The 56,823-nt window shown below is 70.3% G+C and carries 53 protein-coding genes; 43 read left to right on the plus strand and 10 right to left on the minus strand.

The window, feature by feature from the left end:
* The first annotated feature begins 1,149 nt into the window (after positions 1–1,149).
* The 11 genes from ACZ5CZ_RS33250 to ACZ5CZ_RS33300 all read left to right on the plus strand — a co-directional run bounded on the left by ACZ5CZ_RS33250 (position 1,150) and on the right by ACZ5CZ_RS33300 (position 11,444).
* Positions 1,150–1,713: a hypothetical protein gene (locus ACZ5CZ_RS33250; RefSeq protein ID WP_468948158.1), complete on the plus strand. Its 564-nt coding sequence runs from the start codon at positions 1,150–1,152 to the stop codon at positions 1,711–1,713.
* A 202-nt stretch (positions 1,714–1,915) separates the two neighbouring features.
* Positions 1,916–2,068, plus strand: coding sequence for a hypothetical protein (locus ACZ5CZ_RS33255; protein WP_468948160.1), 153 nt, complete (start codon positions 1,916–1,918; stop codon positions 2,066–2,068).
* A 117-nt stretch (positions 2,069–2,185) separates the two neighbouring features.
* Positions 2,186–2,833 carry a hypothetical protein gene (locus ACZ5CZ_RS33260; protein WP_468948161.1) on the plus strand — a complete coding sequence of 216 codons (648 nt, stop codon included), beginning with the start codon at positions 2,186–2,188 and terminating at the stop codon, positions 2,831–2,833.
* Between the two features lie 702 nt (positions 2,834–3,535).
* Complete coding sequence (locus ACZ5CZ_RS33265; protein ID WP_468948163.1) at positions 3,536–3,787, plus strand: hypothetical protein; 252 nt, start codon at positions 3,536–3,538, stop codon at positions 3,785–3,787.
* Positions 3,788–3,888: 101 nt separating this feature from the next.
* Positions 3,889–5,013 carry a DUF6573 family protein gene (locus ACZ5CZ_RS33270; RefSeq protein ID WP_468948164.1) on the plus strand — a complete coding sequence of 375 codons (1,125 nt, stop codon included), beginning with the start codon at positions 3,889–3,891 and terminating at the stop codon, positions 5,011–5,013.
* Positions 5,014–5,355: 342 nt separating this feature from the next.
* Positions 5,356–5,643: a hypothetical protein gene (locus ACZ5CZ_RS33275; protein ID WP_468948166.1), complete on the plus strand. Its 288-nt coding sequence runs from the start codon at positions 5,356–5,358 to the stop codon at positions 5,641–5,643.
* 95 nt (positions 5,644–5,738) lie between these two features.
* Positions 5,739–7,295, plus strand: coding sequence for a ParB/RepB/Spo0J family partition protein (locus ACZ5CZ_RS33280; RefSeq protein ID WP_468948168.1), 1,557 nt, complete (start codon positions 5,739–5,741; stop codon positions 7,293–7,295).
* Positions 7,296–7,384: 89 nt separating this feature from the next.
* On the plus strand, positions 7,385–8,008 hold the full coding sequence (locus tag ACZ5CZ_RS33285) for a hypothetical protein (RefSeq protein WP_468948170.1): 624 nt from the start codon (positions 7,385–7,387) through the stop codon (positions 8,006–8,008).
* A 47-nt stretch (positions 8,009–8,055) separates the two neighbouring features.
* Positions 8,056–9,546: a hypothetical protein gene (locus ACZ5CZ_RS33290; RefSeq protein ID WP_468948172.1), complete on the plus strand. Its 1,491-nt coding sequence runs from the start codon at positions 8,056–8,058 to the stop codon at positions 9,544–9,546.
* 111 nt (positions 9,547–9,657) lie between these two features.
* Positions 9,658–10,392, plus strand: coding sequence for a hypothetical protein (locus tag ACZ5CZ_RS33295; RefSeq protein ID WP_468948174.1), 735 nt, complete (start codon positions 9,658–9,660; stop codon positions 10,390–10,392).
* A 281-nt stretch (positions 10,393–10,673) separates the two neighbouring features.
* Positions 10,674–11,444, plus strand: coding sequence for a deazapurine DNA modification protein DpdA family protein (locus ACZ5CZ_RS33300; RefSeq protein ID WP_468948175.1), 771 nt, complete (start codon positions 10,674–10,676; stop codon positions 11,442–11,444).
* Positions 11,445–11,708: 264 nt separating this feature from the next.
* Here ACZ5CZ_RS33300 and ACZ5CZ_RS33305 read toward each other — a convergent pair whose 3' ends face one another.
* Complete coding sequence (locus tag ACZ5CZ_RS33305; protein ID WP_468948176.1) at positions 11,709–12,077, minus strand: hypothetical protein; 369 nt, start codon at positions 12,075–12,077, stop codon at positions 11,709–11,711.
* Positions 12,078–12,400: 323 nt separating this feature from the next.
* Here ACZ5CZ_RS33305 and ACZ5CZ_RS33310 point away from each other — a divergent pair, with 323 nt between their 5' ends.
* Positions 12,401–13,066: a restriction endonuclease gene (locus ACZ5CZ_RS33310; RefSeq protein ID WP_468948177.1), complete on the plus strand. Its 666-nt coding sequence runs from the start codon at positions 12,401–12,403 to the stop codon at positions 13,064–13,066.
* Positions 13,067–13,161: 95 nt separating this feature from the next.
* On the plus strand, positions 13,162–13,632 hold the full coding sequence (locus ACZ5CZ_RS33315) for a hypothetical protein (RefSeq protein WP_468948179.1): 471 nt from the start codon (positions 13,162–13,164) through the stop codon (positions 13,630–13,632).
* A 1,669-nt stretch (positions 13,633–15,301) separates the two neighbouring features.
* On the opposite strand, the gene ACZ5CZ_RS33320 is transcribed toward ACZ5CZ_RS33315, so the two are convergent.
* On the minus strand, positions 15,302–15,700 hold the full coding sequence (locus tag ACZ5CZ_RS33320; protein WP_468948181.1) for a hypothetical protein: 399 nt from the start codon (positions 15,698–15,700) through the stop codon (positions 15,302–15,304).
* 350 nt (positions 15,701–16,050) lie between these two features.
* The gene (locus tag ACZ5CZ_RS33325; protein ID WP_468948183.1) at positions 16,051–16,425 is read right to left on the minus strand and encodes a hypothetical protein; all 375 of its coding nucleotides are present in this window, start codon (positions 16,423–16,425) and stop codon (positions 16,051–16,053) included.
* 320 nt (positions 16,426–16,745) lie between these two features.
* Here ACZ5CZ_RS33325 and ACZ5CZ_RS33330 point away from each other — a divergent pair, with 320 nt between their 5' ends.
* Positions 16,746–17,114, plus strand: coding sequence for an ImmA/IrrE family metallo-endopeptidase (locus tag ACZ5CZ_RS33330; RefSeq protein WP_468948184.1), 369 nt, complete (start codon positions 16,746–16,748; stop codon positions 17,112–17,114).
* Between the two features lie 555 nt (positions 17,115–17,669).
* Positions 17,670–17,792 (plus strand): hypothetical protein, encoded by a 123-nt coding sequence (locus ACZ5CZ_RS33335; RefSeq protein ID WP_468948185.1) that lies wholly within the window; start codon positions 17,670–17,672, stop codon positions 17,790–17,792.
* A gap of 284 nt (positions 17,793–18,076) precedes the next feature.
* Here the strand turns inward: ACZ5CZ_RS33335 and ACZ5CZ_RS33340 are convergent, their stop codons facing one another.
* On the minus strand, positions 18,077–18,640 hold the full coding sequence (locus ACZ5CZ_RS33340) for a site-specific integrase (protein ID WP_468948187.1): 564 nt from the start codon (positions 18,638–18,640) through the stop codon (positions 18,077–18,079).
* Complete coding sequence (locus ACZ5CZ_RS33345; protein ID WP_468948188.1) at positions 18,637–18,897, minus strand: hypothetical protein; 261 nt, start codon at positions 18,895–18,897, stop codon at positions 18,637–18,639. The genes ACZ5CZ_RS33340 and ACZ5CZ_RS33345 overlap by 4 nt, the downstream gene beginning before the upstream one ends.
* A gap of 77 nt (positions 18,898–18,974) precedes the next feature.
* On the opposite strand from ACZ5CZ_RS33345, the gene ACZ5CZ_RS33350 reads away from it, so the two are divergent.
* A complete protein-coding gene (locus ACZ5CZ_RS33350) occupies positions 18,975–19,178 on the plus strand; it encodes a hypothetical protein (RefSeq protein WP_468948190.1) in 204 nt (67 codons plus the stop codon).
* Positions 19,179–19,358: 180 nt separating this feature from the next.
* On the opposite strand, the gene ACZ5CZ_RS33355 is transcribed toward ACZ5CZ_RS33350, so the two are convergent.
* From ACZ5CZ_RS33355 to ACZ5CZ_RS33365, 3 genes are all read right to left on the minus strand, one after another.
* On the minus strand, positions 19,359–20,297 hold the full coding sequence (locus tag ACZ5CZ_RS33355) for a helix-turn-helix domain-containing protein (RefSeq protein WP_468948192.1): 939 nt from the start codon (positions 20,295–20,297) through the stop codon (positions 19,359–19,361).
* A gap of 11 nt (positions 20,298–20,308) precedes the next feature.
* The gene (locus ACZ5CZ_RS33360; RefSeq protein ID WP_468948194.1) at positions 20,309–20,575 is read right to left on the minus strand and encodes a hypothetical protein; all 267 of its coding nucleotides are present in this window, start codon (positions 20,573–20,575) and stop codon (positions 20,309–20,311) included.
* 1,890 nt (positions 20,576–22,465) lie between these two features.
* Complete coding sequence (locus ACZ5CZ_RS33365; protein WP_468948195.1) at positions 22,466–22,750, minus strand: hypothetical protein; 285 nt, start codon at positions 22,748–22,750, stop codon at positions 22,466–22,468.
* A 216-nt stretch (positions 22,751–22,966) separates the two neighbouring features.
* Between ACZ5CZ_RS33365 and ACZ5CZ_RS33370 the strand changes: the two genes are divergently transcribed.
* The 5 genes from ACZ5CZ_RS33370 (at position 22,967) to ACZ5CZ_RS33390 (ending at position 27,427) form a co-directional block, all read left to right on the plus strand.
* Positions 22,967–23,896, plus strand: coding sequence for a hypothetical protein (locus ACZ5CZ_RS33370; protein WP_468948196.1), 930 nt, complete (start codon positions 22,967–22,969; stop codon positions 23,894–23,896).
* Between the two features lie 29 nt (positions 23,897–23,925).
* Positions 23,926–24,183, plus strand: a complete 258-nt coding sequence (locus ACZ5CZ_RS33375; protein ID WP_468948198.1) for a hypothetical protein — start codon at positions 23,926–23,928, stop codon at positions 24,181–24,183.
* Positions 24,184–24,417: 234 nt separating this feature from the next.
* Positions 24,418–25,296, plus strand: a complete 879-nt coding sequence (locus ACZ5CZ_RS33380) for a hypothetical protein (RefSeq protein WP_468948200.1) — start codon at positions 24,418–24,420, stop codon at positions 25,294–25,296.
* A gap of 61 nt (positions 25,297–25,357) precedes the next feature.
* Entirely contained in the window at positions 25,358–26,701 is a 1,344-nt protein-coding gene (locus tag ACZ5CZ_RS33385) for a DNA cytosine methyltransferase (RefSeq protein ID WP_468948202.1), read from the plus strand.
* 120 nt (positions 26,702–26,821) lie between these two features.
* Positions 26,822–27,427: an adenine nucleotide alpha hydrolase family protein gene (locus tag ACZ5CZ_RS33390; RefSeq protein WP_468948203.1), complete on the plus strand. Its 606-nt coding sequence runs from the start codon at positions 26,822–26,824 to the stop codon at positions 27,425–27,427.
* Positions 27,428–27,746: 319 nt separating this feature from the next.
* On the opposite strand, the gene ACZ5CZ_RS33395 is transcribed toward ACZ5CZ_RS33390, so the two are convergent.
* Positions 27,747–28,553, minus strand: a complete 807-nt coding sequence (locus tag ACZ5CZ_RS33395) for a hypothetical protein (RefSeq protein WP_468948205.1) — start codon at positions 28,551–28,553, stop codon at positions 27,747–27,749.
* 623 nt (positions 28,554–29,176) lie between these two features.
* Positions 29,177–30,616 (minus strand): hypothetical protein, encoded by a 1,440-nt coding sequence (locus ACZ5CZ_RS33400; protein ID WP_468948207.1) that lies wholly within the window; start codon positions 30,614–30,616, stop codon positions 29,177–29,179.
* Positions 30,617–31,408: 792 nt separating this feature from the next.
* Here ACZ5CZ_RS33400 and ACZ5CZ_RS33405 point away from each other — a divergent pair.
* The 22 genes from ACZ5CZ_RS33405 to ACZ5CZ_RS33510 all read left to right on the plus strand — a co-directional run bounded on the left by ACZ5CZ_RS33405 (position 31,409) and on the right by ACZ5CZ_RS33510 (position 56,225).
* On the plus strand, positions 31,409–32,341 hold the full coding sequence (locus ACZ5CZ_RS33405) for a conjugal transfer protein (protein WP_468948208.1): 933 nt from the start codon (positions 31,409–31,411) through the stop codon (positions 32,339–32,341).
* Positions 32,338–32,679, plus strand: coding sequence for a hypothetical protein (locus ACZ5CZ_RS33410; protein WP_468948209.1), 342 nt, complete (start codon positions 32,338–32,340; stop codon positions 32,677–32,679). The genes ACZ5CZ_RS33405 and ACZ5CZ_RS33410 overlap by 4 nt, the downstream gene beginning before the upstream one ends.
* Complete coding sequence (locus tag ACZ5CZ_RS33415) at positions 32,676–33,257, plus strand: hypothetical protein (protein ID WP_468948210.1); 582 nt, start codon at positions 32,676–32,678, stop codon at positions 33,255–33,257. Before ACZ5CZ_RS33410 ends, ACZ5CZ_RS33415 begins: the two co-directional genes overlap by 4 nt.
* Positions 33,254–35,947 (plus strand): ATP-binding protein, encoded by a 2,694-nt coding sequence (locus tag ACZ5CZ_RS33420; RefSeq protein ID WP_468948211.1) that lies wholly within the window; start codon positions 33,254–33,256, stop codon positions 35,945–35,947. The genes ACZ5CZ_RS33415 and ACZ5CZ_RS33420 overlap by 4 nt, the downstream gene beginning before the upstream one ends.
* Positions 35,944–36,294, plus strand: coding sequence for a hypothetical protein (locus ACZ5CZ_RS33425; RefSeq protein WP_468948213.1), 351 nt, complete (start codon positions 35,944–35,946; stop codon positions 36,292–36,294). The genes ACZ5CZ_RS33420 and ACZ5CZ_RS33425 overlap by 4 nt, the downstream gene beginning before the upstream one ends.
* Positions 36,295–36,296: 2 nt before the next feature.
* On the plus strand, positions 36,297–39,077 hold the full coding sequence (locus ACZ5CZ_RS33430; protein ID WP_468948215.1) for a hypothetical protein: 2,781 nt from the start codon (positions 36,297–36,299) through the stop codon (positions 39,075–39,077).
* Positions 39,078–39,112: 35 nt separating this feature from the next.
* Positions 39,113–40,231, plus strand: coding sequence for a C40 family peptidase (locus tag ACZ5CZ_RS33435; RefSeq protein ID WP_468948217.1), 1,119 nt, complete (start codon positions 39,113–39,115; stop codon positions 40,229–40,231).
* Positions 40,228–40,878: a hypothetical protein gene (locus ACZ5CZ_RS33440; protein ID WP_468948218.1), complete on the plus strand. Its 651-nt coding sequence runs from the start codon at positions 40,228–40,230 to the stop codon at positions 40,876–40,878. The genes ACZ5CZ_RS33435 and ACZ5CZ_RS33440 overlap by 4 nt, the downstream gene beginning before the upstream one ends.
* The gene (locus tag ACZ5CZ_RS33445) at positions 40,854–43,484 is read left to right on the plus strand and encodes an ATP/GTP-binding protein (RefSeq protein WP_468948219.1); all 2,631 of its coding nucleotides are present in this window, start codon (positions 40,854–40,856) and stop codon (positions 43,482–43,484) included. The genes ACZ5CZ_RS33440 and ACZ5CZ_RS33445 overlap by 25 nt, the downstream gene beginning before the upstream one ends.
* Entirely contained in the window at positions 43,475–44,389 is a 915-nt protein-coding gene (locus ACZ5CZ_RS33450; RefSeq protein WP_468948220.1) for a replication-relaxation family protein, read from the plus strand. Before ACZ5CZ_RS33445 ends, ACZ5CZ_RS33450 begins: the two co-directional genes overlap by 10 nt.
* A 391-nt stretch (positions 44,390–44,780) precedes the next feature.
* Positions 44,781–45,380: a hypothetical protein gene (locus tag ACZ5CZ_RS33455; protein WP_468948222.1), complete on the plus strand. Its 600-nt coding sequence runs from the start codon at positions 44,781–44,783 to the stop codon at positions 45,378–45,380.
* Complete coding sequence (locus ACZ5CZ_RS33460) at positions 45,326–46,225, plus strand: ATP/GTP-binding protein (RefSeq protein ID WP_468948224.1); 900 nt, start codon at positions 45,326–45,328, stop codon at positions 46,223–46,225. Before ACZ5CZ_RS33455 ends, ACZ5CZ_RS33460 begins: the two co-directional genes overlap by 55 nt.
* Before the next feature lie 82 nt (positions 46,226–46,307).
* The gene (locus ACZ5CZ_RS33465) at positions 46,308–46,952 is read left to right on the plus strand and encodes an SAF domain-containing protein (RefSeq protein WP_468948226.1); all 645 of its coding nucleotides are present in this window, start codon (positions 46,308–46,310) and stop codon (positions 46,950–46,952) included.
* Positions 46,952–47,776 carry a hypothetical protein gene (locus ACZ5CZ_RS33470; protein WP_468948228.1) on the plus strand — a complete coding sequence of 275 codons (825 nt, stop codon included), beginning with the start codon at positions 46,952–46,954 and terminating at the stop codon, positions 47,774–47,776. Before ACZ5CZ_RS33465 ends, ACZ5CZ_RS33470 begins: the two co-directional genes overlap by 1 nt.
* Positions 47,766–49,253 (plus strand): CpaF family protein, encoded by a 1,488-nt coding sequence (locus ACZ5CZ_RS33475; protein ID WP_468948230.1) that lies wholly within the window; start codon positions 47,766–47,768, stop codon positions 49,251–49,253. The genes ACZ5CZ_RS33470 and ACZ5CZ_RS33475 overlap by 11 nt, the downstream gene beginning before the upstream one ends.
* A complete protein-coding gene (locus tag ACZ5CZ_RS33480) occupies positions 49,250–50,203 on the plus strand; it encodes a type II secretion system F family protein (protein WP_468948232.1) in 954 nt (317 codons plus the stop codon). Before ACZ5CZ_RS33475 ends, ACZ5CZ_RS33480 begins: the two co-directional genes overlap by 4 nt.
* On the plus strand, positions 50,200–51,084 hold the full coding sequence (locus ACZ5CZ_RS33485; protein ID WP_468948234.1) for a type II secretion system F family protein: 885 nt from the start codon (positions 50,200–50,202) through the stop codon (positions 51,082–51,084). The genes ACZ5CZ_RS33480 and ACZ5CZ_RS33485 overlap by 4 nt, the downstream gene beginning before the upstream one ends.
* 39 nt (positions 51,085–51,123) lie before the next feature.
* Positions 51,124–51,432 (plus strand): hypothetical protein, encoded by a 309-nt coding sequence (locus tag ACZ5CZ_RS33490; RefSeq protein ID WP_468948236.1) that lies wholly within the window; start codon positions 51,124–51,126, stop codon positions 51,430–51,432.
* Positions 51,432–51,857 (plus strand): TadE/TadG family type IV pilus assembly protein, encoded by a 426-nt coding sequence (locus ACZ5CZ_RS33495; protein ID WP_468948238.1) that lies wholly within the window; start codon positions 51,432–51,434, stop codon positions 51,855–51,857. The genes ACZ5CZ_RS33490 and ACZ5CZ_RS33495 overlap by 1 nt, the downstream gene beginning before the upstream one ends.
* 5 nt (positions 51,858–51,862) lie before the next feature.
* Complete coding sequence (locus ACZ5CZ_RS33500; RefSeq protein ID WP_468948240.1) at positions 51,863–52,318, plus strand: TadE family protein; 456 nt, start codon at positions 51,863–51,865, stop codon at positions 52,316–52,318.
* Positions 52,315–52,767 carry a TadE/TadG family type IV pilus assembly protein gene (locus ACZ5CZ_RS33505; RefSeq protein ID WP_468948242.1) on the plus strand — a complete coding sequence of 151 codons (453 nt, stop codon included), beginning with the start codon at positions 52,315–52,317 and terminating at the stop codon, positions 52,765–52,767. The genes ACZ5CZ_RS33500 and ACZ5CZ_RS33505 overlap by 4 nt, the downstream gene beginning before the upstream one ends.
* Positions 52,767–56,225, plus strand: coding sequence for a LysM peptidoglycan-binding domain-containing protein (locus ACZ5CZ_RS33510; protein WP_468948244.1), 3,459 nt, complete (start codon positions 52,767–52,769; stop codon positions 56,223–56,225). Before ACZ5CZ_RS33505 ends, ACZ5CZ_RS33510 begins: the two co-directional genes overlap by 1 nt.
* The last annotated feature ends 598 nt before the right edge of the window (positions 56,226–56,823 follow it).

Raw genomic sequence — 56,823 nt, forward strand, 5'->3', positions numbered from 1 at the left:
GGGTGGCTGCGCCACCCGCTCACCGAGCCTGCTGCGCAGGCTCGGTGACGGGCCGTCCGCTGCGCTCCCGGCCCGGAGGGACTTCGTCCCTCTGCCAGGCTTCCGCTTCGCTCCAGCCTGGCTGGCAGGTCCGCTGCGCTCCCCTGCCTGACGGTCCTTCCGGCTGCGCCTCCAGAACCTTGGGGCCCGCTGGCGCGGGCCGGGCTGGCTACGAGGGGTGAGGGCACTCGTTCGTGTCGGGTTCCGGTGTACATGCTGCATCAGACTGATGCAGCATGTACCGTTGGCGGGAACACGAGACACCCTCCAACCACCCATGGCCGGGCCGATGCTCGCTGAGCCATTCAAGTCCCTGACGCGCCGCCACTCCACACGCTAACCAGACCCGACCCCTGCGGGTGGGACGTGCCTTCGGCACGCTGGGGCTGGTTTTGTGGGCGGGTGGGTTGGGGGGCTTTCAGGTAGCTTGTGAGGGTGGTTTTTTGGGGAAGCTCCGATTCCCTTATGGGTAGGGATATGTCGTTGCTATTCCAGGAATGAGAATACACCACGGAATACCGGGGTGAGTGGTTTCGGGGCCCCAAAACCACGTTAAGCGGGTGGGGGGTTGGCCTGCCTCCGGCAGGCCGGGGACGGCAGAGGGATGAAGGGGTGTGGAGGGTCCCGGGGTGCGGGGGCAGGGGTGGCCGGGGGTGGAGAGGGTGGGAGAGCTGGGCGCCGGTAGCTGGCTTGGCCCTCCCCCACCCACACCCACCCCCGCACTGCGGCGGTTGCTGGCAGCGCGGCGGCCCCGGCCGACGCGCAACCACACACCACCCCACCCCCAATCCCCGAAGCCGCCCCCCTACACACCAACCCTATTTCCTCACTCTCCTTCAACGGGCGCGGGGTAAGTGGCAGCAGAGGGGATGTCAGACCCCTGACCATGCACAGAAACCGTGGTTGACCTGCGGATACGTGGCCCCTCCCTGAGGGGCTTGTGCAAGAGATGTCGCAAGAGAAGGCGCAGGAGTATCCGCAGGAGAAGACGCAGGAGTTGTTGCAGGTTTCGGCGCGTTTCTGGTTCCCACCACCCCCATGGAGTGTATTATTGATTCTGAGTTCAGGCGGCAACCTGACTCAGGCTCAATCACCAACAGAGGAGCTCCCTTGGACACGGAAACCGTTGACGCGGTAAGCCGTCTCACGATCCACCTTGCCGGAGAGCATGAGACCGACGCGCATATCGGTCTGACGCTCATTCCCCTTCTCAAGATCCCCACGGCAATCATCGAATTCCGGCACCCTACCGCCGCGCGGGTTTGGTGGGAAGGCTGGTGTGAGGCAGCCGCGATGCTCGACAGGATTTTCCCCGAGCAGGTCGACGCAGGCGAATTGCACGAACCCGAACTCACCATCAATTCGTTTGTGGTCCTGGACGACGCGCCCCGGCGTGCCAAGGTCCGGGCCCGCAGCGCGGCAGTCAGCCCGGACGGGATCGGCGCACTGTCCGTGACGGTGGGAGGACTCACCATCGCGTGTGCGTCCCGCGCCGCCGTCGAGTGCCAGGTGCGCGGGTGGCGCGAGGCGTACGAAGTACTGGCCCTTGACGGGGGGTTCGGACTGCCGTCCGCCGACGAGGTGGCCGAGCGTGTACGCGCTGACCATGCCCGTCACGGGGTCAACGAGCTGTTGACGGCCGCCGAGGAGCAGCGGGCAGGCCGGACGCGGTGACGGTCCCAGGGTGGGGCGGCCACCGATCGCCCCACCCTCCCAAGCGACAGCCAGTACAGGAGGGGACAGCATGGCCGTCACAGGACCGATCAGCCGGGGGCAGCGAGTGAGGATCGAGCGCCGCCCGACGCGGAGTCTGGCCGGACTCGCACGCCCGAGGACGGCGAACCAGCCCGCACCGTGGCCGGAGGTGTGGGAAGGCATGGTGTTGCAGGTGACCTACGAGGACGACGAGTTGGCCGCCGTCGAGATCTACGGCAAGCACGAGAGCACCGGCAAGATTCAGCGGGTCATGTTCAGTCTGGCCCGGAACATGTTCTTCCGTACGACAGTGCGGGCGGTCGAGTCGCCCTAAGTCGGCACTCCCCGGGGGGTGATTGGGGCTTGACGCCCCTCCACGAGAGCGTATTATTGATTCTGCGGGTGAGCGGCAACTCACCTGCCGCCAACTCAACCACCCAAGGCAGGGGACATGAGCGAGTACCAGAACCACATCCGGCAGGCCCTTGAGGGGCAGTACGAGGAACCGAGCGGGGATCTCGGCATGGACGCGATGCGGTGGACGCCCGCGCCCGTCAGTGACGACGTGACGGACGAGGAGATGAGCACCGCCGTCGAGACCGCGCATGCGTTGCTCGACCGCGCCGCCGACGCGTACCTGTCGCTCCTGGACTCGGTTCTCGGCGACGGGACACACCACATGGTGGCCAGCGCCAGCACCCCGCATGGCGAGCTCATCGAAGGCCAGCGGCTTACCGTGCTCGGAGACGGCGTCGTGATCAACGAGGCCGAAGCCGTGCGCGTGTGCGCTGTGCTCGCAGCGGCCATGAGCGAGGGCGCCACGGGCGGACTGGTCGTGCGGACCTTCGCGCCCGACGGCTCGGAATCGGTACGCGGCTGGAGGATCGGCAACTTCTGGCTTCGGCCGCTCACGGCGAACGAGATCCGGCAGGCGTACAGCGTCGAGCCCGTCACCGGTACGCCGCTGACCCCGGAACCGTGCGTCGAGTACCGGCAGGCCGAGCGGGTGCCCCGCCCCCAGGCCGAGGCCCAGCGCGGCAGCGGAAGCACCAGCCGCACCGCACCCCGGGACAACCGGCCACGGAACCGCCGCAACTGAGCACCACCCCGCCCGGGCCGGTCGCCTGACCGGCCCGGGCGGGAGCCCCACTGCCTCCCGGTGTGAGCGGCAGCTCACCCGGCACCAACCCGAGCAAGAGCTCAGACATGGCCACGACCACGCGCCGCGCCAGCAGCCCGCGCCCCGCTGCCCCAGAGCCGGCCCCGGCCCCTGCCGAAGCGCCGGCGCCCACCGCCCCCACCGCCGACCGGCCCCGCAACCTGGGCCGCCTCACCGCCCAGGCCGAGGCGGCGGGATGGGCCCCCACCGTCGAGACGCAGCCCGGACACTGCGCCCTGCTACTCACCGCCCCTCAGGGGCCGGGAAGCCGTCCAGGGCTGCGTGTGGCGGCTCACCGCCCGGGGTCCCGCTGGGACGGCGCCGCGCTGACCCGCTACGGCCAGACGGCCGCCGAGGGCATCGCATGGCGCGCCGTCGAGGAGGGCCGCGCGTTGGTGCAGCGCGGCCGGGACCGCAGCCGGTCAGTGCGGGACTGGGTTCCTGACCGGCTGACGCATGACTGGACGCCGGACGGCCGGGCCGAGGAGGTCGAGGCCTACCGGCGCGCCGAACGCGAAGCGTGGCAGCCAAGCAGGCGAAGGCCGCCAACTCCCGTCTTGACACACACCACACAACCACCTGGGCCGGTACCGGGTGTGGCTGCCCGGCCCGGCCCCCCTTGGAGGAGGAACAGCTATGCGGATGAGCCAGCGCCGCGCGGACACGCTGAACCGGCGTGCGCGGTTTCTGCACCCACGCCGCAAGGACCGGTCGACGCTGCCGTGCCTGGAGACCGGGGGGACACAGGTCTATGCCTACTGGAAGCGCAGTGAAGGCCTGGTGGTGGCCATCCATCTGGACACCGGCGAGGTTCCCGGCGACCTGGTCAGCCCAGACGGAACGATCCCGGTCCGGATCACGGTCAACGATGACTGTGTCTTCGGGGCCGACTGATACGACCGGGGGCTTGAACCTTCCACCCCGAAAGAGTATTTTTGATTTCGCTAGCAAGCGGCAACTCGCTGGCGTCACCAACTCCTACAGGAGGACGCACGATGACCACGATCCGCCGGAACTGGACCAACCGGGTTGCACAGATCCGTGCAGCCGCCCAGTCCTGCCGCGCCTACGACGCCTCGACCGGCAACATGGTGCCGGTCGACCCGGCACGCGCCTTCGAGGCATGGGAGGCCGAGCCGCGGGCCCGGCTCACCGAGGACACCCCCGGGCAGAAATGGACCGTCCACGTCCACTCGAACGAGTTCTACACCCTGGCCGTCGAGGCGCCCGAGACGTCCGAGATGGCCACTGCCCACGCCGGCCGCGCCGGGAAGTCCAGCCCGGCCGCAGCGCAGGACCACCGCGCGGCCCGCACCGTCACGCGCCGGAGGCGGGCAGCCGAGGAGCGCGGCAGCCTGCCCGGCCATCTGCCCGCCCAGGCAGTCGATCTCGTGGGCAAGACTGTGCGTGTCAAGCTCGCTCAGGGCTACAGCCACGAGCAGATCCGGGACGAGTTCGAGCAGAAGCGCGCCCAGGCCAAGACCGCCGGGGACACGGAGAGGGCGAACGGCCTGGCGACGATGCTCGCGGTGCACGCCTCGATGGCCGAGGAGGCCGCCGCCAACTCGCCCACCGGCCCCAGCTCCCCGCCGCAGCAGCCGGTATCCCGACGCGCGGCGCGCGAGGATGACGTGCTGTCGCGCATCGATTCGGTGCTGCACGACGCCGCCGTGACCGGCGACCCCGACGTCAGCGACGACGCCATGCGGTCCGTCCCCCTGGCCGACCCGGGCGAGATCATCCACGCCTACACCCGCGCTCAAGCCCTGGCCGACGGCGTTCTGGTGGCCGCCGACGCCGACTTGACCCGGGAGGCCGGCTTCCGCGTCCCGGTCGCCCTCACCAGCGCCGTATGGGAGGGCTGCGTGGCCTGGAACGACGGCGACAGCGAGCGGCAGGTGCCGCAGGACGAGCGTGGCCGCCTGTGGGACGTGCTGTCCATGAGCTACCACGCGATCCGGCGCAGCGACGGGAGCGGAGACCGGGTCACCGTCGAGTTGCTGCGGGTTCCGCGCGACGGCCGTACCACGCAGGCCCGGCCGGTCCAGCTCGTCTGCGCGATCGGTCCCGGCGACCGGGGCGAGCCCGTGATCACCATCATGCAGCCCGACGAGGACTGAACCCCGCCGCCCGAGGGCACCGGGCACTGCCCGCCCCTCGGGTCACGGCGTAACCCAGATATGACCCGTGGTCGGGGTTTCCGGTCGCCGTCATGGTCGGCCCTGGCCGGTGTCCTGCCCGTGCCCGCCGAGGGGCTACCCAGCGGCAACTCATGCGCCCCCCCCCCGATCAAGCACTCGGAGGACCGCCATGGCCGCGACGATCCGCAAGTACCGCGACTGCGACACCAATAACGGCAGCACCGCCCGTCAGTGCATCGCCTGCGCTGACCCGACCGATGGACGCCGCCGGCCCCGGGGGCGCAACGCTCCCGGGCCCGCTACCCGAGAGGACCCAAGTCCATGACCACCCCCGCAAGCGTGGCTGCTCGTGTCGCCGAGATCCTTGGGGGCGACTGGACGGCCGGCGCCGGGACCTGGGAGACCTACGGCCGCCTGGACGCCCCCGACGCCGACACGTACACGCTCTGCGTCGACGACTACGACGAACTGTGTCTGTGGGCGAACCTCGACCCTACCGGCGAGATCGCCTCGTTCCGCGAGGTGCATACGCCCGAGGGGATCGAGGCGCTCGCCGAGGCCATCGCGGAAGCGATCCGCCAGCACCACACCGCCGACGACCAGGCGTAAAGGGTCTTGTCCTCACCCCCAAAGCGCGTATAATTGATTATTGAGAGCAAGCGGCAACTTGCTCGGCGCCAACCCGACCACACGAGGAGCAATCCGTGAGCGCAACCGCAACAACAACGGCACCGATGCAGCGGGTCACCCTGCGTCTCGGCCAGATCCGCGTCAACGAGAACAACGTCCGCCAGGACCTCAATCTGGACGAGGAGTTCCTCAAGTCCATCGCGGCCAACGGCGTGAAGGTCCCCGTGGTGGTCCTCCCGCTCGGCGAGGACGCCTACGAACTGAAGATGGGCCACCGGCGCTACCACGCCGCCCGGGCCACCAAGCACAGCGAGGAAGACCGGGACGCGATCGAGGTCCCCGCGTATGTGCTCGATCCCTCCCTGCGCGAGGCGGGCGAGGATTTCATCGACCAGCTCATCGAGAACGACGACGACTACCGCCGAGGTCTGACGGAGCTGGAACAGGCCGACGCCCTGTTCGGCGCGGTCGACGCGGGCATGAAGCAGGCGCGGGTAGCCCAGCTCACCGGCCGGTCCCGCACCGAGGTCTCCCACGCAGTCAGGACCGCCAAGGCAGTCGGCGAGCGGACCCGTTCCCTGCTCGCAGGCGCCGGTGCATACGACCTCGACCTCGAAGTACTCGCTATGCTGGGCGAGTTCGACGACGACCCGGCCGCCGTAGAGCGGTTGCTGGAGGCCTACGCCAAGAACCGCTTTGAGTTCCAGGTGCAGTGGGAGCGTGACGACCGCGCCGAGCGGCTCGCCCGCGAGCAGGTCCGCCCGCAGCTGGAAGAGGCGGGGGTGCGGCTGGTCGAGGACGGCGATCTTCCGCAGACCGCCGAACCGCTCAGCGAGCTGGCCGGCCCGGACGGCGAGCCCCTGAGCAGCGAGGCGCACGCCGCCTGCCCCGGCCACGTGGCGGCCTGGGCCGAGAACCCCCGCGAGCCGGGCGAGGTCGAGTACTTCTGCATCGACCCGGACCGCTTCGGCCACCGCCCGCCCCAGGCGGACGCCCCCGAGGCAGATGGCGACCGGGCCCAGGAGCAGCCGCAGGCGGCGCGTGAGACCAAGCCTTCGAAGCCGTCCCGCGAGTACGTCAAGGCGGGCAACAAGGCCTACCGCGCCGCTGAGAAGGCTCGCCAGGGGTGGCTGAAGGACCTGATCGGCCGCAAGACCGCGCCGAAGCCGCTCGCCGCGTTCGTCACCGAGCAGCTCCTTTGCTGCCCCAAGCCGGTGGCTCAGTGGGTGGGCGACGCGGGCCGCCGTGACCTGGTCAAGGAGCTGACCGGCTACGACAACCCGGCTGAGCGCGCCAAGTCGGCGTCCCCGGCCAAGCTCACCCTGCTGAACTTCGCGGTGCTGGCCGCGTCGTTCGAGAAGCGGATGGGCGAGGGGCGGACCTGGCGCACCGACAGCGCCGCCCGCTCGTCGGTGTACGAGCTGCGGGAGATCCGCGAGGACGCCCGCACGTGGCTGTCCTTCCTCGCCGAGATCGGCTACCCGCTCTCCAGCGTCGAACAGGCCATCGTCGACGACGAGCCCTACCAGGAGGGCGAGCCGGAGGCCGCTGGCACCGACGGCCAGACCGACGAGGATTCCGAGGACACCCCTGACGGCGCGAGCGCCGAGAACTCCGAGGACGCGTCCTGACCTGCTGCCCGGGCCGGACCTGACCGGTCCGGCCCGGGCCCCCTCCTCCTTCCCCCTCTCTGCGCGCTGCTCGCCCGGAAGGCCTCGCCATGCTCCGCTCCGAACTCCGCCTCCGCGCCCCTCTGTTCGTCGCCCAGGCCGCCGTCAGCAACCACACAGGCCTGATCGCCCGCACCGGGCTCGCCATGCCGGCCGTGCCGTTCGGCACCCCCGCCTGGCAACTGCCCGCCCTTCTCTCCTACCTTCACCGCCTCCACCACGACGAAGAGGACCCCTCCCCCGAACTGTGGCGCGTGCACACCGAGCGCCAGACCCGCCCCGTGCCCCGGCCGCACATCCGCTACCAGGCTGACGGCCTGCACGATCCGGACGCGGTGTGCGTGCTCGACATCCAGCTCGGCCCGCGCGACGAGGCCACCGGCTGGCCAGCCGCCGACCTCGCTGTCATCGAGCAGGAAGAAGGCTCCTGCCCCTTCGGACGTGTCACCCGCCGCCACGGGGCGGAAGCGATCGCCGCATACGCCGCCGAGGAGCTGACCGCCGAGCACGCAGCGCTGATGGACCGCGCCCGCCGCCACCAGGACGCCGCCCTCGTCCGCCTCGCCGGGCTGGCACAGCGTGCCGCCGAGTGGGTCGGCCAGGTGCGCGCCGCCGCGCACGCCGATGCCGTCCACGCCCAGGCCGACCGCGCCCGGGCCCGCATCACCCGCTGACCGCCCCGCTCACACTGCTCCGACTGCCGCCGTTGGAGGCCTGTGCCATGTACGAGTTCGAGCCCGCCTCGCCGACCTACTCCATCTCCGACACCATCGTCGAACACCAGCTGCACGGCCGAGACCGCACCTGCGCCGACCTGCCCGGCGGCTACCGGCTGGCCCTGCGCACACGCGAGCTGCACGGCCAGCTTGAGGCCGCCCTGTTCGCGCCGTCACCCACCGGCCCCGCCCGAATCTGCACCGCGCGCATCAGCGCGCACACCCCGCCCGCCATCACGTCGCGCATCCTTGACGCGGTCGCCCGCTATGCCCCGACCCTGCCTGACGCCCGCGACGCCCATCCGCCCCTGGAGAGCGTTGCCCGTCTACTCACCACTGGCGCTCCCTTCCGACGGGCCGGTGAGCCGGGGCTGTTCGTGCGGTTCGGGCATGCGGAGGCCTGGCTGGAGGGCAGGAGACTCAGCGCCATTTTGGGCAGCCCGGGCAGCGGGCTCAGCCTGGTTCTGGGCGGCCCGTGGGACGCACCGTCCACCGCCCGCCTCACCGCCACCGTCCTGCACGAGCTGACTGAGGCTGGGCAGCTCGCCAGCGAGGTCACCTCCCTGCTGGAGCCCGGGCCGTGGCAGGTCCTGTCCGACCAGTGGCACCCGGACGCCGCCCTCGTCCTGCCCGCGACCCTCGGCCCGGACCCGGAAGACCCGCTCGGCCGCCGTATCTCCCAAGCGCTGCGCGATGTCCAACACCATCTGCGCGCGGCCCGGCCGGACTGGGAGCTCCAGGAGCTGATCGCCGTCGAGGGCTCGGCTGTCGCCCTGCGCGTCACCGTGCAAGACCGTGCGGTCCCCCGCCTGGTCCGCAAGGTGGCGAGCGACGGCGCGCACGGCCCGGACGAGTTGGGCAACACCCGCACGGCGTTCTCCCCCGCCGACCTGCCCGCCCTCCCCCACCGCGACCCGGCTCCGCCGTCCCACGAAATCCCGTCCCTGGACCTTTACGTCGCCCCGTGGAACGAGCGCTACTCGTACGGCGTGAAGCTGGAACTCGGCGACTGGGCGTACGTCTTGGATGCCCAAGCCGTCGTTTACGGGCCCGGCTGGTACCCCTTCCATGAGCACGTGACCCGCCGGGAGAAGGACCCCACCGCCCCGCTCAACGACCGCGAAGTGCCCACCGGCCGCACGGTGCCCGCCCGGGTGCGGATCTCTCCCGACGTCGAGGACCGCGCCTGGGGCAACGAGTACGTACAGCTCACCCCCCTCGACCACCGGGTCGAGGCGCGGCTGCACCTGCACGCCGGCCAGGAGAATGCCTGCCCCCTGGTGCGCACCGTCACGCTGGAGATCGACCTGCGGGCGAAGCGGGTGATCCTCCCCACTCAGGTGCCCGCAGCCCTGCGCCACCAGGCAGAGGTCAAAGGCCGGCGGATCCTCGATCTGCTTCTGGCCGCGCGCGGCGAACGCCGACGAGGGGTGCGCGAGCCGCGGGCCGTCCTCGGCCCATGGCAGCGCGGCACCCCGCCCAGCGCGGAGACCTGACGCGGGCGCCGACACCCGCGGCGCTCCCCGTTTCCCCCACGGCCGGTCCGGGGCGGCAACCCCGGGCCGACCGCCCACCAACCCGACCGCAGCCACCCAGGAGGCTCCCTCGTGAACTCCCCCGATCCGACCGCGCATCCATCCGCCGCCTACGACCACAGCGCTGGTCTCCCCGAACTCCGGGTCCCGGGCCTGGTCGGCGGCCGGCCCGCCCTGTTCACGCTCTGCCCCAAGTTCTCCGACTCCGTCGCTCCTGGTCCGCTGCTGGGAGTCGCCGTGCGCGTCGCAACCCACTTCCGTATCCCGCTGACCTTCACCGCCACCTTCAAGCAGGTCGCCGGCGAGCAGTGGGAGCTGGTCCGGGTCCTGTGCAACCAGGACGCCTCCCTCGCGTCCGTCCGGGCGGTCCGCCCGAAGATCGCGGAGGCCGCTGCCAAGGTTCTGCTGGAGCAGCGCGCACAGATGGAGCCGCTGTTCGCCGTCGCCCGTGAGCGTCAGGCCGCCTACGCGCTGGCCGAGGTGTACCGGGCGCGAACCGCAGCTGCCGACGCTCACCGCCGCGTGGACGCAGCCGAGGACGAGTTCGGCCTGTTCGAGGTCTGCGAGGAGCGGGCCGCCGAGGTGCTCGGCCAGCTGTCCGAGCGCCCCGGGCCTCTGCCCCACGGCGGTCCTCCGGTCGTACGCAGCACCTCCTACAGCCGGGTCCTGGTCCTGTGTCCCGTCGGGCACCTGGTGCAGTCCGTCAAGGCCGAGGACTGGAGCGGCTCCCAGCTCGCGGCCCGGTGTGCCGATCCCGCCTTCACCGTGACGTGCCACGGCCAGACCGGCGACCCCCTCCCCCACTGATCCGCCCTGCCGGGCTCGGGGCGGCAACCCCGAGCCCGGCTCCGCTCACCAACTCGAAGGACTCTCCCGTGAACGCTGTACTGACTGCCTCACCCTCCCGGAGGCTGACGCCGCCGGTAGACACTGAAACGTGCAGGTGCACGCCCGCCGTCCGCTACACCTGCGGCCACTGCTACCACGACCAGTGCCTGGACTGCGGGTTTTGCACCGTGGGCAGCTGCGTCTGCCGCTGCGAGTACGGTCTTGGCTTCCAGCCGAGCGATTCGCCGGCCGAAGGGCCGATGTTCTGGATCGGCGGGCACCACGCCAAGTGGCTCTCCACGTGGGGCGTGCCGATGTGCGTCTCGCGCTCCACGCTGGCCGGGCGTGCGACGCTGCCGCGCGCCGCAGAGGCCTGGGTGTGCGACTCGGGCGCCTTCTCCGAACTCGGCGACCACGGCGGCTGGACAGTCAGCCCTCACGCCTACGTCCGGGAGCTGCGCCGGTATCGCGACGAGATCGGCCAGCTGGTCTGGGCCGGGCCGCAGGACTGGATGTGCGAGCCCGGCATGATCGCCAAGACGGGCCTGTCGGTGCGCGAGCACATCGACCGCACCGTGGGCAACTTCGTCGACCTGATGGCCGAGGAGCCCGGCGTCGACATCATCCCGACCGTGCAGGGCTGGCGGCCAGCCGACTACGAAGCCTGCCTGGACCTGTACGACAAGCGCGGCGTGCGGCTGGCTGACTACCCGCTGATCGGGGTCGGCTCCGTGTGCCGCCGCAAGTCAGTCAAGGACGTCGAAGCCGTGCTCGCCACCGTGGCCGCCGCCAGGCTGCGGCTGCACGGCTTCGGTCTGAAGACCCAGGCACTCGAATCCTGCGCCGAATACCTGGCCTCCGCCGACTCCCTCGCCTGGTCGCGCGACGCCCGCTGGTCTGCGCCGCTGCCCCAGTGCGAGGGCAAGCACAAGAGCTGCTCCAACTGCGTGCACTGGGCGATGCGCTGGCGCGAACGGGTCCTGGACGTACTGCACGCCCCCCGTCAGCTGATGTTCCCCGCCATGGCCTGACCCCTCGCCGACCGTGCCGCTCCGGCACCAGGACGTCCTCCTCGATGGCGGTGGGGTCGGGCAGGAGGTCGGCGGGGGCCGTGCGGATCGCGCCGCGGCTGACGCCGTGGTCGCGGGCGAGGGCGGCGATGGACCGGCCAGCCTTCCAGGTAGGCGGTGCGTACGGCGTCGGTCTTGTCGGCCGGGACGGCGGGGCGGCGTCCGCCCTTGTTGCCCTAAGGGGCCCGTCAGATCTGACGGGCCCCCTTCTCGTGCGGGTGAGACCTACCCGTGGTGAGCGGCCGGGGTCGACGCCGAGTGCGACGGCGTGGTGCCGGCCGGTGTCTTGCTGCCGGTCCCCGGTCCGCCGGACAGGGCCAGCAGGATCAGGAGCAGTAGGAGGAATCCGCCTCCGGTGCCCGCGGCCACGGCGACGGTGCGGGGGCTGATGGTCCGGTGGTGCCCGCGCACGCGGGTGCCGTCGGTGCGGTAGTAGGGGTGGACGTAGGTCGTCGGTCCGGCGGGGACCGGGCGAGACCGTGGGGTGGTGCGTCGGGGTGTCGTAGGGTGCTGTGCGGTGCGCGGTCGGGTGCGGCGGTTGTGGCCTTTGACGTAGGTGCCGTCGCGGCGGTAGTGGGGGCGTACGTAGGTCACGGGCGCTCCTCGGGGGTGAAAGGGGGCAATGCCCCCAGGCGGGGCCGGGTGTTCCTCGGCGCAACATTCGACGGTAGCGAGGGGCACTGACAATCCAGGGCGACCAACTCCTCGACTGTGCGCACCCGTTGGGGTCTGCCACCGATTTTCGGTCGGGTGATCCTGACGACGGGCCGACTGCCGGCGCCGGGTGCTCTCATGAAGGCGGCGGGGAGCTGCAGGCGAGGGGGGAATGTGCCCAGGAACAGGGGATATGAAGGCGCCGATCACACAGGCCGGGATGGTCGCAGGAGGCTGTGCGCGGTGGCGGTGGGGGTCTTGCGGTGGGCCCGCGCCGGCGGCGGCGCAAGAGCGACGACGATCTGCTCGTTGCGCTGGGCGGGCTCGTGGTCGTCGGGTTGGTGCTGGTCAAGGTCGGACAGTGGGTGTGGGTGCACTGGTGGGTCCTGGTCATGCTCGGCCTGCTGGTGCTGCTCGTAGGCGCGGGCTGGGTCTACCAGAAGGTTGACCAGATGCGGTCCGCGCAGCTGCGGATTGAGGGCCTGACCTACTCGCTCGGCCAGCTGGACGCCATGCACCACAGCGCCTTCGAGCACGCCGTACGTGACCTGCTGGCCCGGGACGGCTCCCGTGACGCGCTGCGCTGCGGTGGCCGGGGCGACCTCGGCGCCGACGTCAAGGGGCACGATCCGTTCGGCCGAATGTGGGTGATCCAGTGCAAGCACCGTAGGAAAGGGCTGGACGGCTCGGCTGTTGGGACTCCGGAGCTGCAGACGCTCAACGGCACCGGGCGGCCGGTGCACGGCGGCGACGTCGTCGTGATGGTGACCAACGGGAGGATCTCCGGGCCCGCCCGCGAGTTCGCCCGGCAGCAGCGTCTGCACCTGGTCGACCGGCGGGCGCTGGAGCAGTGGGTCCGGGGCGGACGACCGCTGTGGGAGATCCTTCCGGCTGTTCCACCGCCCCGGAAGCCTCCACAGCTTCTCTGAGCTTCATCGCGACGGTGGGCAGGACCAACTGGTCCCGCCCACCGTCGTGTCGTTCTTGCCGCGGGTCGAGTGCCCGGCGCTCTACGCTTCCGCTCATGACCAGCAAAATCCCCGTACGCGGGGGCAGGAAGGGGCAGCAGCACCGGGCGACTCCGGACGACCTGCGCTCCTACACCGTGTCGCCGGCGTCGCCGGTGACGGTGACCCGGGCCGACGGGTCGACGGAGACCCGGGCGGCGAAGGCGGCGCGGAAGACGTCGCCGGCGCCGCGGCGGCGGGGCCCGGCCGTCTGCGCAATGTGTGCCGACCTGATCGAGGGCAAGGTGGGGGTGAGCCGGGAGCAGGGCCCCAGCCGGGGCAAGCCGGTACACCCGGACTGCGAGAAAAGGGCGCAGGCGTTCACGAAGGAGCGCCGGGCGGCCAAGCAGAAGGAACGGGCGGCCAAGCCGAAGCGCCTGTCGCTGGTGGAGGAGAACCGGCGGCTGTTCGCGGAGCAGGACCGGATCCGTGAGCTGCGGCGTCAGCAGAGCCAGCTCAAGAAGAAGCCGGGCGCGACACCGACCTAAAATAGAACGCGTGAACGAGGGAATTCCGGAGCTAGTCACAGCGCGACCGTGGCGCCCGGAGGATGGGCCAGCCCCTATCGTGTGGACCTGGCCTCTGATGGATCCGCCGGCGCGGTGGCTGAGGTCGCGGGGCCGGTGGCGGTGGGCCAGGGTCCGGGCCCGGCAGGACTGGGCGGACGGCCGGGTTGCCTATCAGGTCTGGTGGATCTCGACGGCTCGACCGCGATGGTGACCCGGGCGTACTGGTGGCCGCATCCGGGTCTGCGCGTCGCGCATCGCAGCGCGTCCCCTGTCTCCCGGGAGGCGGGTCAGGGCGGCGAGATGCCCGTGCCGCACCGGTCGGCCGGGACGTCCCGCTGAGCCACCGGGCCCAGCTCGTGGGCCCGGCCCGCACCGGCCTCCGACCAGCGGGGGTGTGCGCGGACGGCGCCCTAATACGTGGGCATGCCGTTTACCGACCCTGACCTGCGGCTCTATAGGGAACCTTACAGACCTTACGCTGCAAGAAATGCTGGAGAAAAGCCCCAGCTCCCAACCCATGCCGAGAGTGGCATTTCCGGGCGGGTTCTTTGCTGTAGGCTTATTCGCGTTCCCCGTTCCCTGACGGGGGGCTGCCGCTTGGTGGTCCTGATACCTGAAGGGAGGTGGCAAGACGTATGCCCGGACCTGAGCCCGAGAAGCCCAGGCCGGCGGGGATGAAGCGTCGTCGTATCGTGCGAGTCCTGATCTGCACGCCTCGACCGGTGGTCGTAGTGCTGCAGCTCGTCTACTACGCGGTTCGTGTAGTGCGAGAACTGATGGACTGACCTGCGACGACGCGCTGAGGACCTGCCCCGGCCAGGGGGCAGGCCCTCGGGTCCACGTCTGGCCAGGTGCGCCCCGTGAGCTGGTGTGAAGGCATGCGGGGCGCACTCCCATGTGTGGACTGCTGACCGCTACGTTAGCACGTTTTTAAATCCAATTACGCAACTGTGGCGGATTTGATTTGCAATGCCCACCCGCCGCAATTGTCGCTGTAAATTTGAAGCCGTCACGAATCCCGCCGCGCGTCAATGGGTAGTAAATTTACCATCCGTCGGGAGACATTCGATTACAAATGATGCGGTGGCGACCGATCTTTTTATCCTGACGGGAGTGCTGCGCGCGCGATGTTTGCGCAGCTCAGCCCCGGCATGGATGTGCCGGGGCCCGGGTGCACCCGGGGACACAGGTCGGCCGGGTCGGGCGGGATGCGGTCCGGGGTAGGGCGAGCAGAGGGCCTGGCTGCAAGGGTTCGGCGAACGTTTGCAATCGAACAAGTGATCTGGATGGTGGCCGAGCCGGTACCAGCGCGGCCGTGGCGCCCAAAGGACGGCCCAGGGCCGAGCCCTCAACAGATCCGCCTGCGCTGTGGCTGTGGTCGCAGGGGCGCTGGCGGTGGGCCAGCGTGATGGCCAGGTTGGACTGGGCAGACGGCCGGGTCGCCTATCAGGTGTCCGTCGACCTGGACGGCTCCACCTCAATCCGCATCCGTACGTACTGCTGGTCATAGGAGGGACTGCGCGTCGCGCACCGCAGCTCCTTCCAGCCCTCCCGTGCACTCGGCGACGGCGGGGAGATGCCCGCGCCTTGGCAGCGGACCAGGAAGCCGTCGACCGCCGACCCCACCTAAACGCATCCATGGCCGTGTTCAGTCGCGGCCGGGAGGTGCGTAGGTGATGCCGACGTCTCCGGCGGAGATTGCAGCGAGGGCCACGACCTGCCATATCGAGGCGGGGACGCCAGCCCGGGGACCGTCCCATGTGTCGTTGAGGAGATCCACGGTCAATGCCACGGACTTGCCGTCCGGCCCCTTGGCCGAGAACTTGACCTTCTGCGCTATCCACGGCTTCCCGTGGACAGAGGCGAACTCCACCATGGCGTGGTACGCCGTGAAGTCCTTGCCGGAGTGGGTGAGGGTGAGAGTGCCCGACTGAAGGTCGAGGCCGACGTGGACTTCGGTGTCTTCCTGCACGAGGACGGGTTCGCCGGTGGCGCTCAGGTCCACTCTGCTCTCCAAGTGGGTGAGGTGGGCAGTCAGCTGCAGCATGGCAGCTGACTGCCTGTCGGGAGAGGGCGTCCAACAACCGATCGCTTGTTGACGGCCTCGGGGAACATCGGTACAGCGGTTGGCGCTGAGGACGATCCTCACCGGCGATGACCTGAATCGAAGGGACTGCGGCCATGTCACCACGCGCGAAGCACCAACCACACACTTTTGCTCCTGCCTCACGAGCAGTGGTTCACCGAGGGCGCGGCCGCACGTCGGTCCGGGCCCCGCAGCGTCGTGGAGAGCGTGCTGCGCGCGGGCCGTCGCCGTGGCGTCCTGCGTACGCGCGGAAAGGGCGACGCCCTGAGCGTCATGCGGATCTGCACCCGCGCCGGCGCTTCGCCTGACGCTCACACAGCGCGCAGTCGCGGAGTCCCGGTTACGGCCGTCTCCTCGGCCTCGACCACATCGGCGCTCGCGGCCGTCTGCTCGACGGCGCCCGCGGGCGCCTCGTCGTGTTCGGCCTTGCGGTCGTCCAGGTGGCTCTTGAGCTTCATGCCCGCGTACACCAGCCCACCGCCCACCGTCGCCGACACTGCGGCGACGCCCGCGACAACACCGGTCGCGGAGCGCAGGCCCGCGTGACCGACGATCTTGTTGCCGGTCCCGCGCAGCAGGGCCCGGAGCACGCCAGGAGTGCTCGATTCGGACAGCGCCGTCCAGGCCGGGTGCTCGACCACTTTCAGGGTGTAGCGCACGCCGTCCTTGACCCAGCTCATGTCCATGGCGTCACTGTACGGGCGCTCCCCCGCCTCGTGGGGCGGAACCGGGTGTTCTTCGCCGCCGTGGCAGGCGACCGGGGTGTGCACTCGACGGCAGCCAGGTCCTCCCCGCAGTCCCGGCCCAGCGCAAGGCCCGTCGCGAGTACGAGAACCGGGTCAGCCTGCTCACGCCCTGACCAAGATCGTTCTCAGCGCCAACCGCTGTCCCGATGTTCCCCGAGGCCGGTTGAACAGCAGCACCCGGACGTCGATGCGCTGAGCCGGCCCCACTGCGTCGTCAGTGGGGCCTCGGCGACGGCCCGGTCACCCATCTCGTGCGGCGCATGGAGACGCACGGCATCGTGGTCGTACTGCCGGCGGAGGCCGATGCCGCCGCCGCGACGGTCGACACCTTCTCCTCCCGCTCGGCGCGCCCGCTCGTGGTGCTCACCCGGAACCGGGCCAACGACGTCTACCGCCACCGCTTCACCGCGGCCCACGAACTCGGCCACCTAGTGCTGCGCGGTGACGCGACGGGCGACAGCAGGCAGGAGCGCGAGGCGGACGCATTCGCCGCGGAGTTCCTCACCCCGCAGGAGAGCATCCTGCCCCTGCTGCCGCGCCGGATGGACCTGGGGCATCTGGCGGCCTGCGCCGGACCTGGGGCGTGTCCGTGCACTCCCTGGTGTACCGCTGCCGCGAACTGGGTCTGATCTCCGACGCCACGGCAAGCCGGACGTACCAGCGACTGCGAGCCCTGAACGGCCAGCCCGGCTTCGCCGCGGAGCCGGTCACCGGCTACCCGGGGGAGCAGCCGGTCCTGCTGTCCCAGGCCTTCGATCTGGCGGTCCAGGAGTGGGCGTACGAGAACTCGCCCAGGAACTGGCCTGGCCGCTGGCGCGGGTCAGGGAACTGCTGGGGATGCCGGACAGCCGGCCGGTACTGCGCCTGGTGTGAGGCGCGTGTTCCGCGGCCTCCGCCGGCTGCTTCCGGCTGTGTTCGGCATGGAGTACGTCATTCCGCTGGATGTGACCGACGCCACAATATCGACTAACCTCAAGCCATTCCGCCGAATTAACACTCCGTCAGCGACGCCTGGAGTGCGCCCAGTTCTCGAGGGCCTCCTCGCGTCCGGAGCCCCAGTAGTATGCGTATCACCTCCTTCTTCGGGGCCCTCGACCCGAACGTGGACGTGGCCTGCGGGCTCGTCCACACGCTCCGGCCCAGCCGGGCCGGTTCCCGCCGAGGGTGAGGAAGGGGGTGGTGCGGTGAGCACCGACGTGAACAAGCGTCGCCGCAGGTGGACTGGCCCTGAGAAGTGGCAGGTCGTCCTGGCGGCGGCGAGTCTGTTAGTCGCGGTCATCGCGCTGGCGGTGCAGTTCACTCAGTGACGTCACTGAGTCCGCCTCACGACCGGTCGGAATCGGACTGGGCACGGCTGCTGTATGCAGTGAGCCCGGCCGCCTGTAGTTCGACCGGGCTCGTGAACTGCGTGGAGGGGCCTGGCCCGGATGGCGCCGGGTCGGGTCTCTCTGCGCCGACTGGAGCCACCCCCAGCCGACACATAAAACATTACCACCTTTGAGCCGGATCTGACCTGAAACCGCAGGTCAGAAGGCTGGCTACCCCACCCTTGCGCATCCATAGATGCGTGCCCGACGGGGATGCCACACCTCTACAGCACGCCGAGCAGGGCGTTGTCCTCCCACTGGTCGACGACTTCGAGGTAGCCGGCCAGCACCTTGGAGTGCGGGGCCCATCCGCCTTGCTTGGCGATGACGATCTGGTCGTGGCCCTTCAGGCGGGAGGAGGTGGCAAGGCCGCGGCGGGGGCTGTGGCCGGTGAAGCGGATCTCGATCCCGGCGCGTTCCCCGGCGCGAGTGATGACGTCGCCGATGGACTCGGGCGTCAGGCCGCCCTGCATGACGGTGTGCCAGCGGTTGTGCAGGCGGCGCCAGGCGTAGCCGTCCGGGTCGGTGAGGCCGGCGGCCTCCTTCCAGGCCTGCCAGGCGCGGACCGGGCAGATCGAGGGCCGGGAGCCGTAGGGGACGGGCACGACGCGGGGGCGGACCTTGGAGACGCGCAGGTCGGCCTGGATGCCGCCGGGGGTCTCGGCGTAGTCGCGGACCCGGTTGAAGGCGAGTTCGTGCTCGCGGCCGGCGACGGCGAAGTGCATGAGGACCAGGGCGCGGTCGCGGATGCCCCTGAGGTTGTCCGGGCAGGCGGCGCTGATCTTCACCAGGTGCTCGACCAGCAGCGGCGGGGCCTGGCCCCCACGGTGCCGGAGATCCGCCGGTCGATGGTCGACGGCGCGGTGCAGGTGCCCTTCTTCCCGCCGGGCTGGGTCCACAGCCACTCGACGAACATCACCAGCGTGCCCGGGGTGACGGCGAGCACGGGCACCCCGGAGTCGGCGCAGAACTTCGTCCAGCTCGCCCAGTCCTGGGCGTAGCTGCGGCGGGTGCTTTCCGGGCGGCCGTCGGCGACGGTGCGCACTGCGCCGCCGCCTCGATGTCCAAGCCGACCGACGGAGGATCCGCCACCTGCAGCGGTTCGAGGACCGCAAGCCCCGCTTGGACGAGAGCTACAGCACCACCCAGGGGGTGGCCGAGATCGAGGAGGGCGCTCTGTGCCTGGCCTTGGGGCACGTGCTGGGGACGGGAGCGATGGGGCAGCCGGACAAGTTCATCCAGGAGTCGATCCTGCGGCGGTACGGCCGGCCGTTCACCGAGTGCCAGGTCGTACCGGCCGCCAGCGATGCCACAGACGGGGAATGACGACGGGCCCAGTTAGACCTGTTGGGGCTAAGAGGACAGGACCTTCTCGGGGCAGCGTCGCCCGGCTTGCGGGCGACGGCCCCGGGCGAAGGCGTCCCGTCTTCGGACTCCTTATGGCTCGAAGTGGGGGTGCCGGTTGGACCCATTGGAACCAACGGGTCCAACTAGGATGCGGGGCTCTCAGAAGAACGCGCTGTGCTCCGGCGCAGGCTCACCCACGGCGATGGCCAGTTGCTCCGGGACGGCCCGCCGGGGCCGTCGTCTCGACCTCTGTTCCCCCTGGGCGAGAGCGTCGACCTTGGCGCGCTGGCGGCGGACGAACTCATCGCGCGTCGGGACGGCCGGCCAGCGGTCCTCGTCGTGGTAGTGCCCACGCTTCAATCCAGTATCCGAGCGGAAGCCGGGCTTCGGCCCGGTTTCCGCTCGGTGCATCCTCCCGGCCCGTTGGACGGTGGCAGCGATCGGCTCGAAGAACACCGCACTCGGCTCCGCGAACCAGGGCTCCGCCTCTGAAGCGTTGGCGTTGCCCAGGGTGGCGAAGTCGTCGGACTTCTCGCGGCGCCACGCGCGCGTCCAAGCGGCTTCCCAGTCCGGCCAGTCCGCCTCCGGCACCTCACAGGCCCGCAGATACGCCCGGAACTGCGTCAGGCCGTGCGGCATCGCCTGCTTGGTCACGATGCGGTGCCCGGTGCTGCGTGGCAGGGCGCCGTAACCGCCAGCCCGCTGCTCCATGGTGCGCAGCGGCGGGGAGCCGGCCTTCTCGTACAGCTCCACCAGGGCCGCGCCCAGATCGACGAAGTCGCGGATGAACTCCCGGCGCGGGGCGGGCCGACCGCGTCCGCCCCGCGCGAGACGGGTCTCCTCATACCGGGCCCGCTTCCACAGCAGCCGCGCTTCCTCCGGCGAGGCGTCGCACGCCCGTGCGTAGTTGAGCACCGTCTGCAGCTTCGGCACGGTCTCGCTGGAGGCGGCACGCTGCAGCGTCGTGGCATGACAGCCGGCCCGCACCGACAGGGCCCGGTAGCCCTGCCGGGTGCGCTTCCGCTGTTCGCGCAGCCACTCCTGCAGCTCGCGCAGCGCCTTGTTGCTGGTGGTGAGCGGTCTCTCGGGACGGCACATGAACCATCGCCTCACGCAGCCGACGTCAGCAGGGCGCGCAGGGCGGCACGCAGGCCCCGGGCGGAGGTTCCAGTGACCAAGGCGACCAGGAGGACGGCGATCAGTCCGGCGCCGAGAAGAAGCCGCAGCGCGACGGGCAGCGTCATGCCGGCGAAGGTGACCAGGGCGGCGGCCATGGTGATGATCACGATGATGACGACGGCCTCGGCGCCGCCGAGGCGGCGGTGGGGCGGGGTGCCGCTCTCCACGCAGGAAACGGCGTAACGGGGCTTGGGCACAGGGCCTCCCTGTTGTTCGGGTCCGGCGACCCACGGTTGCCGGACCCCTTGCTGCTGACTCCAACCAGGCGAACCACTGGGGCGGTTGCAGCCGCCCGTGGCGTGGTGCGTGGACAAGATGGTGGCAGCCGCAAGAGGCCGTGCGTCCCTGTGCCAGGTCTTTCGACGGGGTTTGATGCGTCGGCGCCCTAACGCATCTATGGATGCGTGAGACCGAAAATTGCCACGCAGAGTCAGGATCCTGTCGCGTACGCAGCGGTGACCTGCACTTCTGGTACCGCCATCAAGATCGTGGAAAGTGTCAGTCCCTCGTGGTAGTGAACGAGTTGATGCGCCCATGCCCCAATCTGGCTTGCGCCAGGTTTGCAGGCACTGCGACTATCCGCGCACTTGGGCTTGCACCGAGTGGGGCTGGCCCTGCCCTGATTTGCTGCTGACTCCAACCAAAAGCCGAACAGGGACCTTGCGGCCTCGTGTTGCAGCGCGACGCCACCGGGAGCCGGTACCGCCTCTGGTACCGGCTCTTCGTGTGAGAGGGAGTGCGCATCGGCGGTCCTTCGGAGCGGTCGTGGCCGCGTCCGCCAAAGACGGTACGGAGCCTTCGGGGCCATGGCCACCCGGAGGCTCCTCTGCGCGACGACGAGCTGCTTAACGAACCGGTGCCGCTGAGGTCACCGGCCCGTGGGCTCCGGGTAGCGCTCCCGCCGGCGGTGTGAGTCGTCAGTGCCGTGGTGGCAAACACCGAGATGGTGAGGCCGTCGACCGCCTCGGCGAGCGCCTCCAGGCGCCGCTACAGTGGGTGCTCCGCCTTGCCCGCCAGGGCCACGTGCCCGAATTCCTGGGCTCCCTGTGTGCGGCTCTCACTCTTGGCCTGCTGGCTTCCCTTCGTGCCCGTCTACGACGAACGCTGCGCGGGCTCCGCCGCGCACTTGCCGCGGCTCGGGCGGCATGGCGTGATACTCAGCCGGATGACCAGACGGCCGACTGACCTGCATTTCCGTGCATCAGGTGGTGCGAGGCGGCAATTTCTCGTCGGCGTGGCCGCTTCGAGACGGCCCTCGGCGCCGCTGCCTTCACCCGTCCCGGCCGCGCCGATAAACCGCTGGCGGCCGTCGAGGAGGCGGACGCCGCCCTGGCAGGAGGCCCAGAGCACGTCCGCGCGGATGAAGCCGCCGAGGTGGACCACGACCCGGATCAGGCGGTCGAACCCGGGCCGGCCCGCCTCCCGAAGCGGCCGCACCGTACGAAGGGGCCGGGCGTACTCGGCGCTCCCCCTGAGCAGCCCATCCCGGCTGGACAGCAGGGAAGACCGGGCGGAGTCGTACCAGCGGCTGCTGGATGCTTCCACCCGCTCGTTCGGCTACGCCTACCAGTTCGCCCACCTGCGGCGCGAGGGAGGACGGGCGGCGGACAAGATACTGCTGGGCCAGTTGCCCCAGCTATGGGGGATCGCCAGCGACCTCATGGGCGCGCTGCACGGTGTACGGCTGTGCGGCACCGTGGCGGTCATCGCCGCGGCGGAGGACCAGGTCGCCGCGACCAGCGACTTGGACCTGAACGAGAAGAACGGCGACCGCTTCCAGCAGCAGGCTGAGGCGGTGGTCGCCGCCCAGGGCGCGTTCCTCGACGCCTGCCGGGAGGACCTGTCGTACGCCACGAAGCGGTGGCAGCATCGGCCGGACGCAGGGCGCACCGCCGGGCGGTCCAGCCTCTCCCACGACCGACTCGACCCGGCGGCGCTCGCGCGTACGCGTGCGCGCATAAAGGGGGTTCAGAAAGTCCGGAAACCCGGCCGTCTCCCCGAACGGGCCGGGCCCGGTGCGCGACAATCGCGGCGTGCAGACGTCGAAGTTCCTCTCGGTCCGCGGGCTCGACCAGCTCCTCGACGGCCTAGGCGCCGACGCGGCCCGTCGACGTCAGATGGACATGGTGCGCGGCGAGCTGGAGCGGGCGCTGGACCGGGGCGCACTGCCGGTCCCGGCCCGGCGCAGCCTTCAGCGGCTCCTGGAAGAAGAGGCGCTCCGCCCGTACATGCGGCACCGGACAGGCGGCCGAGCCGTTGGGCCGGTGGGCGCCGCGCTCGCGGGCCAGCTCCAGCCGGGCACGGTGGTAGAGCCAGAACCGGATCTCCTCCGCCGGGACCTCGCAGGCGGTGCCGGCGAGATTGACAGCCACCAGCAAGAGCGTCATATTGATTACACGAAACAAGCGGCAAAAGTGGTGGACGGCGGAAGGCACCCCCTCACGGGGGTGTCGGCCCAGGGCGGCAACCCCGGCCGAACGTCCCGCCGACCACCATCACCAACTCGACTCGCCCCCGGCACCTGAGCGCCGGAAGAACAAGAGGAGCAGGCCCTCAGTATAGGGCCGCGGCCCGAACCGGAGAATGCAATGTCCAAGGCCCTGAACCCGCAGCGCCGCGTCATCGGCGACCGCGCCGTGGTCAACCGTGACTGGATCCGCGAGTTCACCGGCGCCAGCGCCGGCACCGCGGCCCGCTGGTACAAGCTGCGCCTCGAGCAGCCCGAGGAGCACCGCCACCCGGAGAAGGAGCGCATCGACGGCACCGACTTCTACGACGAGCAGCAGTTCCGCGACTTCTACACCTGGTTCCAGCAGGAGAAGGCGAGCAAGGTCCTCCAGGCCGACCCTGAGCTGTACGAGCTCGCCCCCGGGGACGTCGTCTCCATCAACAAGGCCGCCGAACTGCTCAAGTTCAGCGGGCCTTCGGTGATCCGCAAGTACCGGCAGGCGAACCCCGGCTACTTCCCGGAGCCCGTCGACGAGCCGGTCCAGGGCCCCACCGGCCGCATGATCCCCGGCTTCCGCGTCGGCGACCTGCAAGACTTCGACCGCAAGCGCACCGGGGACAAGCTCGGCAAGGCCGGCCGCCGCCCCGGGCCGCAGCAGGCGGCACCCGTCGGCCGGCCCTCCGCCCTCGAGGAGGCCCTCGCAGCCGAGCTGAGCGCTCGCGCCGGCCGTGAGTCGCTCACCGCCACGCAGCTCGCCGAGCAGTACGCGAACGAGGCGATCGACCGCGACGGCTACCACCCGGGGCTGGCCGCAGAGCTCAGCGTCCAGTACGGGGGCCCGCAGAGGTCCTGGGAGTACGCCGTCCGCAACGCCGTCAAACAACACCCCGTGGCCGCGCCGCGGCGCTCCGAAGCCGACCGGCGGGCGGCCATCGCCCTGGCCGCCCTGCGCGAGCGCGGCGACGTCCGAGGTCTTGCCGCCTCCCTCGCCCGTGAACACGGAGGCAGCCCCGACGTCTGGTCGCGGGCGGTGAACGCGGCACGCAGGCTCGCCGACCCCACTCCCTGATCTTCCGGCCAGCAGAAGGACGGTCCCCGATGCCCAGCTATCAGCTCCGCGATACCGCCACTCGCCGGCTCCTCGCCCGCGGCCTGGCCGACTACGCCGCGGCCGAGGCCGCCATGGACCGCCTCGACGACGAACTGGAACACGACCTCGCGGCCAACGGCGAAGGCGCCGGACGCATCCGCCTGCGCCTCGACATCGAAAGGGTCACCGCCGGCATCGCGGAGACCGTCGGGCACCACGTGCTCCTCCTGGGCGTCGGCGACACAGCCCCCATGCCCTTGCTGTAGCCGACGGACCTTGCCATGAACCGCGGTGCGCCGCCCGGGAAGCCTGCCCTCAGTTCCGGCAGTCAGCGCAGCGCCGGCTCACGACTCGGACCCGCGGCGCCACCCCTGGGAAGTCGCCACTGACCTGCAACCCCCTCACATCAAAGGGGGTTGCAGCATCCCAGTAAGCGCGTATAATTGATTTTAGTTCCAGGCGGCAACCTGGATCAGTCACCAGCCGACTCAGGAGCAGACGTGATCACACTTCCCCTCACCCCCGAGCAGCGCACCGTCTACTGGACGGTGACGGTCTGCGACACGTACGGGTCCGTGAACCGGACCACCGGCCTGCACTCGGCCTCGGCCGTTCGCCAGCAGCACGACTTCTGGTCCGCAAAGCAGTCGACGGCCCGGATCGAGCTCACCGAGCACACGCTCCTTCAGGCCCGGATAGTCATCGCCTTCGAGGACCTGCCGGGCGCGGGCGAACCGACGCCGCTGCCGGATCTCCCGGCCGACGCGCAGCAGATGAAGCGGTTCTTCAAATTCGCCCGCGCGCTCGAGGACGGCTCACTGACGGGCTTCGGCCCCGCCGTTCTGCCTACCGGCGACGACGTCCGCTCCTTCTACGAGTGGACCGCCAAGAACCAAGAGCGCGCCCAGGCGGTGCGTGTCGACGTCTCCACGCTGCGGATCCTCGACATCACGCTTACCCACTACACGCGTGAGCTGCAGCTCGCCGACCTGCCCGACGATGACGCGACCTCGCTCGTGGGACAGCTGAAGTCGGCGGGCCTGTACTGGATCCCCGTCCACGACAACGCGGGAACGCACCTGCGCGTCCCCCTCGCCGACGGATCGCAGATGACCATCAGCCGCACGCCCGCCGTCGTGCAGGCACCCGGCTCCCAGTGCATGGCCGACGGCCATGGCGGCTGGCTCGCCGCGTGGGACGACTTCAACGGCGCCTCCGTCGAGGTCTACCGCTCCGCGCGCCAGGGCCTGGCCCGTGCCGCGGACACCGCAGCCCTGACGGCCGCCGTCCTCGACTGCGCCCACGCGCACGGCGGCGGGCCCGTCCTCACGAACGAACCCCAGCAGCCGCACACCCGGGGACTCGCCCAGGGCTCCTGATCCATTCCTTCCGTCGGCCGGGCGCGGCAACGCCCGGCCGACGGCCTCACCGACTCGACTCATGAAGGAGGCAGCAGTGCTGCGCTACGCACCGGTTCTCCCGCCAGGCGAGCTGGCCCGCCTCAAGGCCGCCTTGGGGCTCATCCCGTTCGTCGACCTCTTCAGCGGCTGCGGCGGAAGCAGCCGCGGTCTGGAGGAGGCGGGCTTCCGCCTGCTCCTGGGCATGAACCACGACCCGGTCGCGGTCTCCACTCACCGTGCCAACCACCCGCACGCCGAGCACAAGTGCGAGGACATCCACACCTACGACAAGCGCAACCTGCCGTCCGCCCGGGTGTACTGGGCGTCCATCCTGTGTACGGAGGCCAGCAAGGCCGGCGGCAGGAAGCGCTACCGCGGCCAGGAACGGCTGAGCCTGACCGGCACGGACGACGGCGCCAAGGCAGCAACTTTCGTCCAGACCAGGGCCTCCGCGCTGGACGTCCTGGCGGTCACCGAGCTGCACCGGCCCGACGCCGTCCTGGTCGAGAACGTGGCCGAGTTCGCCACCGACTGGGAGCTGTTCGACTGGTGGCTGCGCGGCATGGAGCTGCTCGGCTACAACGTGCAGATCGTCAACGCCTCGTCAGCACACCTGGGCGGTGGGGACAACCTGCTGCCGCCGCAGCTGCGCGACCGCATCTACATCGTGTTCACGCGCAAGGGCCTCCCGCTGCCGGATCTGCGGGTGCGGCCGGAGGCGGTCTGCCCGGAGTGCGGGCCGGCGCTGGCCAACCAGGTGTGGAAGAACCCGAAGGCGCGCCGCATCGGCAAGTGGGGCGAACAGTACGACTTCCGCTGCCCCAACCGGGCGTGCGGACACCTGAAGCTGGCACCGGTGACCCGCCCGGTCGGGGACGTCATCGACTGGAGCCTGCCCGGGCAGCGCGTGGGTGACGGCCGGCCCGACCGCAAGAAGTTCACCCCGTACGCTGCGTCGACCCGTGCCCGCATCGCGATGGGGCTGGAGAGGTTCGGCACTGACCCGTACATCGTGATGCTGCGCAGGCACGGCACCGCCCTGCCGATCAGCGGGCCGGTGCCCGCACTGGCCGCGCAGGGTCGCCACCACGCGCTGATCATCCCGATCGGCCGCAAGGGCGCCCCCCGCACCACCGCCGAGCCGCTGACCACGGTGGCGACCAAGCCGCACCACTCACTGGTCATCCCGGCGCTGACGGTGGAGGACTGCACCCTGCGCATGCTCTCGGTGGCAGAGCTCAAGCAGGTCCAACGCTTTCCCGCCGACTACATCATCCTCGGCAACCAGACCGAGGCGATCTTGCAGATCGGCAACGCGGTCAGCGTCAACGCCGCGCGCTGGCTGGGGGAACGGCTCCTGCCGAGTCTGGCCCTGGCTGCCTGATCCGTCCCGTAACTGCGGCGGTCCGGCCCTCTGATCCCGGGCCGCCGCCCCCGTCCTTCAGGCGCGGCAACGCCTGACCGACGGCGCCACCGACTCACCTAGCGAGAGGAAGCCCCGCTCATGCCCCGGAAGACCAGCCGCGGCCGCCGTCCCCTCACCGTCCGGCGGCACGTCGTCCAGTTCAGCGGCGGCATCGGGTCCTTCGCCGTCGCTGTCCGTGTCGCACGGAGGTACGGCACCCGCAACCTCACCCTTCTGATCGCCGACACAGGCATCGAGGACGACGACCTGTGGAGGTTCGCCGACGACAGCAGCCGGCTTCTCGGCGTTCCGCTGACGAAGGTCGCCGACGGTCGCACCCCTTGGGAGGTGTTCCGCGACGTCCGCTTCCTCGGCAACGACCGGCTGGCGCCCTGTACCCGTCTGCTCAAGCAGGTGCCGTGCAGGGAGTGGATGGTGGAGCATGCCGGCCCCGCCGACACGCTGGTGTATGTGGGGATCGAGAATACGCCGCGTGACCGGGCGCGGATCCCGGCGATCGTCCGCAACTGGAAGCCCTGGGGCGCGCGCTTCCCGTTGTGCGGGAAGTGGGAGCCGGCCCGGGCCAAGGAGCAGCTCCTGGACGAGGCGCGGGCCCTGGGCGTCGCACCGCCCCGCATGTACGAGCTCGGCTTCTCCCACAACAACTGCGGGGGCACGTGTGTGCGCGCGGGTCAGCGCCAGTGAAAGCACCTTCTGCAGGTCCTGCCCGAGCGGTACACCTACGCCGAGAAGCAGGAGGAGGAACTGCGCAAGTTGCTCGGCGACGTCAGCATCCTGCGTGCCCGCCGCGGCAGCGAGAGCCGGCCCCTCCCGCTGAGCCTGCTGCGCGAACGTTAGGCAGAGCCCGGCAGGACGCCCCAGGCCATCGGCCTGGGGCGTCGGCGTTCACCGTGAGATGGACAGTGCTCGCACCGGTGGACAAGGCGATGCAGCAGGTGCTCGCGCGGTGCCCGCCAGCCTACGAGCTGCTATGACAGCAGCCTTGGGCAGGGATTCTTGGAGGTCAGGCACTGGGGAATCGCGGGTGGAGCAGGCCGTCGCCGGGCCACAGATCGCGCTCAGTCGCGAGGCTGGTGAGGAACACATCGACCTCGGACAGGACCGCGGCACGCTCCGTCGGACCGTAGGTGAATTCGTTGGCTGCGGCGTCGAAGGCGCGCACGTGGCCGTGCGGGCCGATGCACACGAGGGCGCGCGCAATCTCTGGCAGGCCGAGGCTGAGGGCATCGCAGTGCCCGGAGCGGACGAGCTGCACCAGGTCGGTGGTGACGCGCTCCCAGTCACCGACGGTCGGCCAGTCGGCGCCGCCGTTCAGTTCGTGGGTGAGGGTGGCCAGCGGGATGATCTCGCCCGGCCGGCGTCCTTGGGTGAGCAGGTCGTGGATCCGGGCGCCGTCGGGCTGGAGCACCTGCGGGTGGAGCAGTGAGCCGGCGGCGACGACCGTGGTGTTGATCTCCTGGTTTCCGGGGCCGGGGTAGTACGGCTCGTGCGCGAACAGCAGATAGACGTTCGTGGTGCGAACAGCCGGGGTGGGTTCGGTCTGGGGCATCAGGAGGGCTCCCTTCAGCGGGCCTGTACTGGACTTGAGCTGGTGTGTCAGCGGACGGACGCCTAGCGGGTGCGGGCCCAGTGGCCGCACGGGTCCGTGGTGCTGGCCCGCGTCGGCCGTGCCGTGCTCGGCGGCGGTGCGTTTCATGAGCTGGGTGACCTGACCGGCGAGTTGGAGCATCAGCCGCTCGCGGTCGCTGAGCCAGGCTGAGGCCGAGTGGGTGCCACGGGTCTGGAGCAGGTCCGCGGCGTCCCACAGCATGTTGTGGCCGATCTCGGCGGAGCGGCGCAGTTCGTAGCGGTCGCTGCCCGCAGAGGCCTGGACGAGGTAGGTCTGCAGGGCTGCGAAGCGCTGCAGGTAGCGGACGGCATCGTCGCCTTCGACGCTGCGGACGTGTTCGCGGGCCCGGGCGTCGAGTCGGCCTGGCAGGTGCTCCGCAGGGGGGCGAGCAGCATCGGCGGGAGGACGACGTGGACGGGGATGGCCTGGGCGAGGGCGGACAGGCCGACGGCCAGGCTGATGAGGGCGATGGCGGCGCCGGAGAGCAAGGACCCGGGAACGGATGCCAGGGCGATGCGCTGGGCGGGACGCCTGGTCAGCCAGAGCAGGGCCAGGCGCTGTGCGCGGGTCGCAGCCGGGGTGAGCACCCCGATCTGATGGGGAGTCTCGGGCGCGCTGCCGTCGCCGGGAATGGTCCAGGCGAACCAGCCCCAGCCGGTGCGCTCGTAGACGAGGACGAGTTCGCAGGCGTCCGAGCAGGTGTGGTCGCGGATGTGGCCGGTGCGCAGGGCGCGGGAGTGTTCCTTCTTCCAGCGCCCCGGATCTTGGGGGAAGGGACGCTCGTGGTGCGCGCCGGCGGTGGGTGGGGGGGCGGAGGGTGTCGGTCACGGGCTGCTTCCTTCTGGGTGTGTCAGGGCGGAGGCGCACGTGGTGCAGCGGCCGTCGCCGTCGGGGTGGGCACGCCGGGCAGTGGGGCCCGGGCAGGTGCGGCACAGCGGCCAGCCGAGGCAGGCAGGGCAGAGGTCTTCGCCGGGAGCGGTACCGGGCACGCCGCAGCCAGTGCATTCGACAAGGGCCCGGTAGGTGAGGGCCTCGCTCACCGTGCGCGCGGCGGCGGACTCGGCGGGCCGCCGCGGCGGTGGGTCGTCCCAGGCGGGTGCGTCGTGGTGATCGGCCACGATCGCGGGCGGCGGGTAGGCCTGAGCGGCACGCAGTCGGGCTGCGATGATCGCGCCGACGGTGGTCCGTACCGGGTGGGGCAAGGGCCGGTCGGCGATGACGTGCAGCAGCTGCTCACGGCTCCAGCCGGCTTCCAGCATCATGGTGACGACGCGGCCTTGATCGGTGAGGGCCTTGCCGGTCAGCAGCAGCTCTGGGCGTTGTGCCCCGAGGTCGAGCAGCAGTCGGATGCCCGGGTGCATCTCATCCGCAGCGGGCGGCGCCGGCAGAGGCTTCTGCGTTGCCGGCTGGTCCTTCCGTCCAGGTTCCGGCGCGGCGCCGCTGCGACCGCATGGACGGAGGGGGCTGGTCTTCTGCTTCTTGGTCTTCTTTCTGTTGGTGTTCTTAGTGCCGGGATCAGCCAACGTAGGCTCATCCAATCCTGGAAAACCCGACTCTGGCTGCGACCTGGGGTTGTGCAGGGCGGGCAGATCGGTGATGAAGTACAGCGCCTGGCCGAGCGTTCCGTCGGTGTTCCTCTCGCGGGTGCGGTAGAGGAATCCGTGCCGCTCCAGCTGCTTGAGGCCTGTGGTGACCGCGTCGACCCCTTCGCGGCCGCGGCGTACCAGTTCGGCGACGGTGACCTGCCAGCCGTCCCGGTGGGTGCTGACGTACCCGAAGATCCCCTTCGCCTTGTAGGACAACCGGCTGTCGCGGAACAGGCCGTTGGCGATCTGGGTGAACTGATCGCCCGCCATCACCCCGCGCCGGATGCCCGCTGCGAAGCCGGCATCGTGTTCGTCTGCGATGGCGAGGGTGGAGGTGGCTTCCAGCAGGGCGACGTCGAGGGTGGCGGCGGGGCGGTCGGTGATCGCGTAGACGACCTCGCCGAGTGTCCCGTTCGCACGCCGCAGGCGTTCACGGATGAGGTAGCCGTACCGCTCGAGTTCTTTGAGGCCGGCGCGGACCGCCTCTCGCCCATCCGGGCCTACGGAGACCAGGTCTGCGACGGTGACCTGCCAGCCGTCCCGGTGCGTGCTGACATACCCGAAGATCCCCTTCGCCTTGTAGGACAACCGGCTGTCGCGGAACAGGCCATTGGCGATCTGGGTGAACTGATCACCCGCCATGACGCCTCGGCGGACCCCTGCCCCAAGACGGCTCACCGCCGTGTTCCCGAACCGGGCCGCACGTGGTGGCCAGGGCAGCGCGCCAGGCCCATGGGGATGGGGCGGCCCTCGGGCCTGGGGGCGCGGGCGTACCAGCGATCCATGCAGACAGCTCACCCGCCGGCCCCGACCAGGCTGACGGCCATGAGCCCCGACCATCGATCACGATCCGGCAACAGAAAGCATCTAGCTGCCGTGGTCAGGCTCATGGTCGGGCCGACCAGCTCCCTCCACTGCGCTCACTTGCTGACTGCGCAGGGGCTTCGCCTGGACCGCTGATGCCCCGGCCGCCGTCGCGGGCCGGGGTATCAGCGCGCCTTGCTCGGGTCACAAGCGAGTCGTGCACTCCGACTGCGCAGCGGCCAACGGGCCGTGCGCAACCGGCCCTGCGCAACCGGCCGAGGACCCTGCGCAGCCGCATGCGTGGTCAGGCTGCGCAATCGATCCCGTGATTCCTGTGCTTCCGCTGGCAGATCCCGGATGGGCACTGCGCACGCGCCTGACAGCGTCCTGGGAGCTGCCGTCTGCGCATCACCGGGGGGCGGGTTGGGCGAACGTCACGTGGCATCCACGGTCGCCGAGTTAGACGACCGTTGACGGGCCACGATGTCCCATCGTCCGCTTACGGCCAGCCATGGTTGGGCCTGTGGTCGGACCGACCATGACCCCGACCACGGACTTCGTATCCCCATCGTGACTTTGGTCGGGGTCTGGTGGTCGGTGGTCGGGTCGGGGCCGGCGGGTTTTCTCAAGGTCTGCAACATCCAGTTCCGACCTGGGAGTTTGACCATGTCCCCTGGCAAGCAGGCCTCGGACAGCGAGGCAGCTGCTCCGATGGCGGCGGGCGCCCGACTGGAGTCGATGCGGCGCCGGGTACGCCTGTCGCGGGTAGCGGTGCTGACCGCCATCGCGGCCGGCCCCATCGCCCTGTGCGTCGCCGTCGCCTCCACCCCGACCACGGTCCAGGCGGCTACGCCGACCAAGACCGCGGCGGTGCGCACCGCCGCGGCCACCGCCGATCCGAGCGGCTATGCGCAGCTGTTCCTCAACGCCTGGTTGCACAGCAGCGCCGGCGACGAGACGAGTGCGCAGGCGCGGCTTGCGCAGTCGATGGCGCCGGGCGTCGACCTGCCCGACCTCGCCTCCGATGCGCACCCGGCGCCGCAGTCCGTGACGGCGGTGCGCACTGCGCAGCGCGGTGGCGAGGCGTGGTCGGTGACGGTGGCTGCGCAGTACGCCGACGGCTCCGTGCGGTACTACGCCGTGCCGGTGGTCGCCGACGACGCGGGCACCTCGTTCACGGTGACCGGTGCGCCCGGCGTGGTGGCCGGTCCGGCCCGCGCCGCGGTGCCGAAGTCGCGTTACGGCGTGACGGTCCCCGAGGGGGGTCTGTCCTCCGCCATCGGGGAGTTCCTCGCCGCCTACCTGACGGGTGCCGGAGAGGTCGACCGCTACCTCGCGCCCGGAGTGACGTTGGCGCGGGTCTCCCCCGCCCCGTACCCGGCGGTCACCGTCCAGCAGGTATCGGCCACCGAGGAGGCCGCGGCCGCCGAGAAGGTACCGGCCGACGGCACGACGGTGCACGTCCTGGCCTCGGTGGAAGCCCGGGATGCCGGCGGCCGGTGGCCGCTGGCCTACGAGCTCACGCTCAAGGCCCGCTCTGGGCGGTGGGAAGTCGCGGCGCTTCAGTCCGGGACTGCCCAGGAGGGGGGTGCGCGGTGAACACGGTGCACAGCTTCATGCTCGCCGGGCAGCTGGACGACCTCGGCACCTCGTGGATCAACATGTTCAAGGACTGGGCCACCAAGGGGCTGCAGGCGGGTCTGATCTGCCTGGTCGTCGTCATCATGGTTCAGAAGTTCAGCCTCAAGGCCGGGATCGGCGCCTTGCTGCTGATGATCATCGCGCTCGGGCTGTACAACTCCCGGGACAGTCTGGCGAACATGTTCGTGGATGAGGTGAAGAACCCGGCCAAGGGCGCACCCGCCGTCCCCGGCATCGTCCAGTCCGAACTCCCCTCCTCCCCTGACCACTGCCCGGGCGTCGGAGGCCGGCTGTGAGCGCGGCAGCCGCGGCGCGGATGGGCCGCTTCTACACCGCAGCCCGTCGCCACCCCTGGGTGCTGGGCAAGGTCGCCGACTGGAAGATCCCCCTCGGCCCCTACACGCCCGCGCAGATCGCTCTCGCCGTCGGTGGCGGCTTCCTGCTGATCAAGACGATCAGCTGGTGGTCGTGGATGTTCCCGCTGCCCATCGTGGCGTGGGTGCTGGCCATCTGGGCGGTGCGCCGGCCGAAGATCCGTGGCCGTGCGCCGCTGCAGGCCGCGTTGGGCTGGGTGCTGCTCGTCTGGCAGCCCCGGGGAGGGCGGATCGGTGGCCGGGCCGCCCGCGATCGCGCTGCCCACCCGCTGCTCGGCGGCTTCACCATCGAGGACGCCCACACGCCCGGCCTCGCTGCGCAGGCCGCTCCCTCGCGCGCGGTTCAGCGACGTCCAGCCCGGGCGCCGCAACCGAATCCGGCCCCAGCCCGCTCGTCCGTGCCCGGCCGCCCGCAGCCGGTCGCTGCTGCCGTGGCCGAGGATCCGGTCTCGGGTGTGCAGCAGCTCCTCGCGCTCGCCCGGCACGGGGGTGCGCGATGAGGGTTCCGATCCGTCACATCGCCGCGCACCTGGTGTGGTCGACGCACGGCAGCGTGTGGGCCGTATACCGCCTGCACCCCGGCCCCGACGCGCAGGGACAGCGTGAGGAGACCGTCCAGGGCACGTACGTGCCGACGGCAGTCCGCGACGAACAGCTCGCCAAGATCACACATCTGGTGCGGTCGCTGTCCGGGGCACCGCGGCTGTTCGGTCTGTGCGCACAGATCGACCCGGGCGAGATCGCCCTCAAGATGATCGAGGGCCTCGAGCCGGCCGAGCACGCACCCGGTGCGGGCCGGCACCCGTGGGTGGAGAACGTCGAGGCCACCCTGGAACTTTTGGACGACCAGGAGATGCACCGCCGCACCCTGTGGCTGGCCGTGCCTCTGCAGCCCGAGGCAGGCGGCATGCAGGTGTCGGCCACACTCGGTGCGGCGTGGGCCGAGATTGCGCCGATGCTGGGCATGCGCCCGGCACCGGTGGCACGGCGCGAGGTGAGCGCCTACCGCGAGCAGGCCTCCAGGGTGGAGGCCGCGCTCGCGGGCGGGATCGCCTTCCGCCCGGCCCGCCCGGCGGAAATCGTGTGGATGATCCAGCACGCTCTCCACCGCGGCCTGGCAGAGCCGCTGCTGACCGAGGCCGAGACCAGCGAGCTGTATGGCGGGCAGATCCAGGACGGTGTGCTGCGCTCCCCCAGCTACGCCGACCTGGGCCAGGTCCGTCTCCAGGAAGGCGGCATCGATCCCGACCTCGACGATGTCGACGAGCTCAAGGGCGCGGGCAGCATCACGCGGTCGGGCCGCACGGCCTGGTGGCGAGCGAATACCGGCTCGCCGCTCGGCCGGCGCTGGCTGCAGATCGAGTCCGACGCAGGAGTGGGCTACCAGGCGCAGCTGGCGCTGGCCGAGTGCCCGCCTGCCGTCAACCAGGACGCCGCTGATCTGTTCGCCCAGCTGGAAACGCTCGCCTTTCCCGTCGACTACACCGTCGACCTCACCCTCGTGCCCGCGGAGAAGGCCCGCGACCAGGTGCGCCGCAAGAAGACGGAGTTGATCGACCAGGCCGACCAGTACGACGCCCGTCCGACCGGCATGCCCGCCTCGCTCACTGAGGCCGCCCGGGACCTGGGTGAGTTGGATGCCCGCCTGTCCCGCACATCCGTGGAGGTCGAGGTGCAGTCGGTGACTGTGCTGACGGTGTGGGGACCGACGGCCGCCGTCTGCGATGCGAGAGCGCGGGCGCTGGCCGCGCTGCTGGCGGGTGCCGACTACCGCGCCGTACGCCCGGCCGGCCTGCAGGAGGCCCTGTTCACCCTGGGCCTGCCTGGCACGGTACGGCCCGGCATCGTACGCGAGTTCACCCAGCACCAGATCAGCGAGGACTGGGCGCTGTCCGGTGCCTTCACCGCGGCCGAAGTCGGCGATCCGAACGGAATGTTCCTCGGTATCGACCTGGACTGCGGCACTACCCGGCCCGTGATGATCAACGTGGCTGATGCGCCCAAGGTCGACGCCTCGGCATCCATGGGAATCGTGGGGGATCTGGGCGCGGGCAAGAGCGTGCTGCAGAAGTTGATCGCGGAAGCGGTGTGGGCGCGCGGCGGCTGCGCGATCTGCATCGACCGCACCCCCGTACGCGAATGGGCCACCTTCGCCCGCACCGCCGCGAAAGGCCGTGTCCAGATCATCGACGCCGCCCAGGCCGAGGTGTCCATCGACCCACTTCGGATGTTCGCCGGACCCGAGGGACGGCACTACGCCCTGTCCTACCTCACCCTGCAACTCGGCATCGGCCCGATGAGCACGAGCGGCGAAGTCCTCCACCACGCTGTCGAGCAGGCCGCCCTCGACAACGCCCCCTCCATGCACCGCGTCCTACAGGTCCTCGAGAAGATGGCCATCCGTGAAACGGGCAAGCGGCAGGACGCGGCCGCCACCCTCGCCGGCCTCATCCGCGTCGTCGCCACCAACACCCTGGCCCGGATGGTCTTCGACCCGAGCCTGCCGCCGGTGCGGCTGGACGCTTCCAGCACGTCCGACATGATCGTGATCACCACGACCGGTCTGAAACTGCCACCGAAAGCAGCGTTCGACAAACCCGAAGTCCTGCACCAGCAGCCACTGGAAGCACTCATCGGCCGCGCGGTGCTCTACCTGATCGCCGCGATCGCCCGGCAGACCGCGTTCGAGGAACCCGAGCGGTTCACCGCGGTGGTACTGGACGAGCTGTACTGGCTCACCAGCTCGGCCGAGGGCACGGCCCTGGTCCACGAGATCCTTCACGACGGACGCAAGCACGGCGCCGGCCTGCTGGGCGCATCCCATGACGCTCTGGAACTCGGCCCGGACCGCGGGCTGATGGCCTACCGGGCCCTTTCCCGCACCGCCGACCGTGAGCGAGCCCGCCGCGGTCTGGAGTTCATCGGGCTCGACCCGAACAACGAAGAGCTGGTGCGGCTGGTAACCACCGGCCTGTCTCCGGTCGGGCACAAGGGCCGGGAAGGGGAGTTCCTGCTGACCTGCCCGCGGCAGAACACCGGCCGTGTCAAAACCGTCATCCCCCGCATCCCGCGCATCGCCTCGTCCATCACCACCACACCGGGAGGACGCACGAGCCCGGACTCGCAGACCACGTCTGCGCCCATCGCAGGCCAGGCCGCTGATGCCCGTCCGAAGGAATACAGCCGATGACTCTTTCCTCTTGGGACCGCTCCCGGCGCATCGCCGCAGCTTCAAGCATCCTCACCGTGATCACCGTGGCCGCCAGCGTCCTGGTGCTGGCCTTGCAGGTCGGCGTACCCGAAGAGTGGTGGCCGCACACCGGACAAGCCTTCACCGCCGACTCCCATCCCGGCCACCACGACCGATGCGCACCCATCACGGGCCGCGCCAAGGCGTACTGCGAGCGCGGCTCCACCGCCACCGCCTCAGGACACCACCCTGCCGACGCGACCTGGCGGCTAGTGCCCACCGGAGCCGGCCTGGCCGCGCTCGTGATCTGGCGGCGCCGGCGCGTAGCCGGGCAGAGGCGGGGCTGACGATGTTTCGTCCAGACCGCGGCACCCTGCGCTCAGCCGGATTCGTAGTGCTGCTCACCGGGGTGTTCCTGCTGGTCAACACCCAAGTGGTGTACGCGGCGAGCAGCAACAGCCAGACCGGCGACCTGCTCGCTCCGCTGAACATCACCTCCTCCGAGGGGGTGCCGATCAACTCATACGAGCTGGACGCGGAGGGCGGCTCCATCGTCGCCTTCAAGTCCCAGGCTCTGGCGTTCGCTCTGTCGGGACTGTTCACGCTGATCCGACTGCTGGTCGGGCTGGCCGGGTGGTCCGTCGAGATGGCCTTGCGTTTCCCGCTGCTGAAGATTCTGACCCGTCCGGCCCAGCAGGCCGCCGACACCTACAACCACATCGTCGTCGACACCCTCGGGCTGAAGGGCCTGCTGCTGGCCTGGGCGTTCGTCTTTGCCGGTTTCATGATTGTGCGGGGTCGTGTCGGCCGTGGTCTTGGCGAGATTTTTCTGACGCTGCTCATCGCGGCGTTCGCGGCGTCCGCGTTCGTCCGTCCCGACTACCTCCTCGCCCAGGAGGGCCCGCTCGGTCAGGCGCAGCAGGTGGCTGCTGGCGTGGCCCAGCAGTCGGTTAACTCGTACAACTGGGGCGGGAAGGTCGGCAGCAAGAGCCCCTGCGACGGCATGGCCGGCAGCGCGGAGATCAAGTGCGAACAGCGGGCGAGTGAAAAACCGGTCACCGCCGAGGACGTAGCCCGCCCCCTACAGGACTCGATCACCAACGCACTGGTCGTCAAGCCGTTCATGCTGCTGGAATACGGGCGCATCCTCGATCCGTCCAAGCCTTCCGATGCCAAGGCCTACGCGGTCCACCTGAGGTGGATCACTGGCTGGTACAGCGCCGACCGCGACATTGCGAACGGCGACTGCGACTCGCTCACGCCGCCCATGCGGTCCACCTGTGAGCAGAGGAAGAAGGCCGAGGACACCTGCAGCCTGATCCACGGTGATGCGAAGAAATACTGCGAAAGGGACCAAGGTCTGCCCGTCAGGGACAACCTGCCGTCCCTGACATCGGGCGACGACCTGCTGAACGCCCGGAACGCGGTCATCACCGACGAGGACCAGGCTTTCGCCGCCTTTCTCGAGGATATGAAGAGAGCCGGCCCGGTCGGAAAGTCCTGTGCCGCGTACGCGGAGAAGCCGACCTGGTGGCGGGTCGGCGGTGCCGCCTTGCTGCTCATCGCGGCGCTGTTCATCTGCGGCATGCTGCTCTCCAGCGCGATCGTGCTCCTGGGTACCCAGGGCGTCTGCGTGGCGGCCGCGGCTGCGGGTGGCGTCACCTTTGTCGCCGGGATGTTGCCCGGTCCCGCACGTCAGAGCGTGTGGAAGTGGCTGTCCCTGTGGGGCATCGCGGTTCTGGCCGTGGTCGCAATCTGCGCGTTCATCCCGTTCTTCGGGATCGCAGTCGACGCCACCATCACGAACGGGCCCGACCTGATGGTGGAGCGGATCCTGCTGATTGATGTCCTCGCCATCGCCGGAGCCGCTGGGCACCGCAGGCTCCTGACATCCATCACCTCCTTCGGTCGGCGGATGGCCATGCGCATGCGCTACGCCAAGGTCGGCGGCACCCACATGCCCGGCGACACCTCCGAGCTCGGCGCCGCACTCGCCATGAACTCCCCTGCCACGATGGGCGGGTACGGCGCAGGGCTGCGTGCCTTCGCCGGCGCGGGTGGCGGCAGGTTCGGGGGGCTCGGGACCCGTCAGCGGCTGATGGGCGCGCTCACGTCCCTGTTCGACGGTGCGGGCATGCCGGTGAACACCGGCGGGATCCTGGCCGATGCCACCGCCGAGGCCGGCCGCGGTCTGGCCCCGCTCACTGCGGCCGCGGCCGTGGGCGGGCTGGGCGCGCGGCTCGGCGGGCTGGGCGCGCACTGGCTGCTGATCGGGCGCCGTCCGGATAGGGAGCAGTTGGCCAAGTGGCGCAAGCCCACCGCCGACGGGGACCTGGGTGCGGGTGGCCCGTCGGACGGCGGGGACGGTGGTCCTGGCGGCACAGGGCCGCGTCGCCCCTCTGGGCCGCCCGATCGGTATCGCAACGAGCAGGGGCAGGTCGTCGACCGCAGCACCGGCCAGGTGCTGCACGACCAGAACACCGATCGCACGCTGCTGTCGACCCGGGCCCACAACCGGCTGGTGCGCTTCCGCGGTTACCGCATCCTGCACCGCGGCGGCCGGGCGGCGTACGGGGCGACGGTCGGCCTGCCGGCCAATGTGCGCCGTGCTCGGTCGGGGGCCTCGCGCTACTCCCAGGATGCCCGCCAGCAGGTGCGCGTGTGGGGCAACACCGTGCGCGAGGACGGCCGTGCCTGGGCCGACGCAGGGCGGCATGTCTCCCGCGTCATGCGGGAGCACACCGACGACCGCGGCGGCCCCGGCCCGTTTGCCAGCCGCCGCCTGCCGACCGCAGCCACTCCGGCTGCTGCTCCCCGCCCGGCAACGCCTGCGCCGTCCGGTCGTCCTTCGGGGCGTCCGGCCTCTGCCCCGGCGCGGCCGACCGCGCCGTCGGGCGGTGCGTCGGCAACGCCAGGACCGGAACCGCTTTCGCGCCGGGAAGGCCCTGCGCCGCGGTCTCGTGCCGATCTGGGCGGCCCCGTTCTCCCCGGAGGCAGGAGCGCCCGTACCCGAGCGCGTGAGGAGGCGCGGGCCCGGATGCAGGAGCTGATGCGCAGGACCGCGCCGGAGGCCGAACGCCTGCGCTGGGAGCGGGCCCAGCGGCGCGACGAGGACGGTGAGGACGAGTGAAGCCGCCGGGACGTCGCGTGAGGCGGTGGGGGTGCATGGTGGTTCTGCTGATGTTCGCTGCCGTGTGCTGTGCCGCACCGGTCGGCAACGCGATCAGCGCGTACGTCGCGCTGAAGGCAGGCGCGCGGGAGCAGGACGACGGCGGAATCGCCGAGGGCGGCAGCGCCGCCGACATCCCCGCTCGGATGCTGACCGCTTACAAACAGGCGGTGCGGCAGGTCGGGAAGTACGCGCCGAAGTGCCAGGGCATGCGCTGGCCGATCCTCGCCGGGGTCGCCAAGGTCGAGTCCAACCACGCCATCGGCAGGAACATCGCCGACAACGGCGACATCCGTCCGAAGATCTACGGGGTGCTCCTCAACGGCTCCGGCCAAGGCGGCAACACCACGGTCGTCCCCGACACGGACGGCGGCAAGTGGGATGGCACCGCGAATGGGGAGCGCGCGGTCGGCCCCTTTCAGTTCCTGCCCTCCACCTGGGAGGGAGTCGGCAAGGACGGCAACGGCGACAAGATCGCCGACCCGCAGAACGCTGACGACGCCGCCCTCGGCGCCGCGGTCTACCTCTGCGGAGGCGGCCGTGACCTGATGAAACGATCGCAACTGGCGGCCGCGATCCTGCAGTACAACCACTCCGAGGAGTACGTGTCGAACGTGCTGGGGTGGATCGACCAGTACACGGCGGCCGCCAAGGGCCCCGATCTGAAGAGCGTGTCCGGGAAGGTCCGCACCGTCATCGAGGCCGCACGCGCTCAGCAGGGTGTGCCTTACTCATGGGGCGGTGGCAACGCGAGCGGCCCGTCGTACGGGATCTGCTGCTCCCCCAGCGGCAAGAGCGGTGCGAGCGTCAAGGGCTTCGACTGCTCGGGGCTGACAACCTACGCGTATGCCAGGGTTGGCATCAGCCTGCCGCGCACCGCGGCCGCTCAGGCCGGTCGTGGCCGGCGGATCCCCGCCAGCCTCGGCACGGGCGCCCTCAAACCGGGCGACCTCGTCTTCTACGCCTATGCCCCCGGACGCGATTCCACGATCTATCACGTCGGCATTTACACCGGTGACGGTCAAATGATCAATGCCGCCCGCCCCGGCACCGTCGTCCGGCTGGACTCAGTGAACGCCATGTCCGGCTATGCGGGGGGAGCGCGTCTGCTGTGACCACGACCCCGCGCTCTCCGCGGCTGCTGGCGCTGAGCACCGTCATCCTCGCCGTCATCGGTGGCGTCTCCCTGCTGGGCGTGCCGCACGGCCAGCCGCCGGCCCCGGCAACGGCGTCGGCCGCCCCCGCAGCCACGGATCCGTCAACGGCTGCCACGCCCCCCGCCAGGCAGCCTGCCGGCCCCAGGCCGCCTTCCCCGGCATCAACTTCCGCGTCGTCGACGCCGTCGGCCCCCGAGCCTGCGCTTCCGCCCCACGGCGAGGGACCGGCTGGCGACCGGGCCATCCAGCGCTCCCTTGAGGAGTCCTGGCCCGCCGACCTTCCCGCAGGCGACGAACGGGAGTTGCTCGCCGCCGGCCGCTCGCTGCTGCGCGCGGACGCCACAGGCGTCGGCCGCGCGAAGTGGCCCACGGTGTTCCCCGCCTCACACCAGGCGGTGGCTCCGGCGTTCGCCACCGCGCGGTTCCGCATCCAGGCTGCGATCGCCCGCCGGGACGGCAGCCCGGACACGGCGGTGGTCCATCTGGTGTGGGCCGGCATGGACCGGGGCGGCACCTTCACCGACCTCCGCATCAGCAACTGGCACTTCACCCGAACGACTTCGAAGAAGGGGGCAGCGACGTGGACTCCTCAGCCCCGCACCTGACGGACCGTGCCGATGATTCGGCTGCTGGTCAGGTATTCAGCCTGGTCACCGGCCTGGTTGACGCCGCCGACTGGCTCTATGACCACTGGTACGTACTCGCGCTGGCCATCGCCGTGTGCTGGGGGGTTGGCGAGTGGGTGGTACGCCGGCTCGCGGCCAAGGCTTCGGCGCAGCGGATGGCATTGGAGCTCGTCTCCACCCGGCATTTCGACCCGAGTCTGGAGGAGATTTTCCGGCGCGGTGTCCAGCTCGCACGTGCGTCCACGGCCATGCCCTGGTGGGCGCCCCGCCGGTCGAAGGCGGTGCAGATCCGGTTGCGCGCAGACGGCAGTGCGCCGCTGCGCTACCGGATCGAGGGCCCGGCGGGTGGTGAGAGGTTGCTGTCGATCACGCCGTTCGGTCCGGACGTGACCGTCAACCGGGCGCGGCCGATCGTCGACAAGCCGCGGGCGCACACCGTGCGGGCGGAGTTCATTCTTCGGGGCAAGCTCATCGCTCCGCTGCGTGAGGTGCCGCTCAAGCCTGATCCGCTGCAGCCTCTGGTCGATGCCGTTGCCGACCTTCGCGCCGAGCTCGGTGACCTCGCCGAGATCCGGCTCGACATCCAGCGAGCCCCCAAGTGGGCGCTTCGGGCGCGCCGCCTGCAGCTGATGGGTGCCGCGCGCCGGTCGGAACGCCGGGAGGCCCAGCGGGCTGCGCGCTGGTTGCGGCAGGACGCCTCTGGTATCGAGGATTCCCTGGGCTGGCAGCTGCAGCAGCTGCTCTCGGACAAGCCCGCTTCCGGTGCGGGGCGGCGGCTGGTGATGCCGCCGGTGCCGCGGCGGGTCGAGCCGGCCGAGGCGCTGGGCAAGCTCGCTGAGGACGAGCACCTGGTGCGCGTGCAGCTGCTGGTGATGTGTGCCTCGAACACCGAGGGCCGCGCCCAGGCCCGGCTCGCCCAACTGCAGGCCGCCTTGGACGTTTTCGGTGGCCGCTCGAGGTGGGCGATGCGTGGCTGGCGGCTGGGGCCGTGGCGGATCGGAGCCGACCACTGGCCCACCCGGAAAGGCTTCGAGCGGCGCTGGGAGCTGGGGCACTGCCAGCCGCCCCGAGCGAACTGGGTCAGGCTGGAGGAGCTGACGGGCCTGCTCAAACCCCCCACCGTGCACTGTCGTCTGCCGGTGCTCGCCGGTGACCTGCCGACCTTCGCCTTCGGAGATCCCCAGTTGCTGCTGCAGGGCATCTACCGGGGCCCGGACGGCCGCGAGCGGCTGGTCGCGACCTACGCCGAGGAGACTCTGTTCGAGGTGGGAGTCGGCAAGGCGGGCGGCGGCAAGACAGAGCGTGCCCTGGCGCAGGCGATCGGCTGGGCCCACGCCGGCGGCGGACTGGTCTTCGTCGACCCGCACCGCGACTCCTGGCCGCGGGCCCTGCCGTACCTGGCTCACGACGACTTGATGCCGAGGGTCGCGCTGGTCGACCTCAACGGGCTGGGTGCGAATCCGCGGGTGAGTTCGTGGAATCCGCTCGGAATGCATCACGGGCAGGCGGCGCACGAGGTCGTCGAGGCGATCGCCGACGCCTACGCCGCGGCACTGGCGTGGGACGATGCCACCGCTCCGCGGGCACTGACCATCCTCACCGCCGCGCTCACCGTGCTGGTCGCCATCAACGAGGCGGCCTGCCAGGCCGGCCGGCCTGAGGACCAGGCCACGATCTTCCACGTGCGGGCTCTGCTCACCGACGCCGGCCTCCGCAGGGCAGCGCTCGCTGCGGTGGCGGACCGACTGGACGAGGAGACCCGCGCGTGGTGGCAGTCGGTGTTCACCACTCTCCCGCCCGACGCGTTCGCCGTCGTCCTCAACCCGATCGCCCGCCTAGCCGCCAACCCGGTCACCCGTGCCTTCCTCGGCCAGCCGGCTGGCGTCTACAACATCCGCGCGGCGATGGACTCCCGGATGATCGTGTGGGTGTGCCCAGGTGGCAACGGGCCCACCGACCGCCTGCTGACCGCGCTGCTCGCCCGCGATCTGCTGCGGGCCGCGCGTTCACGGCGTGATACTCCGGAGGAGAAGCGGGTGCCGTTCCGCCCGTACTTCGACGAGCTGATCACCCTGACTGGTGCGGCCCCGGAGACGATCGCCTCGATGTTCGAGGACTTGCGTAAGTACAAGTGCCACGTCCATGGCATGACCCAGCTGGTGTCCCGCCTTCCCCAACCGGTGCGTCTGTCCCTGGTGCAGAACGCGTCCACGCTGGCCACCACCGCGGGGTCGAAGTCCGCGATCGCACCGATCACCGCCGAGTGGGGCGATGACCCCAGCCCGGACCGGGTCGCCACCATGGAGCGCTTCGAGCACTACGTCTCCATGAACGTGCATGGCCGCCGCGTCGGGCCTGTCCGGCTGCGCGGGCCCCATCTCGACGACGTCTTCGCCGCCCAGGCCCGCCCTCAGCAGGCCGGTGCGCTGGAGAGAGCCGCCCAGGCCAACGCCCAGGCGCTCCCGCTGGAGGCGCTCACGGACCGCGCCGCCCAGCAGCTCGGCCGGGTTGCCGCTTTCCTCGCCGCGCACGCCCCTGCTGGCGCCGCCGCGGTCCGCCTGTCGAAGGAGAACGAATGGAACTGATCACCGCCCCGACCGCCGAGCGTGCCGCGGGGGGCTTCACGCCCAGCCCCGTCGAGCCCCTCAAGCATCAGCTCCTGGCCACGCTCGCCCAACACCGCATGGCGACGACCAACCAGCTGCATGTACTGCTGCGGCCCGACCGCTCCCGACAGTCGGTCTCTGAACGGCTGAACGATCTGCTCGGCGAGCGCCTGGTCGACTTCGTCGTGCTACCGCAGTCCAATCGCAGCCGGGTCTGGTATCTCACCCCGAAGGGCGCCCGCCTGACCCGGGACTGGCCCGCGCTGCGGGGCCGGCCGCCGTATCCGATCACCTCGGCGACGGCCGCCTCACTCAAAACCCCGCACACCCTCACGGTCCTGCGCACCCACCTGGCCTTCGTCGCCGACGCCCGCCGGCGCGGTGACGAGCATGGCCACCTGGACTGGACTCCCGAGGTGTTCCACGCGATCGGCGACGGAGAGCGGGTCGTCGCCGACGCGGTCATGCACTACACGCTCATCGACAGCCAACAGCGGCGCAAGCTGCGCGCGTTCGTTGAGGTTGACCGTGCCACCATGAGCAGCGAGCGCCTGGCGGCAAAGCTGATCGAGTACGCGAGGCTGTGGACGTACGAGCCGCAGAGCGTAGGCCGGCGGCGGCAAGCGGCCGGGCCCGGCTGGCTGCGCTGGTACCCGGTGTTCCCGCGGGTTCTGTTCGTGCTGACCGGCACAGGGCGTCAGGCAATGGACAACCGGATCAGCGACCTCAAGGCCATGGTCGCCCATCACCCGCTCGTGGCCGATATGGCCCGCGAGGTGCCGCTGGGGGCGGCCGTCCTGGAGGACCTGGACAAGTACAGCCCAACCTCTGAGGTGTGGGTGCCGCTGGCCGGCGACGAGCCTCGTTCGTGGGCGGAACTTTGACCCCGCATCTCACTCGCGAGACGCGCTCAGGCGGGAGGCATCCGGTGACCGGTGACGCCATCGGGCCCGCCGCGGGATAACCGGCGCTTGGAGATCTCGTTCTCACCCACAGCAGTGGTCCGCTCGGTCCGGCGATCACGTCCCGAGATGTGCTGGCGCGACGAGCGAAGACACAGAACTAAAAATCGACCTTCGGTTCCGAAAGTGACCAGGTACGTCCCGAGTTGTACGAGTGAACTGACGTATCAAGCTGGGAAGTTGGCTGTCATATGCGTAATCTTGCGATCACGCAAACGCATCACCGCAGTTGGACCAGGCCGCGGTTCTGGGCCACCGCACGTCGGAGGCCGAGGGTTGCGGTCGACCGCATCGCGTCGTACGGGGAGGCAACGTGAAAGCTACACCGCAGCGCTCAGCGGGGCGCGAGTACGACCCTGTTCGCACCCGGAAGCACGCAACCGCGCTGCTCCTCACCGGAAGTTTGCTGGTGCTGGCTGGGTGTAGCGGCAACGATGCGGACACGTCGTCCAAGCCCAGCTCTACCTCTACGGCTGTCTCGCCAGCACCCAGTTCCACTGTCGACGCCGTCGACGCCGCTGTTCTCGCGGCGTACACCAGCTCCTGGGATGCACAGACCAAGGCCTACAGCAAGGCATCCTCGGCGGGCACCGACCTGAAGAAGAACACCACCTTGAGGGCCCTGTTCGATATCGAGCACGACCTTGAGGTCATGCGGAAGGCTGGACAGGTAACCGTCGGCAAGCCGCTGATCCATCCGAAGGTCGTCAAGGTGACCAGCACCAAGATTCCGACGGCCACGGTGACGGACTGCATCGACACGACGCACTGGACGCTGATCGACAAGGCCTCGAAGAAGAAGGTCCCGCTGCCCACGACGCGGCTCATCAAATACGTCAGCACCGCAACGCTTGAAAAGTGGGGGACGAAGTGGATGGTCACGAAGTTGACCGCTCAAGATCAGCCCTGCTAGCTCGGCGCCTGGCCGCACTCACCGGTGCCCTCGCCCTGGCCTCGGCGGGTGTCGCGCACGCCCACGATGACCCCCACGTTGGTGCCGGAAAGTGCCAGGTCATCAAGTTCTGCGTCAACGTGAACGTGGGGGACGAAACCGGGGGCAGCAGCGGGCAGGCGGGCGGCTCGCAAGACGGCAGCGACAGTGGCGGCAGCAAGACGGACTGCAAGTACACCAAGGTCGATCCGAAGCCGCCGACCGAATGGCCAGGCTGGAAGGGCGCCGACCCGAAGAAGAACGACCTGTACTTCTACGGGTGCACAGACGGCGGTCAAAGCAACCCGGACGGCTTCGTCGTCGTCCCAGCAGGTCAGCCTCCTGTGCCCCAGGTCGATCCTCGGAAGCTGGCTCAGCGTGCGGTCGACTCCATGACGTTGCTGGGCCCGGACATCGCCAGCCCGCGCGCGGCCGGGAAGTACACCGTGGGTGTCCCGATGTGGATGTGGGTCAAGGAGAGCCCCACGACGTACGGCCCGAACACCGCCTCAGCCACAGCAGGCGGCATCACCGTCACTGCGACGGCGAAGGTATCGAAGATCGTGTGGACGATGGGCGACGGTGCTTCCGTTACGTGCAATGGGCCAGGCACCCCCTACACGTCATCCGACGGCATGGCCCAGTCGCCTACCTGCGGACACGTCTACGCCAGGACCTCGGCCGGTGCCCAGAACGGCAAGTTCCCTGTGACCGCGACCTCGACGTGGACGATCAACTGGCAGGGCGGCGGACAGGCCGGCCAGCTCACCGAGGTCCGGCAGACCAACGTGCAGGTGGCGGTCGGCGAAGTCCAGGTCGTCAGGTAACGCCGCCGGAAGGACAAAGACGTTGAGCAAGACCGAAGAACGAGTAAGCACAACCCCGAACGGCCTCCCCCCGCAGGGACACGTGGCGACACCAGTGGCGCCGCCCCGAGTGTCGGCCCGCAGGCGACGCCCGGGGATCATCGCCCTGTCGTTGGCGCTGATTGCCGCCGGCGGCGCTGGTGTTGCCGTCCTGCTGCTCCAGGTCGGCAACCGCACGGATGTCGTGACCGTGGTCCGGGACGTCCAGGTCGGCCAGGTCCTCACCGAGGACGACCTCGGCAAGGCGTCCATCGCCCTGGACCCGGCCGTCAAGGCGGTGCGCGCCGACGACCTGAAGTCAGTGGTGGGCAAGCGGGCAGCCGTGGAACTCAAGCCCGGCTCCCTCCTCACCCCCTCACAGGTGACGAAGGACAACCTCGTCAAAGCCGGCGAGCAGCTGGTGCCTGTCGGTCTGGAGCCCAAGCAGATTCCCGCCACCGCGCTGGTCCCGGGCCAGAAGGTCCAGCTGGTGCACGTCCCTGCCGAGGGCACGGCAGATACCGGCAAGACGTCCGACGCTGCTCCGCAGACCATCGACGGCCGGGTGGTGAAGGCGTCCGGCGCCGCCCCCGGTACGGGCATCGTGGTCGTTGACGTCGCCACCTCTGCTACCGACGGCCCAACTGCCGCCGCGTGGGAGGCGGCCGGCGCCCTGCGCCTGGTCCTTGCTGCCCCGGACGGTAACTGATGGCTGTGATCGCGCTCGCAGGCTGCAGCGGCGCGCCCGGCGTGACCACGAGCGCGCTGGCTCTGCTGCTGTCGTGGCCGCTGGAGGCGGGACGGCGGATGATCTTGGCCGAGTGCGATCCGGACGGCGGAGCCGTGCTGCACGGCCTGCTACAAGGCACGCTCGGCGACCGGTACGGGCTGCGCAACCTCTCGGTCGCTGCCCGCAAGGGCGAGTTCAGCGACGCGTTCTGGCGGCAGCTGATCGACCTCAGCAGCGACGACGGCAAAGCCGAATCCCCGCGCAACCGGCTGCTGCTGCCCGGCATCACCGACCCCGCACAGGCAGCAAGCCTGGGGCAGGTCTGGAAGATCCTCGCGCAGATGTTCCGTGGCATCGAAGCGGAGAGCGGCCACGACGTCCTCATCGACCTCGGGCGTCGCGGCGCCTACGGGCCCTCCGGAGTGCTGGCAGAGCAAGCCGACGCCGTGTGCGTGGTGGTCCGCAACACCCTGCGCTGTCTGCAGGCCGCAGAGGGCCGGGTACGTGCCCTTCAAGAGCGGGTCGGCGACGTGAGCGTGCTGATGGTCAACGAAGGCCCGTATCCCGCAGGTGAAGTACAGCGCGTTCTGCAGGTGCCGGTGATCGCCACCCTGCCGTACGCGCCGAAGGATGCCCGGGTGCTGTCCGACGGTGCCGAACAGCCCCGCCACTTCACCAAGTCGCCGCTGATGAAGGCCGTCCGAACGGGCAGTGCGCTGCTTGCTCAGCGGGCCGCCATGCGCCGGGCCCGTCTCGATCCACGCCTGCGTGCAGCAGGCGGGGAGGTGACCCATGCACGCTAGGCCCCTACACCCTGACCCCACAGTGGCTCCGCCGCCCCAGGAGTGGGCGCAGCAGGCCAGCGTCGCGTCGCGGCCTGCCGGTGCCGCCTCGAGTCCGCAGGTACTCGGCACGGCCGTTCCGCATACCACCGTCGACTACCGAGTGGCCCGGGAGATCGCGTCCCAGGTCGCCAAGCAGCGCGAGGAACTACTCAAGGCCAAGCCCGACATGGACGGGGCCAGCGAGGAGCAGCGCTGCCTGAACTGGATCGCCGAGGCGGTCGCTCTGTGGTCTGACGCCCAGGCGATGACGCCGCAGGAAGACGAGGCGCTGCGGCGCGCCGTGTACGACCTGTTGTTCAGAGCTGGCCGGCTCCAGCCGTACCTGGACGACGAACGGGTCGAGGACATCATCATCCAGGGCCCCAACGAGGTATGGCTCGACTACGGTGACGGCGAACGCCGCCGGGTCGGCCCGATCGCGGACTCCGAGGAGGAACTGCTCGAGTTGCTGCGGGAGCTGGCCCGGGGCTCCGGCCAAAGCGAGCGCACCATCTCCACCGCGAACCCCACCCTTGCCCTGTCACTGCAGGATGGCTCCCGCCTGCAAGCCATCACCGGACTCGGGCCGATGACGTATGCGGTCATCCGCCGGCACCGGGTCTCTCACGCCGACCTCGACGACCTGGTCCGCCTGGGCACCATCGACCCAATCCTGCGCGAGTTTCTCGGGGCGTGCGTACGCGCCGAGAAGAACATCATGATCGCGGGGAAGCAGAAGGCCGGGAAGACCACGCTGCTGCGGGCCATGCTCAAGGAGTTCGACCCGGAGTGCCGGTTCGCGACCATCCAGACCGAGGACGAGCTGTTCTGCCACGCCAACGGCTACCACAAGCAGGTTGTCTCCCTCGTCGGCCGTGAGTCCAACGGGGAGAAGGACGTCACCGGGCGCAGCGCCGGCGAGGTCACGCTGCTGGATCTGATGCATCCGGCGCTGCGGATGTCGCTGGAGCGGATCGTGGTCGGCGAGGTCCGCGGCCCCGAGGTCGTCGCGATGATGCAGGCGCTGACCAACGGCTCCGGTGGCAACCTGTGCACCATTCACGCGCGGCGGCCGGACATCATCTTCGACCGGATCGCCGAGCTGTACGCGCTCGCCCAGGAGAACCTGTCCGAACAGCTCGCCTACCGCCAGACCGCCAACGGCCTGGACTTCATCGTCTACGTCGATATGACGGACGAGACGCAGATCGGCGGCCGCCGCCACCGGTACGTCTCCCATGTCCTGGAACTGACCGGGATCGGCGAGAACGGCCGGCCCGCCACCAACGAGATCTTCTCCCCCGGCCGCGAGTTCGATGATCTGCGGGCAGTGCCGAGGATGGACCCGGGCTGCATCGACGACCTGCGCCGCGTCGGTTTCGACTCGTCGCTGCTGCAGCAGCCGTATGGGGCCTGGCCGGCGCCGCTGCCTCTGAGGGTGGGGGTAAGCCGATGACGCTGCTGTTCGGGCTGCTGTGCGGGATGGCCGTGGTCGGCGGGCTGATCGGTGTCGTGGCCGGTGTCGTGGGCACCACAGCCCCGCGCCGGGCCCCGCTGCACGTGCGCTTCAAGGCGGCCATGCGCGGTGGGAAGAACCAGAGCGAGGACGCCCGCCTGCGGCGGCGGACCCTCTTGGTCGCGGCTGTCGTGGTGTTCGTAGCGGTGTGGCTGGTGTCGGGGAACTTCGTCGGCGGTGCGCTGCTGGGCTCGGCCGTCATCGGTGTGCCCTGGCTGATCACCCCGGCGCAGATGGCGCAGGAGCGCATCGGGCAGCTGGAGGCCTTGAGTGAGTGGACGCAGCGGCTGGCAGGTCTGCTGCGGCTGGGCATGGGTCTTGAGCAGGCCATGATGACCAGCCGTCAGGGCGCGCCGGACGAACTCGCGCCGCAGATCATCAATCTGTCCGACCGGCTGCGCCTGGGGTGGCGGCCGGAGTTGGCGCTGCGCTCGTTCGCCGATGAACTGGACGATGTCACCGCGGACAAGGTGGTCGCGGCGCTCATCCTGTCGGTCAACGACCGCGGTCCGGGCCTGGCGCAGGCGCTGGAGGATCTGTCGGGCACCGTCCGCGAGGAGGTCGCCAAGAAGCGCGCCATCGAGGCGGACCGGGCCAAGCCCCGCACTACCGTGCGGTGGATGACCATCATCACCGTGGGCGTGGTGGTGGCGGGGTTCTTGGTGCCGTCGTACACGGAGCCGTACTCCACGCTGCTGGGCCAGCTCGTCCTCGCGTTCCTGACGGCGGGGTTTGTCGGAGTGCTCGCCTTGATGCGCCAGTTGGGCTCCTTCCGCCGGATTCCCCGTTTCCTGGTCACCGACCCGACCAGCACTGTCCGGCTGCCTGCGGCCGTGTCGGAGCCGGACGTGCCGGTCGCCGCCCGCGAGCCGGAGGGGGCCGCGCCGTGAACCTGCTTCCCGTTGTCGTGTCTGGTGGCACGGTCGGTGCCGGTGTCGCGCTGCTGATCCGGGAACTGCTGCAGCCCCAGCCGGCGCTGGGTCCTGCTCTCCAGCGGACTGCGCCGGGCATGTTGACGATTCCGGAGCCGGAGCTGGACCGCGAGGAGGTGTGGGGCCGGTGGCTGTTGGCCCGCCTTGAGCGGCTTCCCGGCGTGAGGGTGCCCACCACGAACCTGGCCCTGCTCGGCCAGGGGCCGGGCCAGTTCATGCTCAAGAAGACCGCGCTCGCTGCGCTGGGTCTGCTCTGCCCGGTCATCGCGACGATTCCGTGGGTCATCGCCGGCGTGGGCCTGCCGTTCTACGTGCCCGCCGGCGTCGGACTCCTCGTCGCAGCCCTGCTGTTCATCACGCCCGATCTGGCCGTGCGGGACCAGGCCAAGCGAGCGCGGGAGGAGTTCGCGCACGCTCTGTCCGCCTACCTTGACTTGGTCGCGCTGAAGCGGGCCGCGGACGCGGGCCCCGCCGAAGCGCTGGAGAAGGCCGCATCCGTCGGCGAGGGCTGGCCCTTCCTGTATCTGCAGGGCGCATTGCGCCGGGCCCGGCTGGAGAAGATCCCGCCCTACGAGGCGCTCGCGGACCTGTCCGCCCAGTACGACCTGCCCGTCCTGGACGACGTCGCCGACATCATGCGCGGCTCGGCCACTGACGGTGCCGCCGTCTACAAGGCGCTGCGGGCACGCACTGCGGCACTCAACGCCGAACTGCTGGCCGACCAGGCCTCTGAGGCGAACGCGGCCAGCGAAAAGATGACCGCGCCGGGAGCCCTCCTGGCCGTCTTGGTGATGCTGCTGATGGCCTTCCCTGCCGTGATCCGCATGCTCACCGTTTAAGCATCCCGACTCGTTCAACGCTTGAGAGAGGTAAGCACCATGAAGCACACTGCAACCCGCGCCCGCCGTGCTGTGCTCCAGGCAATCACCCACCCGAACACCGCGTCCCGCAGGCCGGGTCGTGGCCGCCGGGGAGCGCGTGCCTGGGCAGGCGCCAACCGTGCCGTCCTGCGTCTGACCACGCGCGTGCAGGACGGCCTTCAGGAGGCCGCCCGCCGGTCCGACCGTGGCGACATCTCCACCACGACCGTCATCATCTGGGTGGCCGCCGTCACCGGTGCCGTCCTGATCGCCGGGACCATCGCTGTCGTGATCGGCAAGTACAACGGCAAGCTCGCCGGTCTGTGATGAGTCGTCCCGAGCGGCTGAAGGACTGGTGGCAGGGGCGAGGATGGCGCGACGACCGCGGCGACACCAGCATCCAGATGGCGATCCTCTTCCCGTTCGTGCTGCTCGCCACGGTCGCCGTCATCCAGGCCTCCATGTGGTACTATGCCCGGCAGATCGCCCTGACCGCAGCCCGCGAGGGCGTCAGCGCCGCCCGGGCCTACCAGTCGAGCCCGGCCGACGGGGCGGCCCAGGCACGCAGCGTCCTGGGCCGCACCGCGGGTGACAGCCTGCGGAGCTACAGCGTCTCCGCCAGCAGCAACGGTCAGCGTGTGCGAGTGCAGGTGTCCGGCACAGCCCTGTCGATGATCCCGGGTCTGTCGGGCCTGCACGTCACGCAGTCGGCGTCCGGCCCCGTGGAGCGCTGGACCGTCCCGGGGGAGTGATTCACATGCGTTGCAGGGCCCGTCTGGCGCGCAGGCTGCGCAGCGATGAGGGCAGTGCCGCGATTGAGGCCGCGATCGTCCTCCCAGCGTTGATCATGTTTCTGTGTCTGGCGATCGCCGGCGGCCGGATCGTCACTTCCGGCTCGAAGATCGACTCTGCGGCTGAGGACGCCGCGCGGGAGGCGTCCATCCACCGCACAGCGGCAGCCGCCCAGAGTGCCGCCCAGTCAGCGGCTGCCGAGTCCCTCAGCGACCAGGGCATCAAGTGCGCGGCGACGTCCGTCCACATCAACACCGGCGGTCTGAGCGTGCCGGTGGGGCAGGTCGGCACAGTCACCGTGACCGTGACCTGCACGGTGAATCTGTCCGACCTTCTGCTTCCGGGCGTGCCCGGGGCCAAGACGCTGACGTCGACGGCGACCTCGGTGGTGGACCAGTACAGGCAGCGGGGGGATGGATGATCTTCCGTGAGATGTTCCGGCGACCGGGCATGGACGACCGGGGAGGCGTCACCGTGTTCGTCGCTGTGTGCGTCATCGCGCTGATCGGGATCATCGGGGTCGCCGTCGATGGCGGCAGCAAGATGCGTGCCACGGAACGTGCGGACTACATCGCCGGCGAAGCCGCCCGGGCAGGCGGGCAGGCCATCGATCCCGCCGACGCGATCAGCGGGAAGGCGATCGATGTGGATCCGCAGGCCGCAGCCGCCGCAGCCCAGTCCTACTTGCGCTCCGCCGGGGCCACCGGCACGGTCAGCGTGTCCGGCGACGGAAAGACGCTGACCGTCACGGTCACCGGCAGCTACGACACGAAGTTCTTGTCGGTGGTCGGGATCGGCTCTCTGTCGGTGACCGGCCACGGCAAGGCCACCCTCCTGCATGGCGTCACGGCACCCGACGAAGGAAACTGATGCGCACCACCCCTTCCCCCGCCGCAACCGCCGGCCGCACCCTGGCACGGGTCATCAAGGCCGTGCTGAGTCTGCTCGTCCTGGCGGTGACGGTCGTCGGGCTGCCGCTGCTGCTGGCCTGGGCCACCCCGGTCATCTGGGCAGCCACCCACGACGGCGTCATGCACCTGCTGGACCGGCAGGACACCGGCAGCGTGTTCCTGCTTTTGCTCGTCGGCGTGGGATGGATCGGGTGGGCGCAATTCGCCTTCTGCGCCGTCCGCGAGCTCATCGCGCAGTTGAGGGGCCGTACCTGGCACGCCCCGCGCGGGCTGGGTGCCTCACAACGGGCTGCGGCCCTGCTGATCGGCAGCATTCTGGTGCTGCTGCCCACCAGCTCGGCGCTGGCCTCCACCGCTCAGGCCTCCCCGGCCGCCAGCACCGCCACCCACATCCCCGGGCAATCTCACAGCCCGCAGGCCGCCGAGGCCGAGCAGGCTCCCACGCCCGCGGCGAGCGCGCCGACCTCCCGCGCGACGTACACAGTGCGCGAGACGCGGCCCGCAGAGAGCCTGTGGGGCATCGCGGAGAAGGAGTTGGGGGACGGCGAGCGGTGGCGGGAGATCGCCGACCTCAACGACGGCCGGTCGATGGTCGACGGCACGGTTTTCCGCGCGAACAGCTTTCTGCAGCCCGGCTGGCAGCTACAGATGCCTGAGACCGCCGCAGCGGTAGGGGGCGTCCGTACGCAGTTGGGTGACAGAACGCCCGCGGCCGGCGAGAAGGCTGGGCATGTCGTCACGGTCCACCCGGGCGAGTACTTGTCGAAGATCGCAGAGAAGGAACTCGGCGACGGCGACGCCTGGCCGCGATTGTTCGAGGCCAGCAAGGGCAAGCCGCAGCCGCACGGCCTGCCCGAGATCACCGACCCCAACGTCATCTACGCGGGACAGCAGATCACGGTGCCCGAGGCCCGGCCCCATCAACCGGCCCAAGACCGCGGGCATGGCACGGAGTCGGGCGGCCACGAGGCCCCTCCCCCGGCCACCCAGAATCCCGATGGCAAGGTGCAGCCCGGCGACGGCGACGGCTCACTACCACCCGCGCCCAGCCAGACCGCAGTGCCGGCACCCGAGTCGTCAGCGCCCAGCGCACCGGCAAGTCGCCCTGCCGAGCAGCCGGGGCAGGAGCAGTCGTCTCCGCCCGCTTCAGCGTCCACGGCACCCCAGTCCAGCACGAGCGCCTCGCCCTCTGCCGCCCCTCCGTCAGCGTCAGCGCCGTCATCGGAAGCGTCCGGCTCTACTGCCGCCCCCGCGACGGTTCCGGTCAGCAGCAGTCCGCTGAACCTGCGCATCGTGCTCGGCGCCGGCGCACTGCTGGCCGCTGCCATCACCGGCGCCCTCACCCTGCGCAGGACGCTGCAGCGCCGCCGCCGCAAGCCCGGCGAGAAGATCGCCATCGCGTCGGAAACCTCCACAGCAGAGGCCCAGCTGGCGGCGGCCGCTGAACCCGCAGGCGCTGGCCGCTTGGACGTGGCCCTGCGGACGCTGGCCCACCACGCAGCTCAGCAGCAGGGCGAGCCGGTGCTGCCGTCCCTGCGGGCCGCCCGGATCGGGACCCGAGCGGTGGAGGTGCTGCCCGAGGACCTCGCCCAGGAGCCGGTGGCACCCTTCACTGCCGGACAAGGCGGCTGGTGGCTTCTGCCGGCCGACGCCGCCCTCCTGGACGACGAAGCCGCCCGCGAGGTGCCGGCACCGTATCCGGGGCTGGTCACGATCGGCACCACCAAGGCCGGCGACCTGCTGCTGGTCAACCTCGGCGCTCTCCCCGCGCTGCTGTTGGACGGCAACCTGGTCCACATCACCGAGGTGTGCACCTCGCTGGCGCTGGAACTTGGAATGAGTCCTTGGGCGGCCGATGTCGAGGTCGTCACCGTGGGGTTCGGTGAGGACCTGCCACAGCTGTTGCCCACGGCGCGGATCGCGCACATGCGGCAGGCCACGCATGCGCTGCGTGATTTGAGTGAACGCCTGCTGGAAGCGCACCAGATGCCCGAGACCCAGCATCAGCCGTACGTGCTGCTGTGCGCGTCCTCGCTGGACGAGGACACGGCCTGGCAGTTCGCCGACGTCATCGACCGCGCGGGAGCGGTGCCCGTCACGCTGATCGCCCCAGCCAGCACGGCGGCCGCTCGCTTCCCGGAGGCGGAGATCCTCAACGCCTCTCTCAGCGAGCCGCAGAGCCTCGACTACGTGGGCACCGACCTCACTGTGCAGCGTCTGGAGCACGCCGCCTACCTGCAGATCACTACCGCGTTGAAGGTGTCCGGGCAGCCGCCCCACCCGGCTGAGGGGCCCTGGCAGGACGTTCCAGAGGAGATTGAGGGCGTGCAGCAGCCGGAGCAGGCGCCGCCTGACGAGTCCGTCGCTCCCGACCGAGCGATGCCGGCGCTGGCCGCGGCAGCGGATGTGAGCGGCGAGGTGTTCCCGGCTCTGCTCGCCGCCAGCACCGATCCGTCCGGGCTCCGTCTTCTCTCCCCCACCACGTCGTCGGTGGAGGCCGACGGCAAAGCCGACCCGGACACCGAGCAAGCGGTGCCTTCGGCCCCGGAGTCCCGGGCTAGCGAGGACTTTGCCGACACGGCGCAGGCCGCGGAGGCCGACGTCCCGGCCACCGCCCTCGAGGAGCCGACGGTACCCGCGACGGAAGCAGGCAAGGCGCACGACCTGCACGCCCCGGAGATCCGGGTGCTGGGGCCGGTCGAGGTGACGGGCGTGGACAGCACTGGGCACGGCCCACGGATGGCGCAACTGGCCGCCTTGCTGTATTTCCGCCCTGGGCGGAGTGCCGATGTTCTGTGTGCCGACATGGATCCGGTCAGCCCGTGGTCGACGAGTACCCTCAACGCGCGGATGCAGGGCCTGCGCAGCTCCCTGGGCAGCGACTCGGACGGCAACCTGTACGTACCGCGCCGCAAGGCGGGCGATGATCCGTACCGGCTCGGTCCCGGCGTGCGCTGTGACTGGACGCGATTCCTCCAGCTCGTCGAACGCGCGCTGCCGATGGGCCCGTCCGGCCTGCCCGACTTGGAGAAGGCGCTGAGCCTGGTGCGGGGCAAGCCCTTCGGCGGCCGACCGCTGCCGTGGGCCGAGCCCCACGCACAGGAAATGATCACGCGGATTATCGACGTCGCGCACACCGTGGCCACCTACCGCATCCCCGCCGGCCCCCACCACGATCTGAGCGCCGCGCGACAGGCCGTCTCGACCGGTCTCGATGTAGATGAGACTGCAGAACTTCTGTACCGGGACTGGATGCGTCTTGAGGCTGCGCGCGGGAACCGCTCGGGGCTGCACACCGCGATTACCCGCGTGCAGCAGGTCAACCGGTCGCTGGACTGCTCACTGGAGATGGAGACCACTCAGCTCATCAACGAGCTCCTCAACGGCTCGGGCACGGCGGTGCGCAAGGCGCTGTAGGCGTGGATGCCCGGGACGACGCGGTGGGCACTACTGGCTGGGGCCGACATCCCGAGCGGCGTAAGCGAGCAGTTCGCTCAGGCCTGCCTCGTTGGAGGCGGGCGGCCTGCTGCGCCACTCCGCCAGTGTCTCCCGTACGGTCTGCAACCGCGTGCGCCTGCTGGGCCAGGTCGTCGTCCAGGGCAGCCACTGCCCCGTCCTCGGCGCGTCCGGTGACGACGACCGGCCCGTGGATCGGGTACAGGGCGATGATTCGCCAGGCGCTCGCCAGGGCCCATGCGGTGATGTTCTGCGCGAGTCCGATCACGCGTCCGTCACCGTGGATGTGCAGCAGGGCCTGCCGGTGGTACACGCCTTGACCGACTGCGCCGCTCGTTCCGATGTGATCCCGGATCGCGGATTGCGCACCAGGTTCGGGCAAGTCGAGTTCCCTGACGGTCGTGTCCGGGGTGATACGTAGGGTGCGCATGAAACCTCCTGTCTCGGCTTCCGGATGCGCAGTGCGCGCGGCGCGCACTGGCTGTGCCATGGAGGTCCCGCCTGCACAATGCAAGGGTGACCTGCGGATTCTCTCGCTTGCGCAGCCGTCGGTACTGAC

The sequence above is a fragment of the Streptomyces sp. NPDC031418 genome (genome assembly GCF_055581605.1).

Excerpts from the sequence above, each read along its gene's own strand:
- ACZ5CZ_RS33255 (WP_468948160.1), top strand. The coding sequence starts at position 1,916 with ATGGTGTTGCAGGTGACCTACGAGGACGACGAGTTGGCCGCCGTCGAG.
- ACZ5CZ_RS33260 (WP_468948161.1), top strand. The coding sequence starts at position 2,186 with ATGAGCGAGTACCAGAACCACATCCGGCAGGCCCTTGAGGGGCAGTAC.
- ACZ5CZ_RS33265 (WP_468948163.1), top strand. The coding sequence starts at position 3,536 with ATGAGCCAGCGCCGCGCGGACACGCTGAACCGGCGTGCGCGGTTTCTG.
- ACZ5CZ_RS33270 (WP_468948164.1), top strand. The coding sequence starts at position 3,889 with ATGACCACGATCCGCCGGAACTGGACCAACCGGGTTGCACAGATCCGT.
- ACZ5CZ_RS33275 (WP_468948166.1), top strand. The coding sequence starts at position 5,356 with ATGACCACCCCCGCAAGCGTGGCTGCTCGTGTCGCCGAGATCCTTGGG.
- ACZ5CZ_RS33285 (WP_468948170.1), top strand. The coding sequence starts at position 7,385 with ATGCTCCGCTCCGAACTCCGCCTCCGCGCCCCTCTGTTCGTCGCCCAG.
- ACZ5CZ_RS33290 (WP_468948172.1), top strand. The coding sequence starts at position 8,056 with ATGTACGAGTTCGAGCCCGCCTCGCCGACCTACTCCATCTCCGACACC.
- ACZ5CZ_RS33300 (WP_468948175.1), top strand. The coding sequence starts at position 10,674 with ATGTTCTGGATCGGCGGGCACCACGCCAAGTGGCTCTCCACGTGGGGC.
- ACZ5CZ_RS33315 (WP_468948179.1), top strand. The coding sequence starts at position 13,162 with ATGACCAGCAAAATCCCCGTACGCGGGGGCAGGAAGGGGCAGCAGCAC.
- ACZ5CZ_RS33320 (WP_468948181.1), bottom strand. The coding sequence starts at position 15,700 with ATGCTGCAGCTGACTGCCCACCTCACCCACTTGGAGAGCAGAGTGGAC.
- ACZ5CZ_RS33325 (WP_468948183.1), bottom strand. The coding sequence starts at position 16,425 with ATGGACATGAGCTGGGTCAAGGACGGCGTGCGCTACACCCTGAAAGTG.
- ACZ5CZ_RS33330 (WP_468948184.1), top strand. The coding sequence starts at position 16,746 with ATGGAGACGCACGGCATCGTGGTCGTACTGCCGGCGGAGGCCGATGCC.
- ACZ5CZ_RS33355 (WP_468948192.1), bottom strand. The coding sequence starts at position 20,297 with ATGTGCCGTCCCGAGAGACCGCTCACCACCAGCAACAAGGCGCTGCGC.
- ACZ5CZ_RS33370 (WP_468948196.1), top strand. The coding sequence starts at position 22,967 with ATGTCCAAGGCCCTGAACCCGCAGCGCCGCGTCATCGGCGACCGCGCC.
- ACZ5CZ_RS33375 (WP_468948198.1), top strand. The coding sequence starts at position 23,926 with ATGCCCAGCTATCAGCTCCGCGATACCGCCACTCGCCGGCTCCTCGCC.
- ACZ5CZ_RS33385 (WP_468948202.1), top strand. The coding sequence starts at position 25,358 with ATGAAGGAGGCAGCAGTGCTGCGCTACGCACCGGTTCTCCCGCCAGGC.
- ACZ5CZ_RS33390 (WP_468948203.1), top strand. The coding sequence starts at position 26,822 with ATGCCCCGGAAGACCAGCCGCGGCCGCCGTCCCCTCACCGTCCGGCGG.
- ACZ5CZ_RS33395 (WP_468948205.1), bottom strand. The coding sequence starts at position 28,553 with ATGCTGTGGGACGCCGCGGACCTGCTCCAGACCCGTGGCACCCACTCG.
- ACZ5CZ_RS33405 (WP_468948208.1), top strand. The coding sequence starts at position 31,409 with ATGTCCCCTGGCAAGCAGGCCTCGGACAGCGAGGCAGCTGCTCCGATG.
- ACZ5CZ_RS33420 (WP_468948211.1), top strand. The coding sequence starts at position 33,254 with ATGAGGGTTCCGATCCGTCACATCGCCGCGCACCTGGTGTGGTCGACG.
- ACZ5CZ_RS33425 (WP_468948213.1), top strand. The coding sequence starts at position 35,944 with ATGACTCTTTCCTCTTGGGACCGCTCCCGGCGCATCGCCGCAGCTTCA.
- ACZ5CZ_RS33430 (WP_468948215.1), top strand. The coding sequence starts at position 36,297 with ATGTTTCGTCCAGACCGCGGCACCCTGCGCTCAGCCGGATTCGTAGTG.
- ACZ5CZ_RS33435 (WP_468948217.1), top strand. The coding sequence starts at position 39,113 with ATGGTGGTTCTGCTGATGTTCGCTGCCGTGTGCTGTGCCGCACCGGTC.
- ACZ5CZ_RS33450 (WP_468948220.1), top strand. The coding sequence starts at position 43,475 with ATGGAACTGATCACCGCCCCGACCGCCGAGCGTGCCGCGGGGGGCTTC.
- ACZ5CZ_RS33470 (WP_468948228.1), top strand. The coding sequence starts at position 46,952 with ATGGCTGTGATCGCGCTCGCAGGCTGCAGCGGCGCGCCCGGCGTGACC.
- ACZ5CZ_RS33475 (WP_468948230.1), top strand. The coding sequence starts at position 47,766 with ATGCACGCTAGGCCCCTACACCCTGACCCCACAGTGGCTCCGCCGCCC.
- ACZ5CZ_RS33480 (WP_468948232.1), top strand. The coding sequence starts at position 49,250 with ATGACGCTGCTGTTCGGGCTGCTGTGCGGGATGGCCGTGGTCGGCGGG.
- ACZ5CZ_RS33490 (WP_468948236.1), top strand. The coding sequence starts at position 51,124 with ATGAAGCACACTGCAACCCGCGCCCGCCGTGCTGTGCTCCAGGCAATC.
- ACZ5CZ_RS33495 (WP_468948238.1), top strand. The coding sequence starts at position 51,432 with ATGAGTCGTCCCGAGCGGCTGAAGGACTGGTGGCAGGGGCGAGGATGG.
- ACZ5CZ_RS33500 (WP_468948240.1), top strand. The coding sequence starts at position 51,863 with ATGCGTTGCAGGGCCCGTCTGGCGCGCAGGCTGCGCAGCGATGAGGGC.
- ACZ5CZ_RS33505 (WP_468948242.1), top strand. The coding sequence starts at position 52,315 with ATGATCTTCCGTGAGATGTTCCGGCGACCGGGCATGGACGACCGGGGA.
- ACZ5CZ_RS33510 (WP_468948244.1), top strand. The coding sequence starts at position 52,767 with ATGCGCACCACCCCTTCCCCCGCCGCAACCGCCGGCCGCACCCTGGCA.